We start from the raw sequence: 56234 nt of genomic DNA on the forward strand, positions 1-56234 counted from the left end.
GACCGGATTCAATCGGGTGGACGTCGGTGCCGAGGCCGACGCGGGGAATCGTCATGAGCTCAGCAGGGCTTGCGCCAGCCGGAGATCCAGTGGTGTTGTGACCTTGAATGCCAGGGTGTCGCCGACCACCGTGTGGACAGGAGTGCCCAGGTACTCCACCAGCGAGGCGTCGTCGGTCGCGGCGGCACCACCGGCGCGTTCGTAGGCGCGGCGCAGCAGCGCGGTTTCGAAGCCCTGCGGGGTTTGCACGGCTCGGAGTCCGGCGCGCTCGGGGGTCCCGAGGACCACGCCGTTGGCGTCGACGGCCTTGATGGTGTCGGTGACGGGCAGCACCGGGATGACTGCGCGAAGGCCCGCTCGGAGAGCGGCGACCACCCGCTGGATCTGCTCGACCGGCGTCAGCGGCCGGGCAGCGTCGTGCACGAGGACGAATTCGGGGTCGCCGATCGCCTCCAGCGCACGCCGAACAGTTTCCGGGCGTTCCGGACCGCCGGCGACGACTGTGGCACGACCGTCGAGCAGCAGTTTGGTTTCGTCGACGCGCTCGGCCGGGGCGGCAACCACCACCCGGTCGATCACCCCGGAGGCAACCAGGCCGTCCACGGCGCGTTCGAGCATGGTTCGGCCATCGAGATCCACAAAAGCCTTTGGGATGCCCGCGCCCAGCCGTTCACCGGAACCAGCGGCCGTGACGACCGCGACCGTGTCCGACACCGAACCCCTCAGGGGTCAGGACGCGGCGGCCAGCGCCTCGTCGAGAATGATCGTGGCCTTCTCGTCGTCGGTGTTCTCAGCGAGCGCAAGCTCGCCGACCAGAATCTGGCGAGCCTTGGCCAGCATCCGCTTCTCGCCTGCCGACAGACCGCGCTCCTGGTCCCGACGCCACAGGTCGCGAACAACCTCGGCGACCTTGTTGACGTCGCCGGACGCCAGCTTCTCCAGGTTGGCCTTATAGCGGCGCGACCAGTTGGTCGGCTCCTCGGTGTGCGGCGCGCGCAGAACCTGGAACACCTTGTCCAAACCCTCCTGGCCGACAACGTCGCGGACACCGACATACTCGGCGTTGTCAGCGGGAACTCGGACAGTGAGGTCGCCCTGGGACACCTTCAAGACGAGGTATTCCTTCTGTTCGCCTTTGATGGTCCGGGTTTCAATGGCCTCGATCAACGCAGCACCGTGGTGAGGATAGACAACGGTGTCTCCGACCTTAAAAATCATCAGTTTCGAGCCCCTTTCACACTGCAATGTTAGCACGGGGGCCGACAGCGTGCGGAACAACGATGCAGGTCAGGGGCACCGAAGGTGAAGAGAGGGGGTTGACACGGTGACGAAAGCGTGCAACGCGGGGGCCTGCAGCGACCCCCAACACACTGATCAGCACACCCCTGCCCGGTCGCTGCCGGTTACTTGCTCGACCGCCTCGTCAACCCTCAGCTACCGCCGCGCGACGCTACCTACTACTCTGCATAGTCGAACCGCGGCGGTGCTGTCGCACCGCCCAAACGGGCCGAGCAGGAGGCTGTTGTGAACCGCTTGAGGAATCGCCTCGTCGCCGCATCCGCTGGCCTTGCCGCCTGCGGCCTGATCCTGACGGGTTGCGGCGCGGGACAGATCTCGCAGACCGCCGATCAGCAATCGGCCGTCAACGGCGCGACTGCAAATGTCGCGAACATCGCGTTGCGCAATGTGCACATCCAGGCAGTGCAGTCCGGTGATTCGCTGAAGCCCGGTCGCACCGTCGAGCTGATCTTCGCCGCGGCAAACATCTCCCCGGACACCAACGACAAGCTGGTCAGCATCAGCTCCGACGTGGGTTCGGTCGCGCTGACCGGCAATACCTCGATCCCGGCCGGCACCTCACTGATCGTCGGCAGCGCCGATGGCCAGGCCGAGGCAACGCCGATGGGCAGTGCGCAGCCCGCCAAGGCAGAGGTCACCCTGAGCCAGCCGATCACCAACGGACTGACGTACGGCTTCACGTTCAACTTCGAGAAGGCCGGCCAGGCACAAGTCGACGTGCCGATCTCGGCGGGCGGCGCAGAGCGGCAAGGCGAACCCGCCGGTCACGAGTGACCTGACACGGGCCGCTAATCCGCGGTTCTGTCACACCCACCCGATAGCGTCACGGCGTGGCCAAGGCGCGTTCGCAATATCGCTGTTCGGAATGCCGCCATGTGATGGCCAAATGGGTCGGCCGCTGCCCTGAGTGCGGCACATGGGGCACCGTCGACGAGGTAGCCGCGGCGAGCGCTGCCGGCAGTACCGCTCAGCGTGCGGTCGTTCCCTCCTCCCCGGCGGTGCCGATCAGCTCCATCAATCCGGACCGCACCCGCCACTTCCCCACCGGGGTGGACGAACTCGACAGGGTGCTCGGCGGTGGTGTGGTGCCCGGCTCGGTGAGCCTGCTGGCCGGGGATCCCGGAGTCGGCAAGTCCACGCTGCTGCTCGAGGTTGTCCACCGGTGGGCGGCTAACGGGCGGCGTGCACTGTATGTCTCCGGTGAGGAGTCGGCGGGTCAGATCAGGATGCGCGCCGAACGGACCGGCTGCACGCATGACGAGGTGTTCCTGGCCGCAGAAACCGATGTCAACACCGTGCTCGGCCACATCGAAGCGGTGCAGCCCAGTCTTGTGGTGGTCGACTCCGTGCAGACGATGACCGCAGGGGACACCGACGGCGTGGTCGGCGGGGTCACCCAGGTTCGCGCGGTGACGACGGCGCTGACCGCCGCGGCGAAGTCGGGCGGCGTGGCGCTGCTGTTGGTCGGTCACGTCACCAAGGACGGCGCGATCGCCGGGCCGCGGTCGCTGGAGCATCTGGTGGATGTGGTGCTGCACTTCGAAGGCGACCGCAACTCCACGCTCCGCATGGTCCGCGGAGTGAAGAACCGCTTCGGCGCCTCCGATGAGGTCGGCTGTTTCCTGTTGCAGGACAACGGCATTCAAGGGGTTTCTGATCCGTCCGGGCTGTTCCTCGACGAACGTCCCATCCCGGTGCCCGGCACCGCGGTGACGGTGACACTCGACGGCAAGCGCCCGTTGATCGGCGAGGTCCAGGCCCTGTTGGCCTACCGCCCGGAGAATGCGCCACAGCGGCGGGCAGTCAGCGGGGTGGACAGCTCGCGCGCCGCGATGATCGCCGCGGTGCTCGAGCGGCGGGCCAGCCTCAAGGTCAGCGCCACCGATATCTACCTGTCCACCGTCGGCGGCATGCGGTTGATGGACCCATCCTCGGACCTGGCGGTCGCGATGGCGATGGCGTCCGCCTACGCCGACCTACCCCTACCCAGCACCACGGTGGTGATCGGCGAGGTGGGCCTGGCGGGCGATCTGCGGCGCGTCACCGGCATGGACCGCCGACTGGCCGAAGCCGCTCGCCTCGGCTTCACCGAAGCGCTCGTGCCAGTCGGCTGCGGGGCGGTTCCCAAAGGCTTCAGAGCCATCGAGTCGGCCACCATCGGCGATGCTCTGCGCTCGATGCTGTCGATCGCGAAACGGCCCTACGACAAGGTCATTACGCAGCTTCGGCGGGAGGGGTCGAGTAACGACCTCGACGCCGTGGACAATAAGTGGCTGTGAGCACCGTCAACGGGGCCGGCGGTTCCGTCCAGCCGACGACCGCCACACTGCGCGAGACCATCGGGCGGTTGGCGCCGGGCACTGCCCTGCGTGACGGCCTGGAGCGCATCCTGCGTGGTCGGACGGGTGCGCTGATCGTGCTGGGCTACGACGAACGGGTCGAGACGATCTGCGACGGCGGGTTCTCCCTCGATGTGCGTTTCGCGCCGACCCGGTTGCGCGAACTGTCGAAGATGGACGGCGCGGTCGTGCTGTCCACCGACGGCAGCCGGATTGTGCGGGCCAACGTTCAGCTGGTACCGGATCCGACGATCCCCACCGACGAATCCGGGACGCGGCACCGCTCGGCCGAGCGCACCGCGATCCAGACCGGCTATCCGGTCGTCTCGGTCAGTCACTCGATGAACATCGTCACCGTGTACGTCGCCGGAGAGCGCCACGTGGTCGCCGACTCGGCCACCATCCTGTCGCGCGCCAACCAGGCGATCGCGACGCTGGAACGCTACAAAGCTCGCCTCGACGAGGTGTCCCGGCAGCTGTCCACCGCCGAGATCGAAGACTTCGTCACCCTGCGCGACGTCATGACCGTGGTGCAGCGGCTGGAGATGGTTAGACGCATTGGGCTCGAAATCGATTATGACGCAGTCGAACTCGGCACTGATGGTAGGCAGCTGCGACTGCAGCTCGAGGAGCTGCTCGGCGGAAATGACACCGCGCGTGAACTGATCATGCGCGACTATCACGCCAACCCGGACCCGCCGTCGAAGGCTCAGGTCGCCTCGACGCTGGCCGAACTGGATTCGCTGTCGGACACCGAACTGCTGGACTTCACCGCGCTGTCGCGGGTGTTCGGCTATCCCTCGACCGCCGAAGCGCAGGATTCAGCGCTCAGCGCTCGGGGTTATCGCGCGATGGCCGGCATTCCGCGGCTGCAGTTCGCCCACGTCGACCTGCTCGTGCGCCGCTTCGGTTCGCTACAGGGACTGCTCGCGGCCAGTGCCACCGACCTACAGTCCGTCGAAGGCATCGGTGCGATGTGGGCGCGCCACGTCCGCGAGGGTTTGTCGCAGCTGGCCGAGTCGACGATCGCCGACCGCCTGGTCTAGTACCGCCCTCTAGTCAGAACTGAGAGCGATGATTCGGCCGGGAGTTCGCTCGCAGTTCTGACTCGACGCAGTTGACGGTCTACCCAGCCGGTGCGGGTGCCGGCGGCGGGGCCTCACCCGGAGCTCCGGCGGGAACCTGCTGACCGGCCGCGGGGGCGGCACCCGGCGGCGGAGCGTCAGCCAGGATGAACGGCACCGTCGCCGAACGCAGGTTGCCCAGCTGGACGACCAGGTTGTAGGTGCCGGGTCCGATCGGCTGACGTGGCAGCGGGCACTGCGGTGCGGAACCCATGCCGGTCCAGGTCACCTCGGTGGTCACCTGCTCGCCCGGGTTGAACGTCTTGACCAGCGTCTCGTTCGACGGCGCGCAGTCCAGGTTGGACCACAACCGCTTGCCGTCCAGCGAGTAGACGTAGGCCGCCAGCACGGCGGCGCCGACGTCACGCTTGCAGGCCACCAGTCCGATGTTCGTGACGACCATGGTGAATTTCGGCTGATCACCGATCGCGTACTGCGGCTGGTTGGTGATGCCCTTGACCGCCAGGTTCGAGTCCGGGCAGTCGTCGCCCTCCTTGAGCACCGGTGGCGGCATCACGGCCTCGGTCGGCGTCGGTGCGACCGCGACGGGCCCGGCCGGCCCGGCCGCCGGCGGTGGTGGCGCGACGACGGGAGTCTTGTTGTCCGGCTGTGGGTTCTGCGGTTGAGCCGCGGGTGTGGTCTTGACGGTGCCCTTGGAGTCCGAGCCACCGCTGAAGATGATGAAAGCCACCCCGACGACGATTGCGGCGACTACCGCGACGATGCCGATCGCAAGGCCACGACGTCGCCAGTAAATTTGCGAGGGCAGAGGTCCACGCGGTTCCAGATCCAGCACGTTTCCACGGTAAGGGCAGGTCACCGCGAGTTGTTCGACCTAGCCCGGCGTGTCGCCTTGTTCGCTAGCTGAAAAAGTGGTTATTCGCCGATATCGCCGAGGTGTTCGCGTAGAACCACCTTGCCGTCGGCGAGGTGATAAGTCAGCCCGACGATGGCCAGGGAGCCGGCGGCGACCCGCTCGGAGATCAGGGTGGATCGGGCCAGCAGCTGCGTTCCGGTCTCGGCGACGTGGCGGGCCTCGAACTCATCGACGCGGGTCAGCCCCTCACGGCGCCCGGCCAGGATCGACGGCGTGACCCGCTCGACGAGATCGCGGATGTATCCGCCCGGCACCGCGCCCTCATCGAGGGCGGACAGGGTGGCCTGCACCGCTCCACAGCTGTCGTGTCCGAGGACGGCGATCAGCGGCACGTTGAGCACGCCGACCGCGTACTCGATGGAGCCGAGCACCGCCGAGTCGATGACGTGGCCGGCGGTGCGCACCACGAACATGTCGCCGAGGCCTTGGTCGAAGATGATCTCGGCGGCGACCCGGCTGTCGGCACACCCGAAGATGACCGCGGTGGGGGTTTGACCTGCCGCCAACCGAGCGCGGTCCTCGATGCTCTGGCTGGGATGCTGTGGCTGGCCGGCGACGAATCGCTCGTTACCCTCTTTGAGTGCCTTCCATGCGGTTATCGGGCTGGTGTTCGGCATGGCCAACATTCTGCCTTGTCTTGCGCCCCGGGATTCTATGAGTCCCCTTAGTGCTGAACTCGTCGACTGGTACGGGCGCGCGCGGCGTGACCTGCCGTGGCGCAAACCCGATGTGACGGCGTGGCAGATCCTGGTCAGTGAGTTCATGCTGCAGCAGACTCCGGTTGCCCGAGTGGCGCCGATCTGGCGGGACTGGATCGCCCGCTGGCCGACACCGTCGGCGACGGCGGCGGCCAGTGCCGCCGATGTACTCCGCGCCTGGGGCAAGCTGGGCTACCCCCGGCGGGCCAAGCGACTGCACGAGTGCGCTGTCGCGATCGCCACCGACCATGGCGACCGGGTGCCCGACGACGTCGAGGTGCTGCTGACGCTGCCCGGCGTCGGCTCCTACACCGCCCGAGCGATCGCCTGCTTCGCGTATCAGCAGAACGTTCCGGTGGTGGACACGAACGTTCGGCGCGTGGTGGCACGAGCCATCCACGGTCTGGCCGATGCCCAAAGTCCCTCTGCGACACGCGATATGGCCGACGTGGCGGCGCTATTGCCCGACGATCCGACGGCGCCGATGTTCTCGGCGGCGCTGATGGAGCTCGGCGCGACCGTCTGCACAGCGCGAGCACCCAAGTGCGGTGTCTGTCCGCTGTCCGTGTGCGCGTGGCGGACGGCCGGGCATCCGCCGGCCACCACCGCGCCGCGGCCGGCGCAGCGTTATGCGGGTACCGATCGGCAGGTGCGGGGCAAGTTGCTGGATGTGTTGCGCACCAGCACATCCCCGGTGCCGCGAGAGCAGCTGGATGTGGTGTGGCTGACCGATACCGCGCAGCGCGACCGCGCACTGGATTCGCTTCTGGTGGACGGGCTGGTGGAACAAACCGCCGACGGCCGGTTCGCCTTGGCCGGTGAAGGCGATCAAGCGGAGCGGGCGAAGCGGCGCCGGTAGTCCGAGGGCGTGACGCCGACGATGCGACGGAAGTGGTGTCGCAACAGCGTTGCATTGCCGAATCCGGCCCGCTCGGCGATGCGGTCGACGTCCAGGTCGGTCTCCTCGAGCATCCGCCGGGCATAGAGCACCCGCTGATCGGTCACCCACTGCATCGGGGTGGTGCCGGCTTCCTCGACGAAGCGCCGCGCGAACGTCCGCGCCGACATATTGGCCCGCCGGGCCATGCTCGCCACGGTGTGCGGCTTGTCGAGGTTGGAAAGTATCCAATCTAGTTGCGGTGCAAAGCCTTCCGAACATCGCGCCGGAATGGGTTGCTCGATGTACTGGCGCTGGCCGCCGTCACGCTGTGGTGGCACCACCATCCGGCGGGCGATGATGTTGGTGACCATGCTGCCGAGTTCGCGGCGCACCAGGTGCAGGCACGCATCGATACCGGCGGCCGTACCGGCACTGGTCACCAGGTCGCCGTCGTCGACGAACAGCACGTTGCGATCCACGATCGCGGTGGGATAGCGCTGCGCGAGGTCGTCGGCGTGCATCCAGTGCGTGGTGCAGCGGCGCCCGTCGAGCAGGCCGGCCTCGCCCGCTACGAACGCACCGGAACACACTGTCAGGATCGTCGACCCAGACGCATGGGCGGCCCGCAACGCCTCCAGCGCCTCGGACGGGTAGGCCTCGACCGGGCCGGTGACTGCCGATACCGCCACCACGTCGGCACCCATCAGGGCATCGAAGCCGTGGTCGGGTACGAGTGAGGCGCCGACGCTGGTGCGCAGCGGCCTGCCCGGCTGCGGGCCGCACACCTTGAAATCGAAGTTGGGCACCCCGTCGGCGGCCCTGTCGATGCCGAAGACCTCGCAGACCACGCCGAACTCGAAGACCGCGACGTTCTCCAAGACCAGCGCCGAGACGCTTTTCAAAGGCATGGCAGGATTTTATCTCATACGGTCAGTACTGCCACTGTTGGCGGAATCTTATCTCGCGAAACATTACTGCCATGACCGCATTGATCGCCTTCCTGTTACTGGCCCTGCTGGCGGTCGGCGTGAGCAGACTGCGACTGCGCGCCGGCCAATTCCGCGTGAGCGCTCCGATGGTCGGTCCCCTGTTCGTCGAGGGGGGTGACGCCGACGCGCGCCGCATCAGCCACGATCTTGACGCCGTCCGCACCCGATTCGAACAACACCCGAGCTGGCCGTCGTCAGGTGTGCTCGGGGAGCGCCGCTAGGAACGACTCGACGGCGTCCCGGTATCGGTCCGGGGCGTCGTCGTGGACAAGGTGGCCCGCCCCCGGTACGTGGACATAGCGCGCCGATGACCCTGCCAGCTCGGCCATCCGCCGCATCTGACCGGGCGGCGCCACCGAGTCGCCCGCCTCGATGAGCAACACTGGGGCCCGGACCGCCTGCCACTGCTGCCAGTAGTCCCGGGTGCCCCACTGCCCGGCGATCTCGATCCAGCGGGCCGGCTGGCCGTGCAACCGCCAGCCCGTCGCCGTCCGGTCGAAGGCCTCCAGGAAATAGCGCCCCGCGACCGGGCCGAACTCCTCGAAAACCTGCTCGGCAGTGGAGTATTCGACCGGCAGCGCATGGACCCACGGCTCCCACGGGCCCGTGGTGCGGCCGACGAAGTCGGGCGCCATGTCCTCGACCACCAGAGCACTCACCAGCTCAGGCCGCTGCGCGGCCAGACACCAGGAATGCAGCCCACCCATCGAGTGGCCGATAAGCACCGCGGGTCCACCGAGCGTCGCGACGGCATCACCGAGATCGGCCACGAAGCGTTCAGTGCTGACCGGCTCGGAATCCTCGACATCGCGGCCGCGGTGCCAGGGCGCGTCGTAGGTGTACACCGACCCGAATCGGGTCAGCCACGGCACCTGCCGCGACCAGGTGGTGCCACGGCCCATCAGGCCGTGGACGAGCACCATGGGGCGTCCGTCACCACCCCGATGGGTCAGCGCCTGCGTGCTCACCGCTTCATCTTGCGCGGTCGGCCACCGGCCTGAGCGGGCGCGGTAGCCTTGCGCCATGTCCGTGGTGAAGATCAACGCAATCGAGATTCCGCCGGGTGCCGGCCCCGAGCTGGAGAAGCGGTTCGCCAACCGTGCGCACGCCGTCGACAACCAGCCCGGCTTCCTCGGCTTCCAATTGCTGCGGCCGGTGAAGGGCGAGGACCGCTACTTCGTGGTGACCACGTGGGAGTCCGAGGAGGCTTTCCAGGCCTGGGCCACCGGACCGGCGATCCACGCGCACGCCGGTGAGCGCGCCAACCCCGTGGCCAAAGGTGCCCATCTGCTCGAGTTCGAGGTTGTGTTGGACGTTGCCGGGACCGGCTCCAAGGCTTAGCGCACGCCGAGTGCGCCGGCGCGCGGTGGCCAGCGCAATAGCCGTGGCCACCGTGATCGCATCCGCCGCCGCTCTGGCAACCAGCTGCACACCGACTCCTGCGCCGCCGGCCAACGCCGGCGCGGGGGTCCGCATCGACCTCAACACCCCGCAGGGGGTGCGGGCCAAGCAGGTCATGGACATGCTGAACTCCGACTGGCCCATCGGAAACCAGAGCGTCAAGACGCTGGCCACCCCGGACCTGGTGGACCCGGTCGCCCACACCATGGACTCGCTGTGGTGGGACCGGCCCTACACGCTGGCCGGCGTCGAAGTCGGCGCCAACGTGGCCACTCTGCATATGCTGACCTCCTATGGCGCCCGCCAGGACATCGACCTGCGCATCGGGGACGACACCTTCGTCAGCCGGTTCGTGGTCACCACCGAGAAACCCAAGATCGACTCGTGGCAGGACGTCGACACCGCACTGAGCCGAACGGGGGCCCGCTACTCATGGCAGGTCTCCAAGGTCAACGACGGCCGCTGTGAGAAGGTGGCAGGCACCAACACCGCCGAACCACTGCCGCTGGCTTCGATTTTCAAGACCTATGTCCTGTACGCGGTCGAAACCGCGGTATCCGCAGGCACATTGAGGTGGGATGACAAACTCACCATCACTGCCGAATTGAAGAAGCTCGGTTCGTCGGGCTTCGACAAGCTGCCGCCCGGTTCGCAGATCACCGTCCGCGAGGCAGCGGGGAAGATGATCTCCACGAGCGACAACATGGCCACCGACATGCTGATCGGGCGTGTGGGCACCCCCGCTGTCGAAGAGGCTCTGGTGGCGGCCGGCCACCACGACCCGGCGAGCATGAAGCCGTTCCCGACGATGCGGGAGCTGTTCGCCATCGGCTGGGGCAATCCCGATGTGCGCGAACAGTGGAAGGCCACTGTGCCCGCGAACCGGGGAAGTCTGTTGCACGACGCGGACGCTCGCCCCTACGACCCCGATCCGTATCGCTCCCACACTCCCGCCTCGACCTACGGCGTGGAGTGGTACGGCAACGCCGAGGACATCTGCCGCGTGCACGCCGCCCTTCAGCACAACGCCATCGGTCCGGCCGCCCCCGTCAAGGACGTCATGTCCGAAGCCGCGGGCATCGACCTCGACCGCTCCGAGTGGCCCTATATCGCCGCGAAGGCGGGAAACCTGCCCGGCGAAATGACATTCAGCTGGTATGCCGTCGACCGAACCGGTCAGGCCTGGGTGGTCAGCTTCCAGTTCAACTGGCCCCGCTTCCACAGCGCCAACGCCGGCGGCTGGGCGATGACCATCATCAAGCAGGTCTTCGGACTACTGCCCCGCTACCGCTGATCGCAGCGTCCAGCCCGTCCCCCGGTGATGCAGGGTTGTGCTGCTGGCCGGTGAAATATCGATGCGCCAGAATGACTTTGGCGGGGCGTCCAGTGCGGTGAGGATGGCGGCGCGGATCACCGCGGGGTGGGTGACCGCGATGGTGCGGCCTGGTGCGCGGGCCAGGTCGGCCAGCCAGCCCCGCACCCGGGCGATCAGCTCGACGATGGATTCGCCGTTGTGCGGACAACTTTCGGGCTCGGTGAGCCACTGGGTGAGCTCAGCCGGCTGCACCCGATCGAGGCCCAGGCCGCGCCAGACACCGCAGCCCAGGTCGGCCAGCCGCGATTCGACGGCAGGCGTCAGGCCTAGCGCCTCCGCGGTCTGGCGTGCCCGGATTTCCGGCCCACACAGCACGGTGTCCGCGGCACCCACGTCGAGCAGCTCGAGCTGTCGTCGACCCCGTCCGTTGAGTTCTTCGTCGATCGGAAATCGCCCGGCTGCCGTGGCGTCGGTCATGGCGTGGGAGACCAGGGTCAGCCGGACGACTTCACTCACGCAGTGACGGGCTCCCGCTGCTTGCTGTCGAGCAGCCGGTGCATCAGTGCGGCGAACACCGTACCGATCGTCACCCACATGACGACCTGAGTGCCCAGCGAGTACAGCCGGAACTCGTAGAGCAGGTCGGCGGGAAAATGCTCGGGTGTCTCGTCGATCGTCGGCAGCGCCAGCATGACCACCGCTACCGCGACGAGGTAGCCGCCCGCCGCGATCAACGTCGCGTTCCAACCGTCGAGTCGCTGGGCGATCCTGCGTTGGACCACGACCGCCGCGACGAACAGCGCCGCGGACAGCACGACCATCAGCAGATAGAGCAGAGTCCGCTGCCGGATCGTTTCCTCGAGGCTGACCGCCGGTGGGTTGGGCGGGTACTTCAGCGCGGGAACGACGTAGAGGCACACCAGCATCGCCCCCGCCACCCGAGCCGCCAGCGGCCGCGCCGCGGTATCGCCGAAGCGGCCGTAGGCCACGGCGAACACCACCGCGAGCAGTGCGCCCATGGCAACCGCGAAGGCGAAGACGCCGAAGCCCATGCCGATGTTGCCCTGCACGCCACGGGTGAACAGTTCAACGCCGTGCTCGTGGTCGCCGTGGCTGTGCGCCATCTCGCCTTCGAACCCGATCGCACGTTCGATCACCGGCTCCAAAAAGATGCGCGCGAAGACGAATGCGAGCACGCCGGCAAGGGCGCCAGACAGGATGCCGCGCCAGATTATGGACTTTTCCATGTGTGTTGGCGAAACTGCCGCTGGCTCAGTGGCAGGGGAAGCCGAGCAGGTGGCGGGCATCATGCACGAATTCGTGAACGTACATGTTGTCGCCGAAAACCGAAGTGGCACCCTGATCGATGCCGACGAAGTACAGCACCAGCAGCGCGAAGAAGGCGGTCAGCGAAAGCCAGGCGACGGCTTTGGCGGCCGACAGGTCGACGGCGCGGGCGCGGCTCTTGGTCTGCGGAGTGGTCATCGGTGTCCTTTCAGGGAGCTACGCGTCCCAATACGAACCGTGACGGGCCTCGGGTCTGACTGTCCACAGTGGCGCGACCGTTCTGGAATTTCACCAGATTCCTCAACTCGTCTTTACAACGAGGATCGTATACCGGCTGGAGTTCAGCCGGCGCCGTAACCCAGTTGCTGCGCGGTGTACTTGGCGGCGTCGGTGATCGGGACGGCCTGTACCGCGGTGCCGTAAGCACAGATCTCGGTCCAGACATCGCCGAGTTCGGTGGTGTCGAAACGCATTCCGACGATCGCGTTGCCACCGCGATTGCGGGCCTCGCCCATCAACCGGTTCATCGCCTCGTTGCGGCTTTCGGCAAGGTTCTTCGTCATGCCCTGCAATTCGCCGCCGAACATGCTTTTGAAGCCCGCGCCCATCTGGGCGAAAGCGTTGCGCGATCGAACGGTGAGGCCGAACACCTCACCGCACACCCGCTGGATCTCCCAGCCCGGGATGTCGTTGGTGGTCACAACAAGCACGGCCAAGCCTTCCTCTGGATGCGAAACGGGCGACTACCCCGGTAGAGGGTAGCCGCCCGTTTTCGTGCAGCGTCGTTATTCGCTGGCAGTGCCTGCGCTGGCCAGGTCCGGTTCGACCGGTTCGGGTCGCTTGGGCCCACCGATGAAGGTGAACTTCGCGTCCTCGCCGGCGCCTTCGCCGTCCCAGTTGTCCACGTCGACGGTGACCAGCTGACCGGGTCCGACCTCCTCGAAGAGGATCTTCTCCGAGAGGGCGTCTTCGATCTCGCGCTGGATGGTCCGCCGCAGCGGCCGGGCACCCAGCACCGGGTCGAAGCCACGCTTGGCCAGCAAGGCCTTCGCCTTGTCGGTCAGCTCCATCTCCATGTCCTTGGTCTTCAACTGCTTGCCCACCCGGTTCACCATCAGATCGACCATCCGGATGATCTCGTCGCGAGTCAGCTGGTGGAAGACGATGATGTCGTCGATGCGGTTGAGGAACTCCGGACGGAAGTGCTTCTTCAGCTCGTCGTTGACCTTCTGCTTCATCCGCTCGTAGTTGTTCTCACCGCCACCCTGGGTGAAGCCGAGGCCGACCGCCTTGCTGATATCGGAGGTGCCCAGGTTCGAGGTGAAGATCAGCACGGTGTTCTTGAAGTCGACCGTGCGGCCCTGACCGTCGGTGAGACGGCCGTCCTCGAGGACCTGCAACAACGTGTTGTAGATCTCCTGGTGGGCCTTCTCGATCTCGTCGAACAGCACCACCGAGAACGGCTTGCGCCGGACCTTCTCGGTGAGCTGGCCGCCCTCTTCGTAGCCGACGTATCCGGGCGGGGCACCGAACAACCGCGACGCGGTGAAGCGGTCGTGGAACTCGCCCATGTCGATCTGAATCAGTGCGTCGTCGTCGCCGAACAGGAACTCCGCGAGCGCCTTGGACAGCTCGGTCTTACCGACACCGGACGGGCCGGCGAAGATGAACGAGCCGGACGGCCGCTTCGGATCCTTCAGGCCGGCGCGGGTACGCCGGATTGCCTTGCTGACCGCGCGGACCGCGTCCTCCTGGCCGATGATCCGCTTGTGCAGCTCGTCCTCCATGCGCAGCAGCCGAGTGGTTTCCTCCTCGGTCAGCTTGAACACGGGGATACCGGTCCAGTTGCCCAGAACCTCAGCGATCTGCTCGTCATCGACCTCGGCCACGACATCGAGATCACCTGAGCGCCACTGCTTTTCCCGCTCGGCACGCTGGGCGACCAACTGCTTCTCGCGGTCGCGCAGATTGGCGGCCTTCTCGAAGTCCTGCGCGTCGATCGCGGACTCCTTCTCCCGGCGCGCGTCGGCGATCTTCTCGTCGAACTCGCGCAGGTCTGGCGGAGCGGTCATCCGGCGGATGCGCATGCGGGCGCCCGCCTCGTCGATCAGGTCGATCGCCTTGTCCGGCAGGAAGCGGTCGTTGATGTAGCGGTCGGCCAGGGTGGCCGCCGCGACCATCGCCGCGTCGGTGATCGACACCCGGTGGTGGGCCTCGTACCGGTCGCGCAGACCCTTGAGGATCTCGATGGTGTGCGCCACCGTTGGCTCACCAACCTGGACCGGCTGGAACCGGCGCTCAAGGGCGGCGTCCTTCTCGATGTACTTGCGGTACTCGTCGAGCGTGGTCGCACCGATCGTCTGCAGTTCACCGCGAGCCAGCTTCGGCTTCAGGATCGACGCTGCGTCGATGGCGCCCTCGGCGGCACCCGCTCCGACGAGCGTGTGCAGCTCGTCGATGAACAGGATGATGTCGCCGCGGGTGTTGATCTCTTTGAGCACCTTCTTGAGGCGTTCCTCGAAATCACCGCGGTAACGGCTGCCTGCCACCAGCGACCCGAGGTCGAGGGTGTAGAGCTGCTTGTCCTTGAGCGTCTCGGGAACCTCGCCGTGCACGATCGCCTGGGCCAGGCCCTCCACGACGGCGGTCTTGCCGACGCCGGGCTCACCGATCAGCACGGGGTTGTTCTTGGTGCGCCGGCTCAGCACCTGCATCACCCGCTCGATTTCCTTCTCGCGGCCGATGACGGGGTCGAGCTTGCCCTCCATGGCTGCCGCGGTGAGGTTGCGGCCGAACTGATCGAGGACCAGCGACGTCGACGGGTTACCGGACTCGCCGCCGCGGCCGCCGGTACCGGCTTCCGCGGTCTCCTTGCCCTGATATCCGCTCAGGAGCTGGATGACCTGCTGACGCACCCGGGTCAGCTCGGCGCCCAGCTTCACGAGCACCTGGGCGGCCACACCTTCGCCCTCACGGATCAGGCCGAGCAGAATGTGCTCGGTGCCGATGTAGTTGTGGCCGAGCTGCAGCGCCTCGCGCAAGCTCAGCTCCAGCACCTTCTTGGCGCGCGGGGTGAAGGGGATGTGCCCGGACGGGGCCTGCTGGCCCTGACCGATGATCTCCTCGACCTGGCTGCGGACACCTTCGAGCGAGATGCCCAGCGACTCCAGTGACTTGGCGGCTACGCCCTCACCCTCATGAATAAGTCCCAGCAGGATGTGCTCGGTGCCGATGTAGTTGTGGTTGAGCATCCGGGCTTCTTCTTGAGCCAGGACGACGACCCTGCGGGCACGGTCGGTGAATCTCTCGAACATCCTCGGTTACCTGCTCTCCATACGATTAGGTACAGCGGTAGTCACCACGTACCTGTCGTCCACTCTAATGGGCGGTCGCAGAAGGCGTCCTCCCTTGCCACCCTTACCGCGTCCCTAGCGGTGCGGACCTAGCAGACCAACGCGGCAGAGCTGCGAATCGTTTCCGGTAAACACCGGTCGCCGCTTCGCCCCCAGCGAACGGGGCTGCACGTCCGTCGTGGCCGGCGGCGAGGAGGTTAGCTGGAGCCTAGGTCGCGGCGTGGAAGGCGTCGATGATGTCGGCCGGGATCCGTCCCCGGGTCGACACCTTGTGTCCATTGCGCCGCGCCCACTCCCGGATCGCGGCGCTCTGCTCGCGATCGATGCTGGCGCGGCCACGGCCTGCCGGACCGGAGCGACCACGGCGCCGGCCTCCGACGCGGCGGCTGGCCTCGACCCACTGCTTGAGATCGTTACGCAGTTTCTGAGCATTCTTTGAAGAAAGGTCGATCTCATAGCTCACACCGTCGAGCGCGAATTCGACCGTTTCATCGGCTGCTCCTGCGCCGTCGAAATCGTCGACGAGAGTGACGGTCACTTTCTTGGCCATTGCCTCACTGAATCCTTCTGCCTGCGCTCAACAACCCATAGTCGAGAGCGTCTACCCCATGGGCACCAATGTGCCACAGCGGACGAAATCGTTCAACGTCGATTGAATCAGCGCACTTCAGCCATGTCGGCGAACAATCGGAAACAAAACTGTTTCGCGAATTGACAACCCGGTGAGCGCCATCAGCAGCCGATCGATACCCATTCCGGTTCCGGTGGTGGGCGGCATCGCGTACTCCATTGCCGCCAGGAAATCGTCGTCGAGTGCCATCGCCTCGTCGTCGCCGGCCGCGGCCGCCCTGGCCTGTGCCTCGAAGCGTTCGCGCTGCACGATCGGGTCGACCAGTTCGGAGTAACCCGTGGCCAACTCGAATCCGCGCACGTACAGATCCCATTTCTCGGTCACCCCGGGGATGCTGCGGTGCTGGCGGGTCAACGGTGTGGTCTCGACCGGGAAATCCTTGACGAATGCCGGCGCCCACAATGTGGTCCCGACCGTGTGCTCCCACAGTTCTTCGATGAGCTTGCCGTGCCCGTAGCCGCGATCCTTCGGGATCTCCACGCCGAGGCGCCCGGCGATGGCAAGTAAGTATTCTGCCGACGTGTCGGGGGTGATCTCTTCACCGAGTGCTTCAGACAACGACGGGTACATTTGTAGCGACGGCCATTCACCGTCGAGGTCATAGAATGTTCCGTCCGGCAATGGCACTTGCCGTGTGCCGATGGCCTCGTCCGCAACTTCCTGAATAATTTCACGGGTGACGATCGCCGAATCGTCATACGTTCCCCATGCCTGATATGTCTCGAGCATCGAGAATTCCGGCGAATGCGTCGAATCGATGCCTTCGTTTCGGAAGTTCCGATTGAGCTCGAAAACCTTCTCCAGACCTCCGACCACGCACCGCTTGAGGAACAACTCGGGGGCGATTCGCAGATACAGGTCGACGTCGAGCGCATTGGAATGGGTGACGAACGGACGCGCCGCTGCACCACCGGCCAGCGTCTGCAGCATCGGCGTCTCGACTTCGAGGAACCCGCGGCGTTCCAGTGCGTTGCGCACCGCACGGACGACGGCGATGCGTTGCCGGGCGATGGTGCGAGCTTCCGGACGCACAATCAGGTCGACGTAGCGTTGCCGCACACGTGACTCTTCGCTCATCTCCTTGTGCGCAACAGGCAGCGGGCGCAACGCCTTGCTGGCCATCTCCCACGAGTCCGCCAGCACCGACAGTTCGCCGCGACGGGAACTGATCACCTCGCCGTGCACGAACACGATGTCGCCGAGGTCCACTGTGGATTTCCAGGCGTCCAGGGCTTCCTCGCCGACGCCGGCCAGGCTGATCATCGCCTGTAGCTGGGTGCCGTCGCCCTCCTGCAGGGTGGCGAAGCACAGCTTGCCCGAGTTGCGCGCGAACACCACCCGGCCGGTGACGCCGACGATGTCGCCGGTGGCGGTATCGGCTTCCAGGTCCGGATAGGCGGCGCGGATCTCGGCCAGCGAATGGGTGCGCGGCACCGAAACCGGATAGGGCTCTTTTCCGTCGGCCAATAGGGCCTCGCGCTTGCCCTGGCGAATCCGGAACTGCTCAGGGACGTCGCCGCCCGCGTGGTCGGTATCCGGAGTATCAGCAGAGCTCACGACGTGCCAGCTTAAATGAGGTCATGAGGTCCCTCCTAAACGCGGCGGCGGTGGCAGACCTGGCCGATGAGCGGGTGGACTGGCGATTCAAAGGACTGCCTGCGGCCTGGTCGGGTCGGACCGTGGCGCAGATCTGTGCCGAGGCCCCCGCGCTGTTGGCCGCCGGACCCCTGGGACCGGTGTGCGTCCTGCATGACGAGGCGCTGCGCCACAACCTGTCCACGATGGCCAGCTGGTGCGCCCGTCACGGCGTGGAGCTGGCGCCGCACGGAAAGACGCACATGTCGCCGCAGCTGCTGGCCCGGCAGTTCGACTCGGGGGCGTGCGCAGTGACGGCGGCGACCGTCAGCCAGGTGCGGACGTACCGGGCGTTCGGCGTGCGTGACGTGGTGCTCGCCAACGAGCTGGTCGACGCCGCGGGGCTGGCCTGGCTGGCCGCCGAGCTGGACGCCGATCCCGAGTTCCAGCTGATCTGCTGGGCGGATTCGGTGCGCGGCGTCGCGTTGATGACCGAGGCGTTACAGGCGGCCGGAGCGCGGCGCCCGGTCGACGTCTGCGTGGAGCTCGGCGCGGTGGGCACCCGCACCGGCTGCCGCGACGACGCCTGCGCCGATGCGGTGGCCGCCGCGGTCGTCGCCAGTCCGCGGCTGCGGCTGGTCGGAGTGGCCGGTTACGAAGCCGCGCTGGGTCACGACGTGTCGGCGTCCGGTGTCTCGCGGGTACGCGACTACCTGGCGTGGGTGCGTGCGGTCGCGACCCGGCTGGCCCCTCTGTTCGAGGTGGACGACATCGTCGTAACTGCGGGTGGCAGTACACATTTCGATCTGGTGGCCGAGATGTTGGCGGGCCCGTGGCGCACGGTAGTGCGCAGCGGCGCATATCTGACCAGTGACGACGGCCTGTACCTGCGGACCTCGCCGCTGACCCGGCCGGGTGCCGGGCCGGGCGGATTCGTGCCGGCGATGCAGGTATGGGCGCAGATCTGCTCGCGGCCCGAGCCGGGCCTCGCGCTGCTGACGATGGGCCGCCGCGACGTATCGTTCGACCAGGATCTTCCTGTCCCGCAACAGGTTCAGGTCGGCTCGGATTGGACGGATGTGGCGGGCAGTGAGGTGGTCAAGCTCAACGACCAGCACGCGTTCCTACGGCTGCCGGCGGCCGCCGAGGACGTCGTCCAGGTCGGCAGCTGGATCGCGTTCGGGGTATCCCACCCGTGCACGGTGTTCGACAAGTGGCAGCTGATCCCGTTGCTCGATTCGCGCGGCCGGGTGGTCGAGCTGGTGCGTACCTTCTTCTAGCGGGCGGATTTGGTTCGGCCACGCTGGTTGTCACGGTTGCGTTCGTAGACCATTCGCAGTCCGTCGAGGGTCAGGTGCTGGTCGTAGTGCTGCACGGTGTGCAGGTCGGGCAGCATCACCGGAGCGGTGTGGCCGGTCGCGACCACGGCCACGTCGGAACCGGCGAACCCGTCGACGTCCTCTCGGATCCGGTTCACCAATCCGTCGACCAGACCGGCGAATCCGAACATCGCACCGGCCTGCATGCATTCGACGGTGTTCTTGCCGATCACCGATCGCGGCCGGGTGAGTTCGACGCGGCGCAGCGCCGCCGACCGTGCGGCCGCCGCGTCCGACGACACCTGAACTCCGGGAGCGATTGCCCCGCCGAGGAATTCACCCTTGGCGGAGACCACGTCCACAACGATCGAGGAGCCGAAGTCGACCACGATGGCGGCCGACTTGAACTTGGCGTAAGCCGCCAGACAGTTCACGATCCGGTCGGCGCCGACCTCTTTCGGATTGTCGACGAGCAACGGGATGCCGGTCCGAACGCCCGGCTCGATCAGTATGTGCGGCACGGCCGACCAGTACTGCTCGAGCATCAGCCGGACCTCGTACATGACCGAGGGCACGGTGGACAGCCCGGTCGCGCCAGTGAGGCGTTCGGAGTCGTCGCCGATCAAACCCTCGATGGTCAGCGCGAGCTCGTCGGCCGTGACCTCCGGTTCGGTTCGAATTCGCCAGTGCTGCACGACTTTCGCATGATCACCGGATCCGGATATCAATCCCACGACGGTGTGGGTGTTGCGGACATCGATGGCCAGCAGCACTGTCTCAGCCCACTGTCCGCGGGGAGAGCAGGTCGGTGACATCGTCGGGCACGTACGCCGGGTCGTCGCCGAGGTCGACCTGCCGATTGTCGGCATCGACGAACACGATGCGCGGCCGGTACTCGCGGGCCTCGGCGTCCGCCATCACACCGTAGGCGATCAGGATCACCAGGTCGCCAGGGTGTACCAGATGTGCTGCCGCTCCGTTTATTCCGATCACCCCGGTGCCGCGCTGTCCGGTGATGGCGTAGGTCTCCAGCCGGGCGCCGTTGTCGATATCGACGATCGTCACCTGCTCACCCTCGAGCAGATCGGCGGCGTCCATCAGATCGGCGTCGATGGTCACCGAACCGACGTAGTGCAGGTCGGCATGGGTCACCGTCGCGCGGTGGATCTTGGACTTCAACATCGTCCGGAACATCAGTTTCTCCAGGTTATTTCGGGGTGATCGCCATTGCCGCCGATGCCGGGTGGCGCGGTGTCGGTGGATAGGTCTACGGCGATGTTGTCCAGCAGTCGGGTGGTGCCGAGACGGGCGGCGATCAGCAGCCGCGCCGGCCCGGACGGCGGCGCCGGCTGCAGTTGCGGCCCTCGCAGTTCGAGATAGTCGACCTCGATGGCGGGCACCTCATCGAGCACCGCGCGAGCGGCGTCGAGTGCCGCATCGGGCCCACCGGCCGCCGCCCACATGCCCGCCAACAGTGCGGACGACAACGCACAAGCCTGTTCGCGCTCTTCAGAATTGAGGTAGCGGTTGCGCGAGGACATGGCCAGTCCATCGGACTCCCGCACGATCGGTACGCCGACTATGCGGACATCGATGTTGAGATCCTCGACCATCTGGCGGATCAGCACCAGCTGCTGATAGTCCTTTTCACCGAAGAACGCCCGGTCCGGGCGGACGATCTGCAGCAGCTTCAGCACCACGGTGAGCATGCCGGCGAAATGACCTGGCCGCGAGGCACCTTCGAGCTCGTCACCCAGCGCACCGGGATGCACGGTGGTCCGCGCACCGTCGGGGTACATAGCCGAGGCGTTCGGCGCGAACACCACCTCGACGTCTTCACCGCGTAACAGCTCGAGGTCGGCGTCGAGCGTGCGCGGGTAGGCGTCGAGGTCCTCGCCGGCGCCGAACTGCAGGGGGTTGACGAAGATCGACACCACGACCACCGCTCCGGGCACTTTCTTGGCGGCACGCACAAGTGCCAGATGACCGTCGTGCAGTGCTCCCATGGTCGGTACCAGCATCACCCGACGGCCGGTGTGCCGCAGCGCTCGGGTGACGTCGGAGACCGCCTGCGGCGTCTGATACAGGTTGAGTTGCGCGGGAGTGAATTTCGGCGTGCTCACTGCCGCCGTCCTTGTCCTGACCAGTCGGCCAACACCTCAAAAACCTCCTTGGGTGCATGCGCACGCTGGGCGGTGCGCAGCGAGTTCGCGCAATAGGACTGGGCCAGTTCGGGATTCACCGCATCGAGCGCTGTCAGGTGGCCGGTGATGGCGGGCGCGTCCCCGCGGGCAACCGGTCCGGTCAACGCCGCCTGCCCGCGCTGCAAGGTGTTCTCCAGGGCGGCGCGGGCCAACGGGCCGACGATCCGTTCGGCGAGGCCGCCGGGTGCGTCGACGACGAGTTCCTGTCCGAGCAGCTCCTGCCCGGACAGCGCCGCGCGCAACGCGTCCAGCGCGTCGGCGACCACGGTGACGATGTGATTGCTCGCGTGGGCCAACGCCGCGTGATACAGCGTGCGTGCATCTTCGCGCACTCCGAACGGCTCGCCGCCGATCTCGAGGACCAGTGACTGGGCGATGGCATCGCCGATCTCGTCGACGGCGGTGACGCCGAAGCAGCTGTCGGAGAGCCGGGCGATGTCCTCGTCGGCTCCGGTGAACGTCATCGCCGGGTGGATCGCCAGCGGGACGCAGCCCTGTTCGGTCAACGGCGCCAGGATCCCGACTCCGTTGGCACCGGAGGTGTGCACGACGATGGTGCCGCGGCGCACCGCATCCGTCGCTGCCAGACCCTTCACCAGGCCGGGCAGCTCGGAGTCCGGCACCGTCAGCAGCAGCAGCTCGGCCCGGTCGGCGACGTCGGGCACCGGCAGGATCTCGGTGTCGGGTAGCCGCCGCTCGGCGAGCCTGCGCGACGCCGTCGAGATCGCGCTGCACGCCACCACCACATGCTCGGCGCGCTCCAGGGCGACGCCGAGGGCAGTGCCGACACGGCCGGCCGACACGATGCCGACCTTGAGCCGGGCGGGGCGCAAGCCGCTGGGGTTGCCCACGTAGCCGACCTCGCTGACGTCAATGAGTTGTTCGTTCCAGTCCTTGGTCAGGTACCGGACGGTCGACACAACTCTAACTCGGGTGAATAGCGACCTAATCCTCGCGTCGGCGCCGCCGGCCACCGCCGCCGGGAGCGCCGTTCGCCTGCAGCCGAGCCAGCAGGTCGGCGACCGACTGACCGCCGGTCTGCTCGGCGTCGCGAGCCCGTCGTCGCGGCTCCTCCGCCTCCTCGGTGCCGCGGTGCCGCGCGGGGGGCGCAGGAGTGGTCATGGCGGGTTGGCCGGAGCTCTCGACCGAGTGGCGGGGGCGTGGAGCGGCGGGTTCGGGCGGTGGCTGCATGACCGGCTCGGGCCGCGGTTGCGGCTGGGGTTCCGGCTGCGGCTGAGCCTGGGGCTCGGGCTGGTCGATCGGTGCTGCTTCCTGCGGCGGCGTCCAGTGCCTGCCGCGCGGCTCCTCGACGGGCGGTTGCGACGCCGCAGCCGACGGAACGACAAAGCCGTTGTCCGCGTTGGCCACCCAGTTACTGCCCGGTGCGCCCGGCGGCAGCCAGCGGCCGTCGGCTTCGACCGGACGCCATTCCGGCCCTTCGGGTGCCGGGCGCGGCGGCTCGGGCTGAGGCGGCTCCGGCGCCAATGCCGCGGCTGCGGCTGCGACGTCGGGATCAGATTGAGGCGGTGGTGGCGGGGCGAACGGCCGTTGCGGCTCCACAACCCGCTCGCCGGTCTCGCCGCCATTCTCCGAAGGCCGCCGGTGCGAGCCTCCGAATTCGGGCTCGGGCTCGGCACGGCGGCGCCGAGGCGGCGGCGGCTGCTGGGGCGGCTGCTGCGGCTGCGACGGAACCAGGAATTCCTCGGGGACGTCGATGATCGGGTTCTCGGCGGTGCGGCTGCCGCTGTCCTCGTGCTGCACGGGCGTGATCCGGCTGCTCTCGACACGCCCGGGCACCGGCGGCATCGTCGTCGTGTCGCGGGTCCAGTCGGCGGCGCGGTCGCCCTCGAGCGCGGGCCGGTCACCCAGGTCGGCATCGAACAGGATCTCCAGGTTTGCCCGTAGCGCCGCGAGCTCGGCGCGCAGCGCGGCGACCTCGTCGGCGGCCTGCGCACGGAGTTCTGAGGCCAGCTCGCGGCGCAGGTGCGACTCGACGCTCAGCTCGTATTCCCGGCGCGCCGAGATCTCCCGGTCCAGCTGCAGGTCGTATACCAGCTTCAGGTCCCGCGCCCGGGCGGCATCGATATCGCTCTGCCTGCGGTACATGACCGATACGAAGGCACCGATAACCGCCGCCCACAACGACAGGATGACCGCCAGCTTCAGCAGCTCGACACGGGTGGTGAAGACCAACGCGGAACTGGCCGCAATGGCAAGGACCAGCAACACCGTCAAGAGCAGCCAACCCGGCCTGCGGCCGCCGCGCCGATTCTTGGCGCCGCGGGACAGAACGGTCATGGGCTGACTGTACCCGCGAGATGTCCGTCAGCGTGTCGTCAAGCTGCGGCGATTCGCCGCCTTCCCACTACTCCGGGGCGGTGTCCGGATCGTCGGTCGGGTCGCCGGGTGATCGGCAGCAGTGCTGTAGCCAGAGCGCCGCAACCACCAGGGCCAAAGCGCTGAGCGCGGCTATCGCGGCACCGGGGATGAAGGTGCCCGCGACGTGTTCGGTTCGCCTGAGCCATAGGTAGGCCAGCACGCCGACCCACCACCCGAGCATGAGGGTCCCGACCCACGCCGAGGCCTGTGCGATCGCCAGAGTGCGAGCCACGGCGAGCGGGTGCAGCCGCCCGGCCCCGACGCCGATCTGGTTGTCGCGGATCTTGGTCCGCACCGACACGGCCCAAGCCGCCTCACCCACGGCGACGGCAAGCAGTGACAACCCTGTCCACGCTGTGATCGGCGGGAAGTCGCGGTACAAAACGCGCATCAAGAGCCATGCCAGAACCGCGACGGCGACGGCGGCGACGGTCAGGTCGCGTTTGCGTGTCGGCCCCATCAACTGCCCAGCCGCAGGACAAGAGGAGTCAGGTGCACTCCGTCGCGGTCGACCGCATCGAGCTCGGCCAGCAGGTGGTCCACCCGCCGGCGCGCGCCGGCCACGGTGAGCTCTGCGTCGGGATCCACCGCCAGCCACGGCACCATCACAAACGCCCGCAGGTGAGCCAACGGGTGCGGCAGGGTCAGGCCCTCGTCGCGGGAAAACACCTCGGTCTTGTCGTCGTAGCAGCTGACGAGATCGACGTCGAGGGTGCGCGGTCCCCACTTCTGCTCACGAATGCGTTCGTTGGCGTTCTCCAAAGCCTGTGCGCGGCGCAACCATTCATGGCCGTCGGCGTCGGCATCGTCGGCCACCACGACGGCGTTGAGGAACGGCCCCTGCTCGACGCCACCCCACGCGTCGGTTTCATAGACCGGCGACAGCGCGCGCACCGTGTCGCCGAGCCCGTCGACGGCGGCCTGCAGCCGCGCCATCCGGTCGCCGAGGTTTGAGCCGATCGAGAGCACCACGCGCGTCATAACTCACCTCCGAGCGGAAGGATCTCGCCGCGCCCGCCGCGGCGGGAACGGCGCGCGACCACCGCAACATCAGTGAACGCCAACGGGATTGGTGCGTTCGGCTTGTGCACCACAACTTCGACGGCGTGCACTCGTCGGTCGTTCATCACATCGTCGGCGATCTCGCCGGCGACCGTCTCGATCAGGTTGCGCGCCGGGCCACCCACGATCGCGGCCGCCCGCTGGGCCAGCGTGCCGTAGTCGTAGGTGTCGGCGAGGTCGTCGCTGGCGGCCGCCTCGGCCAGATCGATCCACACCGTGATATCGACGATGAAGTCCTGGCCGTCGCGGCGCTCGTGATCGAAGACGCCGTGATTGCCGCGGACGGTCAGTCCGCGCAACTCGATCCGGTCAGCCATCTGCCCATGCCCCAACCACTTTGAGCGCGTCCACCGTCGCGCGTACATCGTGGACCCGCACGCCCCAGGCTCCGTTGAGGGCGGCCAGCGCGGAGATCACCGCGGTCGCCGTCTCGCGCCCGTCCGGCGGACGGATGGTGCCGTCGGCGTCGGCGAGCAGACGGCCGAGGAAGCGTTTGCGGGATGCACCGACAAGCACCGGAATTCCGGTGGCGACGAACTGGGGCAGCGCGCGCAGCAAGGCCCAATTGTGTTGTGCGGTCTTGGCGAATCCCAGTCCGGGATCGATGATCAGATTCTCGTGATCGACCCCGGCTGCGACGGCGGCGTCCACACCGGCGAGCAGTTCGTCGCGCACCTCGGTGACCACGTCGCCGTAGGCCGGCACCTCGTGGGGATGCTCGGCGCGCACCGACCGCCAGTGCATCAGCACCCACGGCACCTTGGCCTCGGCCACCATCGGGGCCATCACCGGATCGGCCTTGCCGCCGGAGACGTCGTTGACGATGCTGGCGCCGTTGTCCAGGGCGGCGGCCGCAACCGCCGCATGCATGGTGTCGATACTCACCGTGATACCTTGCGCCGCAAGCTCTTTGATCACGGGAACGACACGCGCCGATTCCACCGCGGCGTCGATGCGTACGGCGCCGGGGCGGGTGGATTCACCGCCGACGTCGATGATCGACGCGCCCTGCGCCGCCAGCGCGAGCCCGTGAGCGACCGCACGAGCCGGGTCGAGATAACGTCCGCCGTCGGAGAAGGAATCGTCGGTGACGTTGACAACGCCCATCACCAACGTGCGCGGGCTATGTGGCTGCGTCATTTACGCAAGATGAGATCCAGCGCCTCGGATCGCGATGCGTTGTCGGTCTTGAACTGTCCGCGGACCGCAGATGTCGTCGTGATCGCGCCTGGCTTGCGGACCCCGCGCATCGCCATGCACAGGTGCTCGGCCTCGAGGACAACGATGACCCCGCGCGGCTTGAGCTTACGCATCACCGCATCGGCGATCTGCCCGGTCAGCCGCTCCTGCACCTGAGGGCGCTTGGCGTAGAGGTCGACCACCCGAGCCAGCTTCGACAATCCGGTCACCCGGCCGTCCTCGCCGGGGATGTAGCCGACGTGCGCGAAGCCGTGGAACGCCACCAGGTGGTGCTCGCAGGTGGAGTACATCGGTATCTGTTTGACCAGCACCAGCTCGTCGTGCTGCTCGTCGAACGTCGTCGACAGCACCTCGTCGGGATCGGTGTACAGGCCGGCGAACATCTCCCGGAAAGCCCGCGCGACCCGCGCCGGGGTGTCCCGCAAGCCCTGCCGGTCGGGGTCCTCGCCGACGGCCAGCAGGAGTTCACGAACGGCGGCTTCGGCTCGCGACTGATCGAACACAGGCGTCTGGAAAGTGCTCGAGTTGGGCTGCGGCATCGAAGCTCCGTTCGTCATCAACCGTTGGACGGCCGCTTCGACCGGCCCCCGTCGTCACCCGATTCTTCCTGCGGCGTCCCATGCTGACCCGTGTGACTGGGTGAAGGATACGGCTGATAGGGCGGATATGGCTGGCCCTGTTGCGGATGCGGCTGACCCCAGCCGGGCGGCGGCGGATACCAGAATCCGCCCTGCTGACCGGGCTGCCCCTGCGGGGGCCCCTGCTGCGGGCCCTGCGGAGGCCAGCCGGGCGCGTGCCAGCCGGCCGGTGCGCCGTAGTCGGGCTGGGTCGATCCGGGCGGCGGCTGCTGACCCGCGTGCGCGCCATTGCCGTTTCCGCTGCGGGGCTGCTGGGCCTGCGCCGCGGCGCTGGCCTGAGCAATCGCCTTCTTGAAGGCCGGCTCCGGCATCGGCTTCGGCCACGGCTCGCCGCGTTCGATCGCCAGCTCGCCCGGCGTCTTGATCGGCGGCTTGTCCGACGGGATGCGCCCACCGAAGTCGTCGAACACCGTCAGCCGCGGTCGCTTCTTCACGTCACCGAAGATGGCTTCGAGCTCCTTGCGGTGCAGCGTTTCCTTCTCCAGCAGCTGACCGGCCAGCGTGTCGAGCACATCGCGGTATTCGGTGAGGATCGCCCAGGCCTCGGTGTGGGCGGCCTCGATCAGCTTGCGGACCTCGTCGTCGATGTCGCGAGCCACCTCGTGGCTGTAGTCCGACTGGGTGCCCATCGTGCGGCCCAGGAACGGATCGCCGTGCTCGGTGCCGTACTTGACCGCACCCAGCTTGGCGCTCATGCCGTATTCGGTGACCATCGCGCGGGCGATCTTGGTGGCCTGATCGATATCGGACACCGCGCCGGTCGTCGGCTCGCGGAACACCAGTTCCTCGGCGGCGCGCCCGCCCATCGCGAAGACCAGCCGGGCAATCATCTCCGAGCGGGTCATCAGGCCCTTGTCGTCCTCGGGCACCGACACGGCGTGACCGCCGGTGCGGCCGCGGGCGAGGATCGTCACCTTGTAGATCGGCTCGATGTCGGGCATCGCCCAGGCCGCCAACGTGTGGCCACCCTCGTGGTAGGCGGTGATCTTCTTTTCCAGCTCGCTGATCACGCGGCCTTTTCGCCGGGGCCCGCCGATCACCCGGTCGACCGCCTCCTCCAGCGCGGCCGCGGTGATGATGGTTCCGTTCTCACGGGCAGTGAGCAGGGCCGCCTCGTTGATGACGTTGGCCAGATCGGCGCCGGACATGCCGACGGTGCGCTTGGCCAGCCCGTCGAGGTCGGCGTCGGGAGCCATCGGCTTGCCCTGCGAGTGCACCCGCAGCACAGCCTTGCGGCCGGCGAGGTCAGGGCTGGTGACCGGGATCTGGCGGTCGAAGCGGCCGGGGCGCAGCAGCGCCGGGTCGAGGATGTCGGGGCGGTTGGTGGCCGCGATCAGGATGACGCCCTGGCGATCGCCGAAGCCGTCCATCTCGACGAGCAATTGGTTCAGCGTCTGCTCGCGCTCGTCGTGGCCGCCGCCGAGGCCGGCGCCGCGCTGGCGGCCGACCGCGTCGATCTCGTCGACGAAGATGATGCACGGGCTGTTCTGCTTGGCCTGCTCGAACAGGTCGCGGACGCGGGAAGCACCGACGCCGACGAACATTTCGACGAAGTCCGAACCAGAAATCGTGAAGAACGGAACTCCGGCCTCGCCAGCCACGGCGCGGGCCAGCAGCGTCTTACCGGTTCCGGGCGGACCGTAGAGCAACACGCCCTTGGGGATCTTGGCGCCGAGCGCCTGATACCGCGACGGGTTCTGCAGGAAGTCCTTGATCTCGTAGAGCTCTTCGACCGCCTCATCGACGCCGGCGACGTCGGCGAAGGTCGTCTTGGGCATGTCCTTGCCAAGCTGCTTGGCCTTGGACTTGCCGAAGCCGAAGCCCATCCGGCCGCCGGTCTGCATGCGCGAGAACAGCACGAACAAGCCGACAAGGAGCAGCAGCGGCAGCATGTAGACCAGCAGCGAGCCCAGAATGCTGCCCTGGTTCACCACGGTGTTGGTCTTGATGTTCTTGGCGCTCAGGGCGTTGAACAGGTCGACCCCGTACCCGGTCGGGTACTTGGTGATGACCTTGTTCGAGTTCTCGGTGTCGCCGTTGCCGTTCTTCAGCTCGAGCCGCAACTGCTGTTCGCGGTCGTCGATCTGCGCGCTCTTGACGTTGTCACTGGTGATCTGCGACATCGCCACCGAAGTGTCAATGGGTTTGAAGCCCCGGGTGTCGTCACTGAAATAGAAGAACGACCAGCCGAGCAGCAGCACAACGGCAATCACCGTGAGTGTGCGGATCACGTTTTTGCGGTTCATCAAGCATCGGCCGTTACGGCCCGGTCCTTCCGATATGCGCAGCTGGGATAGTTCAGGCTACCGCTACGACAACGTCAGCAAGTCCCCGCAGGGTTTCCGTCAGGCTTTGGTTGCTGTTCGCTGTGCGCCGAACCGGCACTTCCAGGTGAATCGAAGCTGTGCTTGAGTGGCACGGTGCCGCTGAAGACCGAACGGCTAGTCGACGTCAACGGGGTGCGGCTGCGGGTGCTGGAGGCCGGCGATCGCGGGGCGCCCGTGGTGGTCCTGGCACACGGTTTCCCGGAGCTGGCGTACTCCTGGCGTCATCAGATACCGGTACTCGCCGACGCCGGCTATCACGTGCTGGCCCCCGATCAGCGCGGCTACGGCGGTTCGTCGGTGCCCGACGCGGTCGACGCCTACGACATCCACGCGCTCACTGGTGACCTGGTGGCGTTGCTCGACGAGGTCGGCGCGCGGCAGGCCGTTTTCATCGGACACGACTGGGGCGCGATGGTGGTGTGGCACACCGCGCTGCTGCATCCGGACCGGGTCCGGGCCGTCGCGGGGCTGTCCGTCCCGCCGATCCCCCGGGCGCGGACCCGTCCCACCGAGCGGTGGCGGGAGAAGTTCGGCGAGGACTTCTACATGTTGCGCTTCCAGGAGCCGGGTGCGGCCGACGCCGAGATGGCCGCCGACGTGGCCGCCACCATGCGCGGGATGTTCGCCGATCTCTCCCCGTCGGCGCCACCCGGGTGGATCAGTGACGCAGAGTTCTCGCACTACGTGCGTGAGTTCAGCCGGACGGGGTTCACGGGCGCGCTGAACTGGTATCGCAACTACGACCGCAACTGGGAGTCGACGCCGGAACTCGTCGATGCGCGCATCACTGTGCCCGCACTGTTCGTCGGTGGTACCGCCGACCCGATCGGCCCGACGATGAACCCGGCACGCGCGCGCGAGGTGGTCGCAGGTCCGTACACCGAGAGGTGGATCGAGGGCGCCGGCCACTGGGTGCAACAGGAACGCCCCGACGATGTGAACCGAATGCTGTTGGAATTCCTACGCGAAGTGGAGTCGTCATGACGGGCAGGCCGCTGAATTTCGGAGTCTTCATCACGCCGTTTCACCCGGTCGGCCAATCCCCCACCGTCGCACTGGAATACGACCTGGAGCGGACCGTCGCCCTGGACCGGCTCGGCTTCGACGAGGCGTGGTTCGGCGAGCACCACTCCGGCGGGTACGAGCTGATCGCCTGCCCGGAGGTATTCATCGCCGCGGCGGCCGAGCGCACCAAGCACATCAAGCTGGGTACCGGCGTGGTGTCGCTGCCCTACCACCATCCGCTGATGGTGGCCGACCGCTGGGTGCTGCTCGACCACCTGACCCGCGGCCGGGTGATCTTCGGCACCGGCCCGGGCGCGTTGCCGTCGGACGCCTACATGATGGGCATCGATCCCGTCGAGCAGCGCCGGATGATGCAGGAGTCGCTCGACGCGATCCTGGCGTTGTTCCGCGCCGGGCCCGATGAGCGCGTCGATCGGCATTCCGACTGGTTCACCCTGCGCGACGCGCAGCTGCACATCCGGCCCTACACCTGGCCATACCCGGAAATATCCACGGCGGCAATGGTTTCCCCGTCCGGGCCGCGGCTTGCAGGGCAACTGGGTACCTCGCTGCTGTCGCTGTCGATGTCGGTGCCCGGCGGATTCGCAGCACTGGAGGACGCCTGGGGCATCGTCGTCGACCAGGCCGCCAAGGTCGGCAGGCCCGAGCCCGACCGCTCGTCGTGGCGGGTGCTGGGCATCATGCATCTGGCCGACACCCGCGAACAGGCGATCGACGACTGCACTTACGGACTGCAGGACTTCGCGAATTACTTCGGTGCGGCCGGATTCGTTCCGCTGTCCAACGAGGTGGACGCGGCAGAGCAGTCTCCGCGGGAGTTCGTCGCCGAGTACGCCGCCGGCGGCAACTGTTGCATAGGCACACCCGAAGATGCGATCGCCTACATCACCGACCTACTGGACCGATCGGGTGGCTTCGGCACATTCCTGATGCTCGGCCACGACTGGGCCGACCCTCAGGCCACCTACCACTCGTATGAGCTGTTCGCCCGGAAAGTCATGCCGCACTTCAAGGGTCAGCTGCACGCGCCGCGGGCATCGCACGACTGGGCGCAGCAGAAGCGCAACGATCTGTTCGGCCGCGCAGGTGAGGCGATCATGAAGGCGATCGGCGAGCACGCCGGCGAGCAGTCCTAGACGTGAGCCGACGTCGAGATTGACCTCACGCAGACACTTACCCGAACATTTCCTGCATAGATTCAATCTCGTTGCAGGGCTGCCCACCGAAAGTGGTCTACACCTCGGTCGGCGTCCCCGGCGTCAGCCAGCGGACACTCTCGACATCCGACAGTGTCTGGCGTGCAACATTTTCCGCCTCGCGAAAGTGCGTCCATCCCTCGTAGTGCACCGGCACTGCCACCCGTGGCCGCATCAGCCGAATCAACTCGGCGCCCTCGTGTGCGGTCATCGTGAAACGCACCGGCCCGGTGAAGCCGAAGCGCACCCCACCCAGATGCAGCAGGGCCACGTCGATCGGTAACCGCCGGGCCACCTCGCGCAGACCGTCGTAGAACACGGTGTCCCCGGACATCCACATTGCGGCGGTGTCCTCGCCGCGGCGATGCAGCGCGAATCCGTTGACTTTTCCCGTGATCGGCCCGCTGAACCTGGGACCGTGGCGGGCCGGGGTGGCAGTCACCGTCAGCGGCGGACGGCCGGGCGCTTCCAGCGTCATCGACGCCCAGTCCGCCAGGCCGCGGATGTTGGGCGCGGCCAGCCTGCGCGCGGCGGGCACGGTGGTGACGACGGTGCCGGCTTGGGAGAGCAAATGACGACCGGAGTCGTCGAGGTTGTCGGCGTGCTGGTCGTGGCTGAGCAACACCACGTCGACAGGCGCGACGACGTCGAGCGGGCGGGCCGGCCCGGAGACCTTGCGAGAGGACGTGCCCCAGCCGAACGTGTATCGGCGGCCGGGTGAGTCGAAGGTCGGGTCGGTCAGGATTCGCCAGCCATCGACCTCGATCAGCGTGGTGGGGCCGCCGAGATGGGTGAGCTGAAGCTTGGCCATGCCAAAAATCTAGTGCCGCGCGCTACGGTGTCTCCCATGCCCAACGCCGGACGTCGTGTCGTTGTTGCGCTCGCCGCGCTGGGAACGGCTGCCACCGTGCTCGCCGGTTGCGATTCCGCACCCGCGGTTCCCGCCAATCCACGGCAGGTGACCGTCGTCGGATCCGGCGAAGTCAAAGGTGTGCCGGACACCCTGACCACCGACGTGAGCGTCGAGGCCGCCGCGCCTGACGTCACCACCGCTATGAACCAGGCCAATGACCGCCAGAACGCGGTGCTCAATGCCCTCAACGCCAGCGGTGTCGAGGGCAAGGACATCAGCACCACCGGAGTCAGCCTGCAGCCGCAATATGGCGACAACTCGGTGATCACCGGATACCGGGCGAGCAATTCGATCCAGATCAAAATCCGCAAGCTCGACACCGCCTCGCAGGTGCTGGCCAATATCGTCACCGCAGGCGGTGACGCCACCCGGATCAACTCGGTGAGCTACTCCATCGAGGACGACGCCAAGTTGGTCGGCGACGCCAGGGCGCGGGCGTTCAACGACGCCAAGCAGCGCGCCCAGCAGTACGCCGACCTGTCGGGATTGTCGCTGGGCAAGATCATCTCGATCTCCGAGGCGCCCGGCGGCACACCGCCGCCGCCACCGCCGATGCCGCGCGGGGCGATGGCCAGTTCCGTTCCGCTGGCGCCCGGCCAACAGACCGTGGGCTTCTCGGTGACGGCGGTCTGGGAGCTCAGCTAATTCCGGATTTCGTGCGAATTCAAAAACGTATGAATTCATTTCGGGAGTCGTGTTCCGACGCTATTGCCAATTAACGCTTACGTCATTATCGTTTCCCGTCGAGGCACAGCTTAGGCACTCCGGGGGGAAATTCGTGGCTATTGCGGGTTCTAACACGTCGTCAGGTGCCGGTCGGCATCGCAGGGCAGCCCGGAAGCAACCTTCAATAAGGCAGTGGCTACGCATCGGTGCCGTGGGCTTGGGCTTAGGCGCTGCAGTCACCGTGGGGCAGGGAACTGCCGCGGCAGCACCTGACGACTCGTCCCACTCCGGAGCCCATGCCAACAACCGTGGCCACAGTTCATCACGCGCCGACAGTGCGCGCCCTCGTTCGAGCAGCCCCGCTCACCAAGATAAAACAGACACCCACGCACCGGACTCCGTCGCCTCAGGCGCCACCCGCATCGTGACGCTTCAATCGCCAAGCGCTCCTGCCCCGAATGCTCTGTTGAAAGCGGCATCTCAGTCGAGTCCCGTTGTGGGAGAGCCACTTCAGACCGCTACCAAGGCGCCCCGAGATGCCCTCAGCAACGTGATCGGCGATACGTTCGCCGCCCTGTCGGGCGCGGTTGGTGACGCGGAACTGTCGCTCAGCCGGCGCCGAGCCACCAGCCACGCTGCCGCAAATGCCGTCGGTACTGGCGGAACAGCGCGAACTGGCATGGGCTTGAGCCGCAGACAATTAGCGGTGGCCTCAGATGCAGCCGATCTGAGCGAAGCCGAACAAGAAGCAGCCGACGCCCAGTTCAATATGTCCTCCGGCTGGATCCCGGTAATAGGCACGGTCTACAACGCCGCTAGCCTCACAACGGACTTCCTTCAATTCGCTGGGGCAGTGGGACGCGGTGACATCCCGGACATCTTCGATGAAATCGCCGATATGGCAACAGATATCGTCGGGATGGTGCCCATCGTCGGTGGACCTCTGGCCGCGACGATCTACCACATCCGGGAAGCGCTTTCCGCGCCACCCAACAAAGCTCCGAGCGCCCTGGACGACAGCTTTACAACGAACGAAAACACTCCAGTCACGGGCAACATCCTGGCCAATGACACAGACGCGGAGGGCGATACGTTCACCGCCGCAATCGGTAGCCAGGGAACCTACGGCAGCGCAACTGTCGAAGCCGACGGTACGTTCACCTACGTGCCGGCCGTCAACTACGCCGGCGCAGACACCTTTACGTACACCGTCACCGACGGTGTGAATACCTCTACGGGCAAAGTCAGTATTACTGTCTCGTTGGATACCACTGTCCTACAACAACTTGCCGCGACGGGTGCCGCTCTGGTGAGCGAGAACAGCGACGGAACTGTCCGCGCAATCGACGGCACATTCTCAGGACAACTGGTCCACAACGCCACCGATGCAGCGGGTGTATTCAACGCGCTCGCCGCCGTATTGGGTGCACCCCCGGGATTCGCAACAGCAGATGCCATCACTTCACAGCAAGTATCGGGGGCGGATGCGACGTCGACGGGGGTGTACTACCGGCTGCGGCCCAGCATCAATGGCGTCCCCGTTGCGGGCAGCACGGTGATCCTGGTCGCCAATGGAAATGGCACTGTGACAAGCATTTTCAATGGACTTTCCCAGCAGGTTTCCTCTGCCGATACCACACCGCTCATAGATAGCACTGCGGCCACAACGGTGGCCACCGCGGCGATAATCGCCACTGCCAGCACACAAGCCAACGGGACGATCGATCCACAGCTTCTTGCCCAGTTCCAAGCATCGCTGACCTCCGATTCGCATCTGGTCATCTACGACCTTGACTCAGGTGCACCCCCGCAGCTGGCATGGCAAGTCGACATCTCGACCACGCCACCTTCTGATGGACCATCCACGGCACCAGCACCTGCGAGGATAGGCACCTACTACATCGCTGCAAACGGGACAGAGCCCGGGGCAATCCTCAGCGAAAACCTTGACGCTTCCCAAGCAGCCTCTCAGCAGACAGCGTACGGCTACACATTCACCGCAGAATCACAAAATGGCGTACTCGTCCTCAGAGACGGGGCGCGGAATATCGAGGTGTACCAGAACGTATCTTCTGGAAGCTTCTTGTTTTGGCACTGGGGAGAGAAATACGAACTGGCCAACAACAGATCAGGCTGGAACAGAGATGCCGTGGCAGCCTACGCCAACATTGAAGGCGTATTCAATTACTACCACGACGTACTCAAGCGAACGTCCTACGACGGGCGCGGTGGCCAGATCCTGGTTGGCGTCAATGCTCCAATTACCGATGATGCGCAATGGCAACCGTCAAGCCATCAGATCATGTTCGGTAGCGGAGATCTCGAAGAAGCATTGGATGTGGTTGGGCACGAATTCACCCATGGCGTTATTCAATTCGTAGTCGGTAATGGTGCGTCAGTTTGGAAGAGCGGGGAATCGGGCGCCCTCGGCGAGGCATATGGCGACATCTTGGGCAGCCTGATCGAAGGCAAGACACGGGACGACGCAGGGCGTTGGCTAGTCGCCGAGGATGCGAGTGGTGATCCGTTCCGGAATATGGCGGACCCATCCGAGTTCAAGTGGAGGTCAACGAATATCTCCTTCTCCGAATTCTACGGGAGCCGCTACCGAGGTTCGAGCGACGATGGTGGCGAACACATAAACAGCACCATCTTCAGCCACGCCTTCTACCGCATGGTCATGGACCCAGGAAATGATCCCAATGACACGGGATTCGGAGGCGTGCTCTCACGCGGCCAGGGACGTACCGCCAACATCACCGACGATCAATGGGCCAAGGTCTTTTACAACTCGCTGTACCGGCTGCCCGCCAACGCGACTTTCGTCGATGCGAGGTCCGCGGTCATCAGTGCCGCCAAGGCTCAGGCTTTTAGCCAGACTGAGATTGAAGCGATCCAGGATGCGTTCGATCACGTTGGCATCAAGGCTTCGAACTACAAGTACGGCGCCTACGACACAGTCGACCTCGGCGGTACGCCCTCCGATCTTGCGGCAAGCGCCAACGGTAACCGGACGTACGTCATCGTAGGAAACACCGTGAAGGTTGTGGACACCCAAAATGCATCCACGACGACGCCCGAATCAGTCACCGTGGGTGGCTCGCCTATCTCAATTGCCGTTAATAACAACGGAACTCGCGCCTATGTCACCAACAGTTCGAGTGGCACCGTCACGGTCATTCAGAAGCTGTTGGGTGTCGGGGCAAAAGCAGAGACAACCACCGTGGCCGTTGGCGGCCAGCCCAACGGTGTCGCGGTTAATGCCGCAGGCACTCGTGCGTACGTGGCGAACTCCGGAAGCGGGACCGTCTCCATCATCGATTACGACTTCAGCGGCTATGGCACGCCGACAGTGACGACTGTCGCAGTCGGCGCAGGGCCTTATAAGGTCGCAGCGAATTCGGATGGCACCCGCGCCTTCGTTACCAATACAGCTAGCGGCTCGGTGTCGATCATCGATTATGCAGGTGGCACTCCCGTCGTGAATACCTACACGGTGGGTGCCAATCCACGGGAAGTAGCAGTGAGCAACGACGGGACGCGTGCGCTGGTCTACGGCACCAACGGTTCGGTCTACGTCGTAGATGCCAATGCGGGATCACCGGTGACGGTCACCAAGGTGCCGGGACAGGACATGTATTCCTACACCTCTGATGGGTTCATCGCTATGAGCGGCGACGGCCATTGGGGCTACGTCACCGATCACGACGGAGACGTGGAGATCATCAACACCGCTTACGATGCGTCGGTTCCGCTGGGCGTCTATGTCGCGCACATCAATGACCTCAATCATTCAGTGGCAACCTCGACCGATGGGTCGAAGGCATTCGTTGTCACGCACAACCACCTGTATATTCTCAGCCCCTACGGCGGCATACCGATCGCGGCAAATATCCCATTTGCCATCAACAACAATGCAAGCAACTACCAGCAGGTGTCGGTCAGCGCCAATGGCCAATTCGTGGTCGCGACCGACATCAACGGAAAGATGACCATCCTGAACGCGACGGCCTTCTAGAGATCGCCGAATCACGAGCTCATCGTCCGCGCTACTTCGACTCCGCCTTGCTCTCGGCGAAACCGTCGAAGTCCTCCGGCGTGTATTCGCGGGCTTCCACGAGCACCATCCAATTGCCCGAGTTGTCTCGCATCAGCGCCTCGACGCCGTACGGCCGTTCCTCGGGTTCCTGAATGAACTCGACGCCCTTGGCCTTCAGCTGTTCATAGGTCGCGCGGCAGTCGTCGACCGCCAGGCCCAACCCGGGCAGACCGCCGGCGGCCTGAGCCCGCTGAAAGGCCGCGATCAGGTCGTCGGACAACGGCTTGCTCGGGGTGGTCAGGTGCACCTGCAGCTCGGGCTGATTCGGGTGAACCACTGTGCACCAACGGAAGTCGGGTCCGAGCTGCAGATCGTCCTTGGCCTCGAAGCCGAGGACGTCGGTGTAGAAGGCGAGCGACTCATCAATGTCGCGGACGAAAACCGATACCAGAGAGATGTTCGTGATCATGCGCCCAACGCTAGGCGAGGGTCATGCCACCGGGCTTCTCCTCGATTGCGGCACCGGCCGGTGGGTACCGCTCGGCCAGGCCGGCCATGAACAGGTAGCAGCCGGGGATCCGCGGCGCGCCATCGGTGTACCGGTGGCGAAATTCGCTGGGGCTCACGCCGACCAGTTCACGAAACCTCGTGGAGAACGAACCGAGGCTGGTGAAGCCCACCGTCATACAGACCTCGGTGACGGTGAGATTGGTGGCGCGCAACAGATCCTGGGCCCGCTCCACTCGCCGGCGCGACAGATGCTCGGCGGGCGACATACCGTACGTCGCGGTGAACAGCCGCTGGAAGTGATACTTGCTGATGCCCGCGACCGCGGCGAGCTGTTCGAGATCGAGCGGCTGGTCGTAGTGCCGGTCGGCGTGATCGCGAGCGCGGCGCAGGTGGTGCAGCACGTCATCGGATGCGCGCACAGGCATGACCGTCAGTATGCGCCGGGCGCCGAGATCGACGAAATGTTGCGATCTACTCGCACTTCCTCGGCCAAACGTCGGTTTGGGCGAGAAGGGCGCTAGACCTGATACACCCTGGGCTCGAGGGTGCCGATGAACGGTAGGTCGCGGTAGCGCTCGGCGTAATCCAAGCCGTAGCCGACGACGAACTCATTGGGGATGTCGAAGCCGACGTATTCGATGTCAACGTCGGCGCGCACCGCATCGGGCTTGCGCAGCAGGGTGCACACTCGCAGCGATTTGGGATGGCGGGTGGCCAGGTTGCGCAACAGCCATGACAAGGTCAGCCCGGAGTCCACGATGTCCTCGACGATCAGCACATCGCGGTCATGGATGTCGCGGTCGAGGTCCTTGAGGATGCGGACAACCCCGGACGACGACGTCGACGATCCGTAGGAGCTGACGGCCATGAATTCCAGCTGGGTCGGCAACGGGATCGCGCGGGCCAGATCGGTGACGAACATCACCGCGCCCTTGAGGACCGTCAGCAGCAACAGGTCCTGACCGTTCAGCGAATCCGCGTAGTCACGGGCGACCGACGCCGCCAGCTCCGCCGTGCGGGCGTGAATCTGCTCTTGTGACAACAGGACCGATTTGATGTCCCCGGGATACAGCTCGTGCGCCGACACGTCCACACTGTATCCACGAGCACGGCGTTACAACCAATCTCAGACCGGCTGCGTGTACATCGTCAGCCTGCCGTCGCGGCGCGCGGCGAACAGCCTTTGCCGCCGTTGGTCCGAGCCGACCGCCACCCCGCCCTGCCCATGCCAGGCGGTGACCAGCGCGTCCACCGCGCGGATCTGCTTGTCGGTCAGGTTGGCCGCCCCGCCCCGCAGCAGCCAGCCGCGGATCACCCGGCGCCGCACCGCGGTGGGCAGGGTGGCCAAAGCGGTGACCGCTACGGTCTCGCCGGTGTCGTCGAGAGCGGCGGCCGCCAAAGCGTCCAGGGCGTCAGTGTCCTCCCGCAGCGCGGCGGCGGTGCGGGACAGCGCCTCGGCGACGCCACCGCCGAGCACATCCTCGAGCAGCGGCAGCACCTCGGTGCGCAACCGCACCCGGGTGAAGCGGGAGTCATGGTTGTGCGGGTCATCCCACGGCGCCAGGCCCAGTTCGGCGCAGGCTTCATGAGTCGTGCCGCGGCGAACTCCCAGCAGCGGTCGGTACCACGGCGGGTCGCAGGCCCGCATGCCGGCGATCGACCGCGCGCCCGACCCGCGGCCCAGCCCCAACAGCACGGTCTCAGCCTGATCATCGAGGGTGTGCGCCAACAGCACCGCGGCGTCGGCGCGTGCAGCGTCCAGCGCGGCGTAACGGGCAGCGCGGGCGGCAGCCTCGGGCCCGCCGTGGACGCCCACCTGCACCCGCAACACCCGGGCGTCGACGCAGCCGACGTCGTGAGCCTGCCCGCGAGCGGCCTCGGCGACTTCGTCGGAACCGGGTTGCAGGCCGTGATCGACGATCAGGGCGGTGGTCGGCAGTGTCGCCGCGGCCGCCGCCGCCAGGGCCAATGAATCCGGTCCGCCGGATAGCGCGACACACCATGAGGTGGCGCCGGGCAGGTGCTCGGTCGCGAAGCCGGCCACGGTGGCCCGCAGGGCCGCTACAGCACCCGGTCGATCCACCGCTGCGGGTCTTCGATCTCGTCGGGCAGCGGCAGGGTCTGCGCACTGGTCCATACCGTGTTGAAGCGGTCCATGCCGACCCGGTCCACCACGTGGTCGACGAACGCCTTGCCGCGGGTGTACTGACTGAGTTTGGCGTCCACCCCGAGCAGCGCTCGCAGCAGCCGCTGCAGTGGCGGCTGCTTGCGCTGGCGGCGTTGGTCGAACCGGTTGCGAATCGTCTGCACCGACGGCACGACGGCCGGGCCGACCGCGTCCATGACGTGGTCGGCATGGCCTTCGAGCAGTGTGCCGAGCACCAACAGCTGGTCGAGTGCCACTTGCTGCGGCTCGGACTGCACCGCCCGCATGAACCCGAGGATCCCCGCGTCGTTGGCGCCCAACGCACCCATGCGCCGCTTCTTCACGAACTCCGCCAGCCGTCCCACGACCTGCGCCACATCGTCGGCCGCATCTGAGGTCAGGACGCCCAGTGCCTGCGACATGTGTTGTGCCAGCCAGGGATTGGCGGAGAACTGCACTCGGTGGGTGACCTCATGCAGGCACACCCACAGCCGGAAATCGGCCGGCGACACCCGCAGCTGGCGCTCGACGGCGATGACGTTCGGATAGACCAGCAGTAACAGCCCGTCGTCGGTGCCGGTCTCGGCGAACGGGTCGTACTGGCCGAGGATCCCCGAGGAGATGAACGCCAGCACCGCGCCGGTCTGCGCGCCGGTGACGCGGCCGGTGATCAGGTTGGTGGGTTTGTCAGTGCCGCCGGTCATCACCCGCATCGAGTCCGACGCCGCACGGATCCAGCCCTGCCGATCGACGATGCGCGCGTCGGGAACGGGGGCATCCCCACCCATCCGGGTGACCTCGCGGACCGGGCCTTCGGCTTTGCGTGCGGCGGCGGCCAATTCATCGACGGCCTGGTTGCGGGTGTAGTCGGTGGCCGATGGCCCCGGCCGGGCCAGCCGCGCGCCAACCGTCCCGGCGAATGCCCAGTCGACGGCGCGCCCGACCGTCACCGATGAGGTCATGAGCCGCACCCGCAGGTGCGCAGCACGCCGGCCAGTGCGTCGAGTGCTACCCGGCCCATCGGCCCGGCATCGTTGGAGATGAAGGCGAACGTCAGCACCCGGCCGCTGGCGTCGGTGACCACCCCGGCCAGCGAGTTGATCGCCGTCAGCGACCCGGTCTTGGCGCGCAGCCAGCCGGCCGAGGAAACGTTGGGGTCGCCGCCGAGGAAACGATCCGACAGGGTGCCGCTGCCGCCGGCGATCGGCAGGACGTCCAGTAACGGCCGCATGGCCGGCTGGTCGGGTCCGGCCGCGGCCTGGACCACCTCGTCCAGCGTCTTCGCGGTCAGCCGGTCCAGGGTGGACAGCCCGCTCGAATCGAACAGTGCGGCGCCGGTCATGTCGACGCCGGCGCCGGACAGCTTGTTGCTGATCGCGTCGACCGCCCCGGCGAAGCTCATCGGGCGGCCGGTGGCCTTGGCGACCTCGCGGGCGATCGACTCGGCCATCACGTTGTCCGAGGCGTTCATCATCTGCCGCAGCCGCTCGATGAGCGGCGCGCCCAGCACCGAGGCGAGCTGCCGGCCGGTCGGTGGCCCAGGTGCCATGGTGACCTTGGCCGGGTCGACGCCCAGCGCGGTGGCCAGGGCCCGTCCGGCGTCGAGTGCGGGGGTCCGCGACCGCGCCGAATCGACCGTGGTCGGCTGGATCCGGCCGGCGTCGATCATCACCGACTGCATCGGGGCGATGTCGCCGCCGTCGATGTCGGCGGGATCCCAGCCGGGCGCGAAATCCGGCCCGCTGTACAAGGAATCGTCCACCTGGACCGCCGTCGCGGTGATTCCGCTCTTGCGCACCTGGTCGGCGAGGTCGCTGATCCGCGCCGCGCCGCGATACCAGGTCTCCTGGCCCGCCGGTGCGGCCGACAGGATCGGATCACCGCCGCCGACGAGCACCACGACCCCGGGCTGGCGGGTCTGGTCCGCCGCGACGACGGTCGTGGTGACCCGCTCGTCGCGGTTCAGCGCCAAGAGGGCGGCGCCGGTCGTGAGCGTCTTGTTGGTCGACGCCGGCAGCAGCGGCACGTCGGCGCGGTGCTCCCAGAGCTGATCGCCGGTCGTCGCGTCGGTGACCCGGCCGGTGACATTGCCGAGGTTGGGATCGGCGACCGGCATCGCCAGTGCGGCCGTTAGGCCGGCAGCGGTGGGCACCGGCGCGGAATCCGACACCGGGACGACGCCCGGACTGGCGGTCACCAGCGCATGGCCGGGCGGTGCCTGCGCAATGCTGGTGTCATCGTGGGTCAAGACAGCGGCTATCGCCACAACGGCCGCGACCAGCACGATCACCGCCACGGCGAGCACCACGTGCGCCCAGCGCCACCCGCGAGTCGGGCTCATCGTTCTCCTGAGGCTCTTTCTGGCTTCCTTCGTCTCATTGTGCCCAACCACCCCGCAGTGCAGGCCGGCGCGGGCGTTAGGGTTAGGCCGCGTCGCCGGTTCGGCGGGCAGGAGCGAAGCGACCCGGGGATCAGCTCGGCGATCGAAATCAGCGAAGAAGGAGTCGCACGGTGCAGTTCGACGTCACCATCGAGATCCCCAAGGGCCAGCGCAACAAGTACGAGGTCGACCACGAAACCGGACGCGTCCGCCTCGACCGCTACCTCTACACCCCGATGGCCTACCCCGCCGATTATGGCTTCATCGAAGACACCCTGGGTGAGGACGGCGACCCCCTGGACGCGCTCGTGCTGCTGCCGCTGTCGGTGTTCCCCGGTGTCATCGTCGAGGCGCGCCCGGTGGGCATGTTCAAGATGGTCGATGAGGCCGGCGGTGACGACAAGGTTTTGTGTGTTCCCGCGGGCGACCAGCGCTGGGACCACATCCAGGACATCGGCGATGTCCCGAAGGACGAACTCGAGTCGATCCAGCACTTCTTCACTCACTACAAGGACCTCGAGCCGGGCAAGTTCGTCAAGGGCTCCGACTGGGTCGGGCGTGCCGAGGCCGAGGCTGAGGTGGAGCGCTCGCGGGAACGGTTCGCGACCGACGGCCACTGAGGCACCGTGGGGTCAGGCCGCGTTGACACCGTCGCGCGGGTCGGGTCTTCCAGGTCTGGCGGTGCCGGCGGATTTCCTGTTCCGGTCCGGCTTGCCCAGCAGATCCCCACGTCCGCTATTCGCGGGTGCGGGATCGGCCGGGGCTGCCGAGCGTGCCTGCTTTGCCTGGCCGCGCGTGCCGGCAAACTGCCGCGCCGGCGGTCGGGCCGCACGGGGCAACGCGCTGCCGACCGACCTCTCGACCCCCTGCGGCTGGGAACCCACCAGCGGGTCCGACGCCTGATTGTCGACTGAGTTCGCCGTAGGCCGTGTTGAGGTCACCGGTGCAGTCGAGGCCGCCCGTTCTGGGCTGGGCTGCTGCAGCGGGTAGAGCCAATTGTTGAACTCGTTGAGTTGGTGCACCTGTGTGTCGCTCAAGTGAAAGCCGACGGCACCGGCCGCGATCTCGACGACCTGGGTCAGTGGGTGCTGAGCATGGTAGACGGCATATGTCGTCTTGCCGTCCTGGCTGTAGAAAAGCTCCTTGTCCTCAATTTGATCGACGGTGGCGTAGCACTCGGGACCCATGTTCGAGTGAATGGCCAGGAAGCCGGCCACGTCAACGACCAGTGAGGCGAGCGGCCGATACCAAACCCATTGGAAATTGGCGACGGGGTCGCCGACGATGATCACCGAGGTCACTTGCAGATCAACACCGGTATCGGCCGGGTTGCGGGCACCGTCGGCAGTCGCGCCGATGAGATCGGCCATGACGCTCACCAGAGGGTGACCGGCGGCCCACTGCTTGATCCCCCAGGGACTGCGCGGGTCGGATACCAGCACGATCTGGGTTCGGCTCGGGTCGAGCAACCCGGCCGCGTAGGCCTGTTCGGTTGCATCGCCGACAGCGTCGGCGCCTTGCGAGTAGCCCGAGTACACGACATAGGGGTTGTCGGTGGCCGCCTGCAGCCCCCGCATGGTCTGCAGGTTGTGGTCGATGGCGAGGTTCACGGACTCGTCGTAAGTGGGCGCGAAGATCGGCAGCCAGGCGCCGGACTGGCCGGAGACGACCGGGAACAGGGATTGGGGGAACTCGACGATGGCCGTGTCCAGATTGCCGCGCATTGGATCAATCCGCGGGTAGAGCGTCTTGTCGTCAGTACCCGGGGTGTTCACCAGCACTGCGCCGGTGGGCACGCCGAGGTCGTCGATGAGCCAGCTGGTACTGCTGGTACTGATTCTGGCGTCGCTCAGTGCGGGGTGGCTGCCCGCCTTGAGATCGTTCAACACCCCGGCGCTCGTCGGCGGGGTCTGGGCGGCCTGGGCGAAGCCGCTGGGGGACAGCAAGGCCGGGCCCGCCAGAACCAGACACCCCGCGCATCCAACGGCAACGGACTCGACGGCCCGCCTGACGATGCCCATGTCCCCGACCCCCGTTCACGGCGCATTGAGCCGCTCTTCGGAGTTAAGACCGCATCGAAGGGCGGGCGTCGTGTTTCGGCAAAGAGATGTGACGAAACATTTGAAATTCCATGAATTTGCCTGGCCGTAACAGTAGGTAACCCGGCTGTCCTTTGGCTTTTCGATGATGAGTTGGTGTTGTTGCACCAGGGCATCGGTCTCGAAGCCTTCAACGAGTTGCCGGACCGCAAGGCGGTCCACGCGCTCTACGAGTGCTGCAACAGCGTGACGCTGGCCCGCGACCTGACGCGCGGCCGCCCCTATGCCGATCGCACCGAGCTGTTCCGCCGGGCCGACGACCTGCTGTTCTCGCTGTCGGAGTCCTCCATCGACGACATCCTCCAGGCGTATCCGCATGTCGGGCGTCGACCGGGCAGCACGAAGTCGCAGGCCGAGCAGTGCTCGGTGTGGGACTCCTCGCCGGAGGTGATGGCCGAACTGACCGCAGCGGTCGACGCCTACAGCGCACACTTCGGTTTCGGTTTCGTCATGCACATCGGCGGTCTGGCTCGTGAGGCCTGCGCCAAGTCGGTCATCGCGGCCGTGCGCGACCGGATGCACCACGACCCCGAAACCGAACGCAAGGTCGTGTGCAACGAACTGGCCCGGATCAACCGCAGCCGGCTCGAGAGGATGCTCGGTCCTGAGGGCGGCTACGACAACTGGGGTTAATGTGCAGGCGTGGCTCTGTCGTTGGATCCTGAACTACTGACCCTGCTGGAGCCGTTGATGGCGGCGACCGCCGCTCTCGAGCCGCCCGCGATCGGTGACGTCGCCACCCGCCGGGAACGGGCGATCCCGTTGTTCCAGCTGTTGGCCGCTTCCCGGGACCCGGTTGACGGCGTCGAGGTGGCGCGGCACACGCTGCCCACCGACGACGGCGCAGAGCTGGATCTGGCGTGGTTCTTCCCCAGCGCGGGACTGTCCGGCAGCGCCGTCCTGTACCTGCACGGTGGCGGCATGATCTACAGCCTGGCCGAGACCGCTCCGGCCTACGACGCGGCGGTGCGGGCCTATGTCGCCGGCTCCGGTGTTCCGATGCTGTTGGTGGATTACCGTGTGGCGCCTGAACATTCGGACCCGACTCCAGTCGAGGACTGTTATTCGGCGCTGCGCTGGCTGTTCGATAACGCGGCGAGACTCGGAGTGGACCCGGCCCGGATCGCTGTCGCCGGCGACAGTGCCGGCGGCGGCCTGGCCGCCGGGGTCAGCCTGCTGGCCCGTGACCGCGGTGGCCCGGCGCTGGCCGCCCAGCTGTTGATCTACCCGATGCTCGACGACCGCACCACCACCCCGGATCCGCGGCTGCCGACCGAAGCGCTGACGTGGACCTACGACGACAACATCACCGGCTGGAGCGCGCTGCTCGCCGGCGACGAACCGTCGGTGTACGCCGCGCCGGCCCGCGCGCAGGACCTGACCGGCCTCCCGCCGACCTACATCGACGTCGGAGACCTCGACATCTTCCGCGACGAGGACATCGCCTATGCGGCACGCCTTTCCGCCGCCGGGGTGCCCACAGAGTTGCATGTGCATCCCGGTTGTCCGCACGCCTGGGAGGCGTTGGCGCCTACCGCGGCGGTGTCCAAGCGGGTGGTTGCCGACCGGATCCGCAGGTTGCGCGCGATCTAGCCGCCGACAGTGCTTGCGGTTGTGGCGAATTCGGCGATCAGACCGGCCAGCGCATCGGGCGCGTCGAGCATCGAGAAGGTCCGCGCATTCGCGATGATCTCCAGCCGGGAGTTGGGCAGCGCAGCGGCGAGCCTGCGACCGTCGGCTTGAGGGAAGAAGGCGTCATCGGCCGACCACGCGATCAAAGCCGGCTTGGCGAACTGCGGCAGCTTGGCCGCGGCGTCGAGAGTCGTCTGCCGGGTCAGCGATCCGGTGAAGCAGCGCAGATTCTCGGCGATCGCGCGGTCGCGGACGGCCGTGCGGGTCCATTCGGCGGTCAGCGCGTCGAGGTTGGTGTGGGCCAGCGCGCCATAGGCGCGACGCCGTACCGTCCGCAAACGCATGCCCTGCACCGCAATTCGCCATAGCACCGGCACCTTGGCCGCGGCGATGAAGGGCGCCAGAATCGGCGGCGGAAAGTGTTCGAAGGCATCACAGCTGGTAAGTACCAGGGCGCCGAGCCGGTCGGGGAACTCGGTGGCCACGACCTGGGCGACAGCTCCCCCGGTGTCGTTTCCGACGAGCACGACGTCGTCGAGCCCGGCCTTATCGAGGAACTCGGCCACCATCGACGCAACGCCGCGCATGGTCATGTCCGCGCTCGGTCGCATCGCTGTCTGGTGTGCACCGAGCGGCCAGGTCGGGACGATGCAGCGCAGTCCGTGCCGGGCCAGCCGGGCGCTCAACGGCCGCCACAGCGACCCGCCCATCGCGTACCCGTGGATGAAGACCAGCGGCCTGCCGGTCGGCGGTCCTGCCGTTTCGTAATGGATGGTTCCGCTACTGAGCTCTACGGTGTGCATGACGATCTCCCTCGTGACGACAAACAAACAGACAGTCTGCATGTAAGATACCGACAGGATGTACGGAAATACAAGAGATGGCCACCAGACGCACCCAGGCGCAGCGCTCCGCGGCAACCCAGGACGCGTTGCGTACCGCCGCGCGCGAACTCTGGGGTGAACGCGGTTACGCCGACGTCGGGACGCCGGAGATCGCCCAGCGCGCCGGCGTCACCAGGGGCGCGATGTATCACCAGTACGCCGACAAGTCGGCGTTGTTCCTCGACGTCGTCGAGTCCGTCGAAGCCGACGTGATGAACCGGTTGGCCGAGGCGGTCGTCGCCCAGGAACCGCCGACGCCGGCCGCCACGCTGCATGCGGCGGTGGACGCCTGGCTCGACATCAGCTCCGAGCGTGAGATCCGTCAGCTGATCCTGCTTGACGCGCCGAATGTGTTGGGCTGGAATGGTTTTCGTGATATCGCGGAGCGCTACAGCCTTGGCATGACCGAGCAGCTGCTACAGGCCGCGATGGATTCCGGCGAGCTCGCGACCCAACCGGTGCGGCCGCTGGCGCACATTCTCATCGGGGCTCTCGATGCCGCGGCGCTGACTATCGCGCACTCCGAGGACCCTGACCACACCGGCACCGAGGTCCGCAGCGCGTTGCACGGCATCGTCAACGGCATGCTGGCCGGGCGCCCCTAGCCAGTCCGTGCGCCGAGCCAGAACTCAGAGCGACCAGCGGGCCGAATTCTCGCTCTCAGTTCTGGATCGACGTCTCAGCCGGCCGCCCACTGCTTGGCTTGCTCGAGCCCGTCGAGGCCGAACACCGCGACCTCGCCGGGCATCAGCCAACCCACCACGTGAATGGTGTGCGCCACCCACTCCTTGTCACTGACCACCGCGACTCGCTTGAAGGCGGCGTGGCGCGAGAAGAGCGTGCCCAGGCCGAGTTTGAGGTCTTCGACCAGACCGCCGGGGCCGAAGCCCTGGTAATCGGAGTCGATGACCTCGACGATTCGGATCTCCCCGCCGGCCTTCAACAGTTCGTCCATCGTGGGACTGAATGCCTTCAGGTCGTCGCCACTGACCCGGCCCGACACCCGTATCCCCGTCACGCCTTCCGGCATGTCGGAAAGAACTTCGATCATCGGTTCAGCGTAGAACCGCGCGTGTTCAGGCGGCGGAGATTTGCAGTCGATCCTGAATCCGGCTCAGTGCTGCGCGCGCCCGCAGCTGCAAGTCGTCGCCCGGCCCGACCGGCATGAGTGTGACCCCATCGGCAACCCCGGCGACGTACAGATCAGCGACCAGCCCGGCCAGCCCATCGAGGGTTCCCGCATAGCGCACACCGTCGGCATCACCGTAATCGGCGAACGCAGCCAGCGCCGTGCGTGGGTCGTCGGCGACCGACACAGCCAGATCGAGCACTACGGCGACGTCCGTGGGCAGCCTGCGGCGGCGTCGTGCCGCCTCCTGCAGGTCCGCGGCGCTCAACCGCACCACCGGGCCCGCACCCGCGGTCAACTCGGTCCAGGCACCCCCGGCCTCTGAAATGAAGACCCGCAACTCCGGCATGGCGGCCACGCTAAGGACACGAGGAACCACCGGCAATGGTTCCATTCATCCGGACGCGAAGGGCATGACGGCCAACCCGCTCAGCGTTTGTCGACCACCTGGGTCTTGATGAGGCTGGCGACCATCGTCAGGAACAGCGTCAACACGATCACGGCCAGACTCAGCAACGTCGGTATCTCCGGGACAGGGACGTGCTGGCCACCGTTGATGAAAGGCAGCTCGTTTTCGTGCAGCGCATGCAGCACGAGCTTGACCCCGATGAAGAACAGGATGAAGGCCAGGCCCTGCGACAGATACACCAGGCGGTTGAGCAGATCGCCGAGCAGGAAGTACAGCTGCCGCAGGCCCATCAGCGCGAAAAGGTTTGCGGTGAAAACGATGTACGGCTCGCGGGTCAGACCGTAGATCGCCGGGATGGAGTCCAGTGCGAACAGCAGGTCGGTGGTGCCCAGCGCCACGATGACCAGGAACATCGGGGTCATCAGCCGCTTGCCGCCCTCTTTGAGATAGAGCTTGAGGCCGTCCCATTTGTCGGTGGTGGGAACGTATTTGCGGGCCAGGCGCACCACGGTGTTCTCGGCGTCGTCGTCGTGCTCGGTGTCGCGAGCCAGCCTGATCGCCGTGTACAGCAGGAACGCGCCGAAGATGTAGAAGATCCACGAAAACTGTGCAATGGCAACGGCACCCAGCGCGATGAAGATTCCCCGGAAGATCAGCGCGAGGACGATGCCGATCAGCAGCGCCTCTTGTTGATAGACCTTCGGCACTTTGAAGCTGGCCATGATGATGATGAAGATGAACAGGTTGTCCACCGACAGGCTGTACTCGGTGAGCCAGCCGGCAAAGAACTCCAGGCCGAACTGGCCGCCGTGGAAGTTCCACACCCACACCCCGAACGCGATGGCCAGACCGATGTAGAACGACAGATAGATACCGCACTCACGCATCGTGGGTTCGTGCGGGCGCCGCGCGATGAAGATCACATCGAACAGCAGCACCGCGACCGTCACGCCGATGGTGATGAACCATTCGAGCGAAGACACATTCATATACAGACCTCCGGGCGTCACAGAACGTCCGAGGTCTCTTCCGCCGCTGCGAGCGCGGCCCGCGGCACCGGACGACCGACATTGGCCGCCGTGGTGACGACACCGCGACGAAGGAATACTCCCCTCACACAGCAGTCTGTCAGGTCCGCGGACACGTGAGCAAACCGGGCACAGGATCGGCTGCGCGCACCGGCCGCGTCCGGCACCGGGATGTCAACGACGCCGCCTAGGATCCTCGTCGTGGCGACGCCGGAAATCCCCCCGCAGTACCTGTTGTCGGAGCAGGCACCGCCGCCGCGCACGCTCATCGACATCCTCTACGAGACGGCCAATCGGTATCCCGAGGCCGCCGCGATCGACGACGGCACGGTGCAGTTGACCTACGCCGAGCTGATCGCCGACATCGAGGAAAGCGTCGAATGGCTGGCCGCCCGCGGGATCGGCCGCGGTGACCGGATCGGCATTCGGATGCCGTCGGGCAGTTACGCCCTGTATGTCGCAATCCTCTCGACGCTGGCGGCCGGCGCGGCGTACGTTCCGGTCGACGCCGACGATCCCGATGAGCGTGCAGAACTGGTCTTCCACGAGGCCGGCGTCGTCGCCGTCATCACCGAGGCAGGTCTGACGCGCGGGCCGGGCTCGTCGCGCGGCTGGCGGGCAACCGCCCCCCTGGGTCGCGACGACGCGTGGATCATCTTCACCTCGGGATCCACCGGAACCCCCAAGGGCGTTGCCGTCACCCATCGCAATGCGGCGGCGTTCGTCGATGCCGAGGCACGAATGTTCCTGCAGCACAATCCGATCGGGCCCGCAGACCGGGTGCTGGCCGGTCTGTCGGTGGCGTTCGACGCATCCTGCGAGGAGATGTGGCTGGCGTGGCGTTACGGGGCATGCCTGGTGCCGGCGCCACGCGCCCTGGTGCGCAGCGGTATGGACCTAGGGCCATGGTTGGTGGCGCGCGACATCACCGTGGTGTCCACGGTGCCCACGCTGGCGTCGCTGTGGCCGGCCGAAGCGCTCGAGCAGGTGCGGCTGCTGATCTTCGGCGGCGAGGCCTGCCCACCCGAGCTGGCCGAGCGACTCGCGGTCGACGGCCGCGAGGTGTGGAACACCTACGGGCCGACGGAAGCGACGGTGGTGGCCAGCGCCGCCCGCCTCGACGGGCGCAGCGCGGTCAGCATCGGCCGCCCGCTGCCGGGCTGGGACCTCGCAGTCGTCGACTCCAGCGGTGCGCCGGTCGCCATCGGCCAGGTTGGTGAACTGGTGATCGGCGGCGTCGGCCTGGCCCGCTATCTCGATCCGGAGAAAGACGCCGAGAAATACGCGCCGATGCCGACGCTGCAGTGGGCGCGCGCCTACCGCAGCGGTGACCTGGTCCGGCTGGAGGCCGACGGCCTGTACTTCCAGGGCCGCGCCGACGATCAGGTCAAGGTCGGCGGACGCCGCATTGAACTCGGTGAGGTCGACTCGGCGCTGGTGCACCTGCCGGGGGTCAGCGGGGGCGCCGCGGCGGTGCGGCGCACAGCGAGCGGCACGCCGATGCTGGTCGGTTATATCGCCAGTGCCAACCCCGACTTCGACCTCGCCGCCGCCCGCGCCCACCTGACGCAGGTCCTGCCCGCCGCGTTGGTACCCCGCCTGGTGTTGCTCGACGAACTCCCGACCCGGACCTCGGGCAAGGTCGATCGCAACGCGTTGCCCTGGCCGCCGCCGGGATATCAGGACTCCGAACCCGACCTGGGCGGCACGATGGGCTGGCTGGCCGGGTTGTGGCGCGACGTCCTCGGCGCGGTCGTCGACGGTCCCGAGGCCGACTTCTTCGCCCTCGGCGGCGGATCGCTGTCCGCGGCTCAGCTGGTGGCCGCGCTGCGCCAGCGCTATCCACAGCTGACCGTCGCCCAGCTCTACGACCACCCCAGGCTGGGGTCGCTGGCCGAGTTCCTCGAAGAACAGAAACCTCCGGCCGCGGTCACCCCACGCACCGTCGATCCGACGCCGGTGTCGACGCAGGCCGCCCAGGTGCTGCTGTCGGTGCCGCTGGCCACCCTGACCGGGCTGCAGTGGGTGACGTGGCTGGCACTGATCAACAATGTGGCCCTCACCGTGCACCCGCTGCCATGGCTGGTGCCGGTCAACTGGTGGCTGGTGGCGGTGGCGTTCATCTTGTTCATCACCCCGATCGGGCGGATGGGCATCGCCGTGCTGGGAGCACGCACGCTGCTGTCCGGACTGGAGCCGGGCACCTACCGCCGTGGCGGATCCGAGCACCTGCGGGTGTGGCTGGCCGAACGGCTGGCCGACGCCAGCGGCGCCGAGAACCTCGCGGGTGCGCCGTGGCTGGTGTACTACGCACGGGCGCTGGGTAACAAGGTCGGCAAAGGCGTGGATCTGCATTCGGCGCCACCGGTGACCGGCATGCTTGCGCTCGGTCACCGGGTGTCCATCGAACCGGAGGTCGACCTGACCGGGCATTGGATCGACGGCGACCTGTTCCATGTCGGCCCGATCAGCGTCGGCAACGACGCCAGCATCGGGGCGCGCACCACATTGTTCCCGGGTGCCGTCGTCGGCAAGAACGCCGACGTGGCACCGGGCTCGGGAGTCGTCGGCAAGGTGAAGAACGGGCAGTACTGGAAGGGTTCCCCGGCAATCAAGTCCGGCAAGGCCCGTCATCCGTGGCCGCAGTACCGGCCGCCGCGGGCGCCGCTGTGGGTGGCCGCGTACGGCGTGACCTCCATACTGCTCGGGGCGGTGCCGCTGGTGGCACTGGCCATCGGTTTGGGCGTGCTGGTATGGCCGGCCCGGCACAGCGCGACGCTGACATCAGCCATCGCGGCGGCCGCACCGTGGGTTCCGGTTGCAGCGCTGGCGTCTCTGGTCTTCTACGCAGTGATCACCGTTCTCAAGGTGCGGATCCTCGCGATCGGACTGCGCGAGGGCTATCACCCGGTGCGCAGCCGGGTGGGCTGGCAACTGTGGACCACCGAACGGCTGATGGACGCCGCCCGCAACTACCTGTTCCCGCTGTACGCCAGCCTGCTCACCCCGTGGTGGCTGCGGGCGCTCGGCGCGAAAGTGGGCCGCAACACCGAGATCTCGACCGCACTGTTGACACCGAAGTTCACCGTTGTCGAGGACGCCGCATTCCTGGCCGACGACACGATGGTCGCCTCCTACGAGCTCGGCGGCGGCTGGATCCACGTCGCCAAGGCCACTGTCGGCAAGCGGGCATTCCTGGGTAACTCCGGGATCACCCAGCCGGGCCGACGGGTCCCGGACGACGGATTGGTGGCGGTGCTTTCGGCTGCCCCGCACAAGGCGAAGGCCGGTTCCTCGTGGCTGGGCAGCCCGCCGATCCGGTTGCGACGCCGCGCCGACGAAGCCGACGCATCGCTGACCTACACCCCGCCGATGCGGTTGAAAGTCATGCGCGCCGCCGTCGAGACCTGCCGGCTGATCCCGGTCATCGTCACCTTCGCGATCGGGGTGGCAGTACTGGCCGCACTGCAAGCGCTGGTGCTGGAATTCGGTTATGGCTGGGCGGCATTGGCCGGCGGCGTCGTGTTGCTGATCGCCGGTGCGGTCGCCGGCGGTATCGCCGTGGCTGCCAAATGGCTTGTGGTGGGTCATATCCCAGCGGGTGAACATCCCCTGTGGTCCTCGTTCGTGTGGCGCAACGAGGTGTCGGACACCTTCGTGGAGACGGTGGCCGCGCCGTGGTTCGCCCGCGCCGCCAGCGGGACCCCGGTGATGAACCTGTGGCTGCGGGCGCTGGGCGCGAAGATCGGCCGCGGCGTGTGGTGCGAGACGTACTGGCTGCCGGAAGCCGACCTGGTGACGCTGCAGCGCGCCAGCACCGTCAACCGCGGCTGCGTGGTGCAGACGCATCTGTTCCATGATCGGATCATGCGCATGGACACCGTCGTGCTCGACGAGGGTGCCACGCTCGGACCGCACTGCGTTGCGTTGCCCGCCGCCAAGCTCGGCGCCGGCGCCACCGTCGGCCCGGCCTCACTGGTGATGCGCGGCGACGAGGTACCGCCGTCGACCCGATGGCAGGGCAATCCAATTGCGCCATGGCTCATTTCGAGGAAGAAGACACGCGACGAAGCTCCCTCGCGCAAATCCGAGGACAGCGCCGCGTGAAACAGCCCGCCAAGAAGGCCGCCAAGAAAGGCGGTCCACCCGTCATCGATCCGTACCTGCCGAACAACGGCAACTTCGGCTACCGAGTGTCGCGCTACGAGCTGGACCTCGAGTACAAGGTCGCGATCAACCGCCTGACCGGTACCGCCACCATCACCGCGACGACGCTGGCGTCACTGAAGACGTTCACGCTGGATCTGTCCTCCGCGCTGTCGGTGTCGAAGGTGACGGTCAACGGCCGTCGCCCGGCCAACTTCTCGGCCTCCAACGGCAAGCTGCACATCACCCTGTCCACGCCGCTGCCGGCCGGTGCGGCGATGTCGATCAGCGTTCGATACGGGGGGAACCCGCGGCCCATCCGAAGTTATTGGGGGGAAGTCGGTTTCGAGGAGCTATCGAACGGCGCGCTGGTCGCCGGTCAGCCGAACGGGGCGGCGTCATGGTTCCCCTGCGACGACCATCCGAGCGCCAAGGCCAGCTACCGCATCCAGATCAGCACCGACAGCCCCTACCGCGCGCTGGCCAACGGCGAACTGGTGTCACGGCGGGTCCGCGCCGCGCAGACCGTGTGGACCTACGAACAGCCGGAGCCGACGTCGACCTATCTGATCACGTTGCAGATCGGCATGTACGGCACCCACAAGCTGCCCAAGGCCCAGGTGCCGATGCAGGCGGTGCTGCCGGACCGGCTGCGGCCCGACTTCGACCACGACTTCGGGCGGCAGCCGCAGATGATGAAGTTGTTCATCAACCTGTTCGGCCCGTACCCGTTGGGCCATGGCTACACCGTTGTGGTGACCGACGACGACCTCGAAATACCACTTGAGGCACAAGGTATTTCGATCTTCGGCGCCAACCATTGCGACGGTAAGCGCGGTGCCGAGCGGCTGATCGCGCACGAGTTGGCCCACCAGTGGTTCGGCAACAGCGTGACCGTGCGGCGCTGGCGCGACATCTGGTTGCACGAGGGATTCGCCTCCTACGCCGAATGGTTGTGGTCGGAGGACTCCGGCGGCCGAACCGCCGATCAGTGGGCCCACCACTATCACGCCAAGCTGGAGTCCTCGCCGCAGGATCTGCTGCTGGCCGACCCCGGGCCGCGCGACATGTTCGACGACCGGGTCTACAAGCGCGGTGCACTCACCCTGCACGTCCTGCGCGGCACCCTCGGTGACGACAACTTCTTTGCGCTGCTGCGGGATTGGACCAGCCGGCACCGGCACAGCACGGTGGTGACCGATGACTTCACCGGCCTTGCCGCCAACTACGCCGACGTTTCGCTGCGTCCGCTGTGGGATGCCTGGCTGTACTCCACCGAGGTGCCGCGGCTGTGACCGACGCGGGCGCCGGAACCGGGGCGATCACCCGCAGCAGCGTGGCCAGAGTCGGTGCAGCCACCGCGATCTCGGCGGTGTGCGGCTACGCGGTGCTCTATCTGGCCGCCCGCGCGCTCGACCCGGCCGGCTTCTCGGTGTTCGGGGTCTTCTGGGGTGCGTTCGGGTTGGTCGGCGGTGCGGCGTACGGGCTGCTGCAGGAGGCCACCCGGGAGGTGCGCTCGGCAGCCTACGTCGAGATCGCCGAGGGACCCCGTACCCACCCGATGCGGGTCGCGATGGCCGTCGGCGTGGTCGCCGCTCTCGTCATGGCGGGCACGTCGTTGCTGTGGGCGCCGCATGTGTTCAGCCAGTCCCGACCCCTGTCGGTGGTGCTGCTCAGCGTAGGCCTGGCCGGCTTCTGCATCCATGCAACACTTTTGGGCCTGCTGGCCGGGACCGGGCGCTGGGGTGGTTACGGGGCCCTGATGGTCACCGACGCCGTCATGCGGGTCGTGGTGGCAGTGGTGGCGTTCGCGGTGGGCTGGGGCCTGGATGGATTCCTGTGGGCGACGGTCGCCGGTGCGATCGGATGGCTGCTCTTGTTGGCGGCGTCACCGGGAGCACGTACCGCGGCCGGACTGCGCACCCCCGGCAGCACCGCGACCTTCCTGCGCGGCGCCGGGCATTCGATCGCCGCCGCAGGCGCGAGCGCGATCCTCGTCATGGGATTCCCGGTGTTGCTCAAAGCGACCTCCGGCGGTGACCTCGGTGCGGCCGGCGGCGTGGTGATCCTGGCGGTGACGTTGACCCGCGCGCCGCTGTTGGTTCCGCTCACCGCGATGCAGGGCAATCTGATCGCGCACTTCGTGGACCACCGCGGCCACCGGCTCAAGGCGTTGATCGCCCCCGCGGCCGTCGTGCTCGGGCTCGGCGCCGTCGGGGTGGTGGCCGCCGGACTGCTCGGGCCGTGGCTGATCAGGGTGGCGTTCGGCGACGAGTACGGTCCCGGCGGGGTGCTGCTGGCCTGGCTGACCGCCGGGGCGGTGGCGATCGCGCTACTGACCGTGACGGGCGCGGCGACAGTGGCGGCCGGCCTGCACCGGGCGTACTCGATCGGCTGGGTCGGGGCCACGGTCGTCTCGGCGGCCCTGCTGAGCCTGCCCATGGACCTGACCGATCGCACCGTGGTCGCCCTGCTGTGCGGACCGCTGGTCGGAATAGCCGTCCACCTGGCCGCACTGGCCCGCGCCGCACGCTGAAGCACCGGTTCTCGGCGTGTACCTTGTGGACATCGACACGCCCTACCCCGACGCCTGGATCATCGTGCCGGCGTTCAACGAAGCGAAGGTCATCGCCGACGTCATCGCGGACCTGCGCCAAGTCTTCGACCATGTGGTGTGCGTCGACGACGGCAGCAACGACGACACCGCCGATATCGCTCTGCGCGCAGGCGCCCACGTGGTCCGCCATCCGGTGAACCTCGGTCAGGGCGCCGCCATTCAGACCGGGGTCGAATACGCCCGCAGCCAACCCGGCGCTGCGGTGTTCGTCACGTTCGACGCCGACGGGCAGCACCGCGTCAAGGACGTCCTGGTGATGATCGACCGCCTGGCCAAGGGCGACGTCGACGTCGTGATCGGCACCCGCTTCGCCGGCACGACCGTCAGCCAGACCCCGCCGCTGAAGCGGCTCATCCTTCGTGCGGCCGCCATGCTGAGCCCGAGCAGTCACCGGCTGCACCTGACCGACTCGCACAACGGGTTGCGGGTGTTCAACAAGACCGTGGCCGACAACCTCAACCTCACGATGAACGGCATGAGCCATGCGACCGAATTCATCACGTTGATCGTCGAAAAC

General features: G+C 66.9%; 57 protein-coding genes (2 of these 57 cut by a window edge). 20 read left to right on the forward strand and 37 right to left on the reverse strand.

The window, feature by feature from the left end; translation table 11 throughout:
- The 3 genes in view from ispF to carD are tightly spaced (at most 15 nt apart) and all read right to left on the reverse strand, a layout consistent with a single transcriptional unit that may run on beyond the window.
- Nucleotides 1-55 carry the start of a 2-C-methyl-D-erythritol 2,4-cyclodiphosphate synthase gene (gene ispF, locus AB431_RS26630; RefSeq protein ID WP_047332474.1) on the reverse strand. The gene continues 437 nt to the left of window position 1, outside the view, so the window shows 55 of its 492 coding nt (coding positions 1-55); it begins with the start codon at nt 53-55; its stop codon lies off the left edge, out of view.
- Nucleotides 52-714, reverse strand: a complete 663-nt coding sequence (gene ispD / locus AB431_RS26635; RefSeq protein ID WP_047332475.1) for a 2-C-methyl-D-erythritol 4-phosphate cytidylyltransferase — start codon at nt 712-714, stop codon at nt 52-54. The genes ispF and ispD overlap by 4 nt, the downstream gene beginning before the upstream one ends.
- 15 nt (nt 715-729) lie before the next feature.
- Nucleotides 730-1218, reverse strand: a complete 489-nt coding sequence (gene carD, locus AB431_RS26640) for an RNA polymerase-binding transcription factor CarD (protein WP_019512593.1) — start codon at nt 1216-1218, stop codon at nt 730-732.
- A gap of 306 nt (nt 1219-1524) precedes the next feature.
- Between carD and AB431_RS26645 the strand changes: the two genes are divergently transcribed.
- Genes AB431_RS26645 through disA form a run of 3 tightly spaced genes read left to right on the forward strand, consistent with a single transcriptional unit; the run spans nt 1525 to nt 4684 of the window.
- Nucleotides 1525-2073: a lipoprotein lpqE gene (locus AB431_RS26645; protein ID WP_047332476.1), complete on the forward strand. Its 549-nt coding sequence runs from the start codon at nt 1525-1527 to the stop codon at nt 2071-2073.
- A 56-nt stretch (nt 2074-2129) separates the two neighbouring features.
- Nucleotides 2130-3578 (forward strand): DNA repair protein RadA, encoded by a 1449-nt coding sequence (gene radA / locus AB431_RS26650; RefSeq protein WP_082135813.1) that lies wholly within the window; start codon nt 2130-2132, stop codon nt 3576-3578.
- On the forward strand, nt 3575-4684 hold the full coding sequence (disA, locus tag AB431_RS26655; protein WP_047332478.1) for a DNA integrity scanning diadenylate cyclase DisA: 1110 nt from the start codon (nt 3575-3577) through the stop codon (nt 4682-4684). The genes radA and disA overlap by 4 nt, the downstream gene beginning before the upstream one ends.
- Before the next feature lie 79 nt (nt 4685-4763).
- On the opposite strand, the gene AB431_RS26660 is transcribed toward disA, so the two are convergent.
- On the reverse strand, nt 4764-5558 hold the full coding sequence (locus AB431_RS26660; RefSeq protein WP_047332479.1) for a hypothetical protein: 795 nt from the start codon (nt 5556-5558) through the stop codon (nt 4764-4766).
- Nucleotides 5559-5638: 80 nt separating this feature from the next.
- Nucleotides 5639-6256 carry a carbonic anhydrase gene (locus tag AB431_RS26665; RefSeq protein ID WP_047332480.1) on the reverse strand — a complete coding sequence of 206 codons (618 nt, stop codon included), beginning with the start codon at nt 6254-6256 and terminating at the stop codon, nt 5639-5641.
- Here AB431_RS26665 and AB431_RS26670 point away from each other — a divergent pair.
- A complete protein-coding gene (locus tag AB431_RS26670; RefSeq protein ID WP_047332481.1) occupies nt 6255-7196 on the forward strand; it encodes an A/G-specific adenine glycosylase in 942 nt (313 codons plus the stop codon). The two genes, AB431_RS26665 and AB431_RS26670, sit on opposite strands and share 2 nt — an antisense overlap.
- Here AB431_RS26670 and AB431_RS26675 read toward each other — a convergent pair.
- Nucleotides 7166-8125, reverse strand: a complete 960-nt coding sequence (locus AB431_RS26675; protein ID WP_047332482.1) for a GlxA family transcriptional regulator — start codon at nt 8123-8125, stop codon at nt 7166-7168. The two genes, AB431_RS26670 and AB431_RS26675, sit on opposite strands and share 31 nt — an antisense overlap.
- A gap of 71 nt (nt 8126-8196) precedes the next feature.
- Between AB431_RS26675 and AB431_RS26680 the strand changes: the two genes are divergently transcribed.
- Entirely contained in the window at nt 8197-8427 is a 231-nt protein-coding gene (locus AB431_RS26680; protein WP_047332483.1) for a hypothetical protein, read from the forward strand.
- Here the strand turns inward: AB431_RS26680 and AB431_RS26685 are convergent.
- Nucleotides 8401-9129, reverse strand: a complete 729-nt coding sequence (locus tag AB431_RS26685) for an alpha/beta fold hydrolase (RefSeq protein ID WP_235435969.1) — start codon at nt 9127-9129, stop codon at nt 8401-8403. The two genes, AB431_RS26680 and AB431_RS26685, sit on opposite strands and share 27 nt — an antisense overlap.
- A 100-nt stretch (nt 9130-9229) precedes the next feature.
- Here AB431_RS26685 and mhuD point away from each other — a divergent pair, with 100 nt between their 5' ends.
- Together mhuD and AB431_RS26695 are read left to right on the forward strand one after the other, a co-directional pair.
- Nucleotides 9230-9547, forward strand: a complete 318-nt coding sequence (mhuD, locus tag AB431_RS26690) for a mycobilin-forming heme oxygenase MhuD (protein WP_047332484.1) — start codon at nt 9230-9232, stop codon at nt 9545-9547.
- Nucleotides 9510-10901, forward strand: coding sequence for a serine hydrolase (locus AB431_RS26695; RefSeq protein WP_369802949.1), 1392 nt, complete (start codon nt 9510-9512; stop codon nt 10899-10901). Before mhuD ends, AB431_RS26695 begins: the two co-directional genes overlap by 38 nt.
- Here the strand turns inward: AB431_RS26695 and AB431_RS26700 are convergent.
- The 7 genes from AB431_RS26700 to lysS form a co-directional block, all read right to left on the reverse strand.
- A complete protein-coding gene (locus AB431_RS26700) occupies nt 10881-11438 on the reverse strand; it encodes a histidine phosphatase family protein (protein WP_047332486.1) in 558 nt (185 codons plus the stop codon). The two genes, AB431_RS26695 and AB431_RS26700, sit on opposite strands and share 21 nt — an antisense overlap.
- Nucleotides 11435-12169 carry a CbtA family protein gene (locus AB431_RS26705; protein WP_047332487.1) on the reverse strand — a complete coding sequence of 245 codons (735 nt, stop codon included), beginning with the start codon at nt 12167-12169 and terminating at the stop codon, nt 11435-11437. Before AB431_RS26705 ends, AB431_RS26700 begins: the two co-directional genes overlap by 4 nt.
- 25 nt (nt 12170-12194) lie before the next feature.
- A complete protein-coding gene (locus AB431_RS26710) occupies nt 12195-12407 on the reverse strand; it encodes a CbtB domain-containing protein (RefSeq protein WP_047332488.1) in 213 nt (70 codons plus the stop codon).
- A 143-nt stretch (nt 12408-12550) separates the two neighbouring features.
- Nucleotides 12551-12919: a YbjQ family protein gene (locus AB431_RS26715; RefSeq protein ID WP_047332489.1), complete on the reverse strand. Its 369-nt coding sequence runs from the start codon at nt 12917-12919 to the stop codon at nt 12551-12553.
- Nucleotides 12920-12994: 75 nt separating this feature from the next.
- Complete coding sequence (gene clpC1 / locus AB431_RS26720; RefSeq protein WP_047332490.1) at nt 12995-15523, reverse strand: ATP-dependent protease ATP-binding subunit ClpC; 2529 nt, start codon at nt 15521-15523, stop codon at nt 12995-12997.
- Between the two features lie 247 nt (nt 15524-15770).
- Nucleotides 15771-16112, reverse strand: a complete 342-nt coding sequence (gene lsr2 / locus AB431_RS26725; RefSeq protein ID WP_036341782.1) for a histone-like nucleoid-structuring protein Lsr2 — start codon at nt 16110-16112, stop codon at nt 15771-15773.
- A 117-nt stretch (nt 16113-16229) separates the two neighbouring features.
- Nucleotides 16230-17750 (reverse strand): lysine--tRNA ligase, encoded by a 1521-nt coding sequence (lysS, locus tag AB431_RS26730; protein WP_047332491.1) that lies wholly within the window; start codon nt 17748-17750, stop codon nt 16230-16232.
- A gap of 23 nt (nt 17751-17773) precedes the next feature.
- On the opposite strand from lysS, the gene AB431_RS26735 reads away from it, so the two are divergent.
- Entirely contained in the window at nt 17774-19048 is a 1275-nt protein-coding gene (locus AB431_RS26735; RefSeq protein ID WP_047332492.1) for an alanine racemase, read from the forward strand.
- Here AB431_RS26735 and AB431_RS26740 read toward each other — a convergent pair.
- The 11 genes from AB431_RS26740 to ftsH form a co-directional block, all read right to left on the reverse strand.
- A complete protein-coding gene (locus tag AB431_RS26740; protein WP_047332493.1) occupies nt 19045-19860 on the reverse strand; it encodes a type III pantothenate kinase in 816 nt (271 codons plus the stop codon). The two genes, AB431_RS26735 and AB431_RS26740, sit on opposite strands and share 4 nt — an antisense overlap.
- 4 nt (nt 19861-19864) lie before the next feature.
- Nucleotides 19865-20281: an aspartate 1-decarboxylase gene (gene panD, locus AB431_RS26745; protein ID WP_047332494.1), complete on the reverse strand. Its 417-nt coding sequence runs from the start codon at nt 20279-20281 to the stop codon at nt 19865-19867.
- Nucleotides 20281-21234 (reverse strand): pantoate--beta-alanine ligase, encoded by a 954-nt coding sequence (gene panC, locus AB431_RS26750; protein ID WP_369803096.1) that lies wholly within the window; start codon nt 21232-21234, stop codon nt 20281-20283. The genes panD and panC overlap by 1 nt, the downstream gene beginning before the upstream one ends.
- Complete coding sequence (locus tag AB431_RS26755) at nt 21207-22142, reverse strand: Rossmann-like and DUF2520 domain-containing protein (protein WP_047333833.1); 936 nt, start codon at nt 22140-22142, stop codon at nt 21207-21209. The genes panC and AB431_RS26755 overlap by 28 nt, the downstream gene beginning before the upstream one ends.
- Before the next feature lie 94 nt (nt 22143-22236).
- The gene (locus AB431_RS30885) at nt 22237-23589 is read right to left on the reverse strand and encodes a DUF6779 domain-containing protein (RefSeq protein WP_047332496.1); all 1353 of its coding nucleotides are present in this window, start codon (nt 23587-23589) and stop codon (nt 22237-22239) included.
- Between the two features lie 67 nt (nt 23590-23656).
- Complete coding sequence (locus AB431_RS26765) at nt 23657-24130, reverse strand: DUF3180 domain-containing protein (protein WP_047332497.1); 474 nt, start codon at nt 24128-24130, stop codon at nt 23657-23659.
- Entirely contained in the window at nt 24130-24651 is a 522-nt protein-coding gene (gene folK, locus AB431_RS26770) for a 2-amino-4-hydroxy-6-hydroxymethyldihydropteridine diphosphokinase (RefSeq protein WP_047332498.1), read from the reverse strand. Before folK ends, AB431_RS26765 begins: the two co-directional genes overlap by 1 nt.
- On the reverse strand, nt 24648-25049 hold the full coding sequence (gene folB, locus AB431_RS26775) for a dihydroneopterin aldolase (RefSeq protein ID WP_047332499.1): 402 nt from the start codon (nt 25047-25049) through the stop codon (nt 24648-24650). Before folB ends, folK begins: the two co-directional genes overlap by 4 nt.
- On the reverse strand, nt 25042-25872 hold the full coding sequence (gene folP, locus AB431_RS26780) for a dihydropteroate synthase (RefSeq protein ID WP_200902671.1): 831 nt from the start codon (nt 25870-25872) through the stop codon (nt 25042-25044). Before folP ends, folB begins: the two co-directional genes overlap by 8 nt.
- Nucleotides 25869-26471: a GTP cyclohydrolase I FolE gene (folE, locus tag AB431_RS26785; protein WP_144418378.1), complete on the reverse strand. Its 603-nt coding sequence runs from the start codon at nt 26469-26471 to the stop codon at nt 25869-25871. The genes folP and folE overlap by 4 nt, the downstream gene beginning before the upstream one ends.
- Nucleotides 26472-26488: 17 nt before the next feature.
- Nucleotides 26489-28816, reverse strand: a complete 2328-nt coding sequence (gene ftsH, locus AB431_RS26790; RefSeq protein WP_047332502.1) for an ATP-dependent zinc metalloprotease FtsH — start codon at nt 28814-28816, stop codon at nt 26489-26491.
- A 174-nt stretch (nt 28817-28990) separates the two neighbouring features.
- On the opposite strand from ftsH, the gene AB431_RS26795 reads away from it, so the two are divergent.
- Complete coding sequence (locus AB431_RS26795) at nt 28991-29881, forward strand: alpha/beta fold hydrolase (protein ID WP_200902672.1); 891 nt, start codon at nt 28991-28993, stop codon at nt 29879-29881.
- Complete coding sequence (locus tag AB431_RS26800) at nt 29878-31059, forward strand: LLM class flavin-dependent oxidoreductase (protein ID WP_047332504.1); 1182 nt, start codon at nt 29878-29880, stop codon at nt 31057-31059. The genes AB431_RS26795 and AB431_RS26800 overlap by 4 nt, the downstream gene beginning before the upstream one ends.
- Nucleotides 31060-31156: 97 nt before the next feature.
- Here the strand turns inward: AB431_RS26800 and AB431_RS26805 are convergent, their stop codons facing one another.
- A complete protein-coding gene (locus tag AB431_RS26805) occupies nt 31157-31930 on the reverse strand; it encodes an MBL fold metallo-hydrolase (protein WP_047332505.1) in 774 nt (257 codons plus the stop codon).
- Between the two features lie 12 nt (nt 31931-31942).
- On the opposite strand from AB431_RS26805, the gene AB431_RS26810 reads away from it, so the two are divergent.
- Together AB431_RS26810 and AB431_RS29685 are read left to right on the forward strand one after the other, a co-directional pair.
- Nucleotides 31943-32677: an SIMPL domain-containing protein gene (locus tag AB431_RS26810; RefSeq protein ID WP_047332506.1), complete on the forward strand. Its 735-nt coding sequence runs from the start codon at nt 31943-31945 to the stop codon at nt 32675-32677.
- A 571-nt stretch (nt 32678-33248) separates the two neighbouring features.
- Complete coding sequence (locus tag AB431_RS29685) at nt 33249-36716, forward strand: M4 family metallopeptidase (protein WP_144418379.1); 3468 nt, start codon at nt 33249-33251, stop codon at nt 36714-36716.
- A 31-nt stretch (nt 36717-36747) separates the two neighbouring features.
- Here AB431_RS29685 and AB431_RS26820 read toward each other — a convergent pair whose 3' ends face one another.
- From AB431_RS26820 to dacB, 6 genes are all read right to left on the reverse strand, one after another.
- Nucleotides 36748-37206 (reverse strand): VOC family protein, encoded by a 459-nt coding sequence (locus tag AB431_RS26820; protein ID WP_047332507.1) that lies wholly within the window; start codon nt 37204-37206, stop codon nt 36748-36750.
- Nucleotides 37207-37216: 10 nt separating this feature from the next.
- The gene (locus AB431_RS26825) at nt 37217-37672 is read right to left on the reverse strand and encodes a helix-turn-helix domain-containing protein (RefSeq protein ID WP_047332508.1); all 456 of its coding nucleotides are present in this window, start codon (nt 37670-37672) and stop codon (nt 37217-37219) included.
- Nucleotides 37673-37764: 92 nt separating this feature from the next.
- Complete coding sequence (gene hpt / locus AB431_RS26830) at nt 37765-38340, reverse strand: hypoxanthine phosphoribosyltransferase (RefSeq protein ID WP_047332509.1); 576 nt, start codon at nt 38338-38340, stop codon at nt 37765-37767.
- Between the two features lie 33 nt (nt 38341-38373).
- A complete protein-coding gene (gene tilS / locus AB431_RS26835; RefSeq protein WP_047332510.1) occupies nt 38374-39330 on the reverse strand; it encodes a tRNA lysidine(34) synthetase TilS in 957 nt (318 codons plus the stop codon).
- Nucleotides 39309-40355, reverse strand: a complete 1047-nt coding sequence (locus AB431_RS26840) for a zinc-dependent metalloprotease (protein WP_047333835.1) — start codon at nt 40353-40355, stop codon at nt 39309-39311. Before AB431_RS26840 ends, tilS begins: the two co-directional genes overlap by 22 nt.
- Nucleotides 40352-41734 (reverse strand): D-alanyl-D-alanine carboxypeptidase/D-alanyl-D-alanine-endopeptidase, encoded by a 1383-nt coding sequence (dacB, locus tag AB431_RS26845; RefSeq protein ID WP_047332511.1) that lies wholly within the window; start codon nt 41732-41734, stop codon nt 40352-40354. Before dacB ends, AB431_RS26840 begins: the two co-directional genes overlap by 4 nt.
- A 170-nt stretch (nt 41735-41904) precedes the next feature.
- Here dacB and AB431_RS26850 point away from each other — a divergent pair, with 170 nt between their 5' ends.
- On the forward strand, nt 41905-42393 hold the full coding sequence (locus tag AB431_RS26850) for an inorganic diphosphatase (protein WP_047332512.1): 489 nt from the start codon (nt 41905-41907) through the stop codon (nt 42391-42393).
- Nucleotides 42394-42405: 12 nt separating this feature from the next.
- Here the strand turns inward: AB431_RS26850 and AB431_RS26855 are convergent, their stop codons facing one another.
- Nucleotides 42406-43794: a PE-PPE domain-containing protein gene (locus AB431_RS26855; protein ID WP_052960408.1), complete on the reverse strand. Its 1389-nt coding sequence runs from the start codon at nt 43792-43794 to the stop codon at nt 42406-42408.
- A 174-nt stretch (nt 43795-43968) separates the two neighbouring features.
- On the opposite strand from AB431_RS26855, the gene AB431_RS26860 reads away from it, so the two are divergent.
- Nucleotides 43969-44505 (forward strand): 2-oxo-4-hydroxy-4-carboxy-5-ureidoimidazoline decarboxylase, encoded by a 537-nt coding sequence (locus AB431_RS26860; RefSeq protein WP_047332513.1) that lies wholly within the window; start codon nt 43969-43971, stop codon nt 44503-44505.
- 9 nt (nt 44506-44514) lie between these two features.
- Nucleotides 44515-45465 (forward strand): alpha/beta hydrolase, encoded by a 951-nt coding sequence (locus AB431_RS26865; protein WP_047332514.1) that lies wholly within the window; start codon nt 44515-44517, stop codon nt 45463-45465.
- Here AB431_RS26865 and AB431_RS26870 read toward each other — a convergent pair.
- Entirely contained in the window at nt 45462-46307 is an 846-nt protein-coding gene (locus AB431_RS26870; protein WP_047332515.1) for an alpha/beta fold hydrolase, read from the reverse strand. The two genes, AB431_RS26865 and AB431_RS26870, sit on opposite strands and share 4 nt — an antisense overlap.
- Before the next feature lie 77 nt (nt 46308-46384).
- Between AB431_RS26870 and AB431_RS26875 the strand changes: the two genes are divergently transcribed.
- Nucleotides 46385-46993, forward strand: coding sequence for a TetR/AcrR family transcriptional regulator (locus AB431_RS26875; protein WP_047332516.1), 609 nt, complete (start codon nt 46385-46387; stop codon nt 46991-46993).
- Nucleotides 46994-47067: 74 nt separating this feature from the next.
- On the opposite strand, the gene AB431_RS26880 is transcribed toward AB431_RS26875, so the two are convergent.
- From AB431_RS26880 to AB431_RS26890, 3 genes are all read right to left on the reverse strand, one after another.
- A complete protein-coding gene (locus AB431_RS26880; protein ID WP_047332517.1) occupies nt 47068-47439 on the reverse strand; it encodes an STAS/SEC14 domain-containing protein in 372 nt (123 codons plus the stop codon).
- A 25-nt stretch (nt 47440-47464) separates the two neighbouring features.
- Complete coding sequence (locus AB431_RS26885) at nt 47465-47866, reverse strand: hypothetical protein (protein WP_047333837.1); 402 nt, start codon at nt 47864-47866, stop codon at nt 47465-47467.
- 80 nt (nt 47867-47946) lie between these two features.
- Nucleotides 47947-48915 (reverse strand): TerC family protein, encoded by a 969-nt coding sequence (locus AB431_RS26890; protein WP_047332518.1) that lies wholly within the window; start codon nt 48913-48915, stop codon nt 47947-47949.
- 210 nt (nt 48916-49125) lie between these two features.
- Here AB431_RS26890 and AB431_RS26895 point away from each other — a divergent pair, with 210 nt between their 5' ends.
- The 4 genes in view from AB431_RS26895 to AB431_RS26910 are tightly spaced (at most 25 nt apart) and all read left to right on the forward strand, a layout consistent with a single transcriptional unit that may run on beyond the window.
- Nucleotides 49126-53061: a Pls/PosA family non-ribosomal peptide synthetase gene (locus AB431_RS26895; RefSeq protein ID WP_082135816.1), complete on the forward strand. Its 3936-nt coding sequence runs from the start codon at nt 49126-49128 to the stop codon at nt 53059-53061.
- Nucleotides 53058-54395: a M1 family metallopeptidase gene (locus tag AB431_RS26900; RefSeq protein ID WP_047332519.1), complete on the forward strand. Its 1338-nt coding sequence runs from the start codon at nt 53058-53060 to the stop codon at nt 54393-54395. Before AB431_RS26895 ends, AB431_RS26900 begins: the two co-directional genes overlap by 4 nt.
- Nucleotides 54392-55636 (forward strand): hypothetical protein, encoded by a 1245-nt coding sequence (locus AB431_RS26905; protein ID WP_047332520.1) that lies wholly within the window; start codon nt 54392-54394, stop codon nt 55634-55636. Before AB431_RS26900 ends, AB431_RS26905 begins: the two co-directional genes overlap by 4 nt.
- Before the next feature lie 25 nt (nt 55637-55661).
- Nucleotides 55662-56234, forward strand: partial view of a glycosyltransferase family 2 protein gene (locus AB431_RS26910; protein ID WP_047332521.1) — the 5' portion only. The gene runs 129 nt beyond the window's last position; 573 of the gene's 702 nt are visible here — the first part of the coding sequence; its start codon is at nt 55662-55664; the stop codon falls past the right edge of the window.

It is taken from the genome of Mycobacterium sp. EPa45, assembly GCF_001021385.1.
Classification (GTDB): Bacteria; Actinomycetota; Actinomycetes; order Mycobacteriales; family Mycobacteriaceae; genus Mycobacterium.

Coding starts and splice junctions, on each gene's coding strand:
- carD (WP_019512593.1), bottom strand. CDS start 1,218: ATGATTTTTAAGGTCGGAGACACCGTTGTCTATCCTCACCACGGTGCT.
- AB431_RS26670 (WP_047332481.1), top strand. CDS start 6,255: ATGGCCAACATTCTGCCTTGTCTTGCGCCCCGGGATTCTATGAGTCCC.
- AB431_RS26665 (WP_047332480.1), bottom strand. CDS start 6,256: ATGCCGAACACCAGCCCGATAACCGCATGGAAGGCACTCAAAGAGGGT.
- AB431_RS26675 (WP_047332482.1), bottom strand. CDS start 8,125: ATGCCTTTGAAAAGCGTCTCGGCGCTGGTCTTGGAGAACGTCGCGGTC.
- AB431_RS26680 (WP_047332483.1), top strand. CDS start 8,197: ATGACCGCATTGATCGCCTTCCTGTTACTGGCCCTGCTGGCGGTCGGC.
- AB431_RS26685 (WP_235435969.1), bottom strand. CDS start 9,129: ATGGTGCTCGTCCACGGCCTGATGGGCCGTGGCACCACCTGGTCGCGG.
- mhuD (WP_047332484.1), top strand. CDS start 9,230: ATGTCCGTGGTGAAGATCAACGCAATCGAGATTCCGCCGGGTGCCGGC.
- AB431_RS26705 (WP_047332487.1), bottom strand. CDS start 12,169: ATGGAAAAGTCCATAATCTGGCGCGGCATCCTGTCTGGCGCCCTTGCC.
- AB431_RS26710 (WP_047332488.1), bottom strand. CDS start 12,407: ATGACCACTCCGCAGACCAAGAGCCGCGCCCGCGCCGTCGACCTGTCG.
- clpC1 (WP_047332490.1), bottom strand. CDS start 15,523: ATGTTCGAGAGATTCACCGACCGTGCCCGCAGGGTCGTCGTCCTGGCT.
- lsr2 (WP_036341782.1), bottom strand. CDS start 16,112: ATGGCCAAGAAAGTGACCGTCACTCTCGTCGACGATTTCGACGGCGCA.
- AB431_RS26735 (WP_047332492.1), top strand. CDS start 17,774: ATGAGGTCCCTCCTAAACGCGGCGGCGGTGGCAGACCTGGCCGATGAG.
- panD (WP_047332494.1), bottom strand. CDS start 20,281: ATGTTCCGGACGATGTTGAAGTCCAAGATCCACCGCGCGACGGTGACC.
- AB431_RS30885 (WP_047332496.1), bottom strand. CDS start 23,589: ATGACCGTTCTGTCCCGCGGCGCCAAGAATCGGCGCGGCGGCCGCAGG.
- AB431_RS26765 (WP_047332497.1), bottom strand. CDS start 24,130: ATGGGGCCGACACGCAAACGCGACCTGACCGTCGCCGCCGTCGCCGTC.
- folK (WP_047332498.1), bottom strand. CDS start 24,651: ATGACGCGCGTGGTGCTCTCGATCGGCTCAAACCTCGGCGACCGGATG.
- folB (WP_047332499.1), bottom strand. CDS start 25,049: ATGGCTGACCGGATCGAGTTGCGCGGACTGACCGTCCGCGGCAATCAC.
- folP (WP_200902671.1), bottom strand. CDS start 25,872: ATGACGCAGCCACATAGCCCGCGCACGTTGGTGATGGGCGTTGTCAAC.
- folE (WP_144418378.1), bottom strand. CDS start 26,471: ATGCCGCAGCCCAACTCGAGCACTTTCCAGACGCCTGTGTTCGATCAG.
- ftsH (WP_047332502.1), bottom strand. CDS start 28,816: ATGAACCGCAAAAACGTGATCCGCACACTCACGGTGATTGCCGTTGTG.
- AB431_RS26800 (WP_047332504.1), top strand. CDS start 29,878: ATGACGGGCAGGCCGCTGAATTTCGGAGTCTTCATCACGCCGTTTCAC.
- AB431_RS26805 (WP_047332505.1), bottom strand. CDS start 31,930: ATGGCCAAGCTTCAGCTCACCCATCTCGGCGGCCCCACCACGCTGATC.
- AB431_RS26820 (WP_047332507.1), bottom strand. CDS start 37,206: ATGATCACGAACATCTCTCTGGTATCGGTTTTCGTCCGCGACATTGAT.
- AB431_RS26825 (WP_047332508.1), bottom strand. CDS start 37,672: ATGCCTGTGCGCGCATCCGATGACGTGCTGCACCACCTGCGCCGCGCT.
- AB431_RS26840 (WP_047333835.1), bottom strand. CDS start 40,355: ATGACCTCATCGGTGACGGTCGGGCGCGCCGTCGACTGGGCATTCGCC.
- dacB (WP_047332511.1), bottom strand. CDS start 41,734: ATGAGCCCGACTCGCGGGTGGCGCTGGGCGCACGTGGTGCTCGCCGTG.
- AB431_RS26855 (WP_052960408.1), bottom strand. CDS start 43,794: ATGGGCATCGTCAGGCGGGCCGTCGAGTCCGTTGCCGTTGGATGCGCG.
- AB431_RS26870 (WP_047332515.1), bottom strand. CDS start 46,307: ATGCACACCGTAGAGCTCAGTAGCGGAACCATCCATTACGAAACGGCA.
- AB431_RS26875 (WP_047332516.1), top strand. CDS start 46,385: ATGGCCACCAGACGCACCCAGGCGCAGCGCTCCGCGGCAACCCAGGAC.
- AB431_RS26880 (WP_047332517.1), bottom strand. CDS start 47,439: ATGATCGAAGTTCTTTCCGACATGCCGGAAGGCGTGACGGGGATACGG.
- AB431_RS26885 (WP_047333837.1), bottom strand. CDS start 47,866: ATGCCGGAGTTGCGGGTCTTCATTTCAGAGGCCGGGGGTGCCTGGACC.
- AB431_RS26890 (WP_047332518.1), bottom strand. CDS start 48,915: ATGAATGTGTCTTCGCTCGAATGGTTCATCACCATCGGCGTGACGGTC.
- AB431_RS26895 (WP_082135816.1), top strand. CDS start 49,126: ATGTCAACGACGCCGCCTAGGATCCTCGTCGTGGCGACGCCGGAAATC.